Genomic DNA, 57,671 nt, shown 5'->3' with positions numbered 1-57,671 from the left:
TGGAATGTTCCATAAACACAATGCACCAATAAAATAGGTCATAACAAAGGCCAATTCGGTGGTTGCACCCGGGTCATCTTCCGTTTGTTGTTTAAGGGAGAATAAACCAATTCCACCAACAATCAGTGCACCCACAATAGCGAGCGGTGTGCCAAATAAAAAGCAGATTGCACCTAACAGCGAGCAAATACCGAAGGTACGGACTCCCGCAAAGTGATGATGTTGTGCATTTTTTTTACTGCGTTCACGTTCTAACCCAATCAGTAAGCCACAGCCAAGCGCTGCTGCAAATATGGTGAGCAGTTCTGGGAAATTGGTTGTAACCAAAGATGGAGGAGTGAGAAAATCCACAGCAACATTCCAAATATGAGGTGTTATTTAAACATCATATATTTGAATTGTGTCTATCGCCATTTATGAATCTATTTTCGCTTTCAAATTATTGCTTAAATGAACCAAACAAGATGGCGGTGTCAAAGAAGTCATTCAGCCCTGAAAGCAAACTCTGCTATAGTAAACCCAGATTTTGGGGCATATAACAATGAATTTTAATTTTGAAATAGACAGTACTTGGTGTTTAGAACAATTAGTCAAAGATGGCAAAATTACCGAACGTGATCAGGCTTTGGTACAAACCACGCATCGTCAGCGTGACCAATTAAAATGGCATCCGTTACAATGGATTGCCAACTTTAATTTGGTCGATCAAAGTCATCCCCAAACAACTTTAACTTTAAACCGTTTATGCCAATGGCTGGCTGATAAATCAGGCTTGCCATTTTATATTATTGATCCATTAAAAGCCGATGTTGCTGCTTTAACTGCTGTGATGTCGCAGGAATTTGCGCTGCGTAACCGTATTTTAGCGGTAGAAGTGACTGCAGATGCGGTGTTAATTGCGACAGATCAACCTTATAAAAAAGAATGGGTTGTCAACTTAGAACATAGTTTATTGCCCAAAAAAATTCAGCGGGTTTTACTCAGCCCAGATCAATTGCAGCGCTATTTGATTGAATATTACCAAGTGAGTCGTGCAGTACATTCATCACAAAAATCTTCTGCACATGACCGTGAAAATAAAGGGGTCGAAGCTTTATTGCAATTGGGCGATACCCAAAACCCAGATGCCAATGATCAACATATTGTGAAGTTGGTGGATTGGGTGCTGCAATTTGCCTTTGAACAAGGCGCAAGCGATATTCACCTCGAACCACGTAAAGACACAGGCAAAGTGCGTTTCCGTATTGATGGCGTGTTGCACACCATCTATAACATGCCTGCCAATACGCTTACCGCAGTCATCTCACGGATTAAAATTTTAGGGCGCATGAATGTAGCCGAAAAACGTAAACCACAAGATGGACGCCTAAAAACCCGAACCCCAAAAGGGCAAGAAACTGAACTGCGTTTATCGACCTTGCCAACGGCGTTTGGCGAAAAACTGGTGATGCGTATTTTTGACCCAGAAGTATTGGTACGCAGTTTTCAGCAATTGGGTTTTGATAGTCGTTTGTTGAATGAATGGCATGCCCTGACTGCACACAGTCACGGCATTATTTTGGTTACAGGCCCTACAGGTTCGGGTAAAACCACCACGCTGTATTCATCGCTAAAGCAATTGGCTACCGATGAAGTCAATGTCTGCACCATTGAAGACCCGATTGAAATGTTAGAACCGAGTTTTAACCAAATGCAGGTGAATACTGCAATTGATTTAGGTTTTGCCGATGGTGTGCGTGCCTTAATGCGTCAAGACCCTGACATTATTATGGTCGGAGAAATTCGAGATCAGGATACCGCAAATATGGCGATTCAAGCGGCACTGACGGGGCATTTAGTTTTATCGACACTGCATACTAATGATGCGCCGTCAAGTTTGACTCGTTTGCATGATTTGGGCGTGCAGCCATTTTTGACTGCTGCCACAATTTTAGGCGTTTTGGCACAGCGTTTGGTGCGTAAGCTATGTCCGCATTGTAAGCAGGAAGGCTCAATAAATGAAAAAGACTGGGAACATTTGACCTTTGACTACATTATGGAAATGCCTGCACAAGTGTTTAAACCTGTCGGATGCGATGAATGTCGTCAAACGGGCTATAAAGGTCGGGTCGGAATTTATGAGTTTATGCCTTTAAGTTTAGACACCAAACAGCTCATCAGTGCCAATGCCAATTTAAATGAATTACGTCAGCAAGCTAAAAAAGAGGGCATTGAACCGTTGCGTATTGCAGGCGCACGCAAAGTTTTAGAAGGCATGACCACTTTAGAGGAAGTGTTGCGAGTCGTGCCATTAAATTAGCAGATTCAAACTTTTTACGATGAATTTTAAAAAATGGAAATCTTAAGATTCAGCTCATCTTGCTTTGTTTTAATCACCATAACGAAATGAGCAACACAAAAAGGTGAAGCAATGAAATTTACAATGAAAGCAATGTTGATGGCAGGTTTAATGGCAATGGCTTCAATCACCATGGCAAACGACAGCATTAACACCCAAGCACTACATCAAAATGTAACTGTAAAACAAGCTTTAAGCCTGAAAGATGACAGCAAAGTGCAGTTAAAAGGTTATGTGGTGAAATCTATTGGTGATGAAAAATATCAGTTCCGTGATAACACAGGCACTATTACGGTCGATATTGATGATGACTTATGGAATGGCAAAGCAGTTTCTGCCAAAACGCCTGTTACCTTAATTGGTGAAGTGGATATTGATCACAAGCCTACAAAACGTATTGAAATAGATGTGGATCAAGTTCGTTTCTAAATCTACGCTGTGTAAAACAGCATTAGTTGCTACACAAAACTGATTTCACTCAAAAACCACATACGCTGTAAGGTGTATGTGGTTTTATCATGTAAAGTATTTTGAAATCATAAAATTTTGAAGCATAAATAACAGAGGAAGATATGCGCTTACTCTTGGCTGAAGACGATGTATCACAAGCAGAAAGTATAAAAACTTGGCTGGAAATGGATGGTTATAATGTCGATTGGGTTGAACGTGGTGATCATGCCATTTTAGCGATTCAGCAGCATCATTATGATTGTGTGTTGTTAGACCGTGGGTTGCCTAAAAATAGCGGTGATGAAATTCTGCACGCTTTACGACAGCAGCAACAGGACACACCTGTTATTTTTATTACTGCGCGCGATAGTATTCAAGATCGGGTACAGGGACTTGATTTAGGTGCCAATGATTATTTGGTCAAACCGTTTAGCCTTGAAGAACTATCGGCGCGGGTACGCAGTCAGTTACGCAGTGCGCAAAGTCATCCGACACAGCAGCTTGAATTTGCCAACTTGGTTTTAGATACGCAAAGCAAACAAGTGAAAGTGGATGATCAACAGGTCAATTTAACGGCCAAGGAATTCCAGATTTTACATAAACTGATGCAAAACCCGCAGCATGTGGTGACTCGTGAACAGCTCGAAGAGTCTTTATATGCATGGGGCGATGAAATTGAAAGTAATGCGATTGAAGTATTTATTTATCAATTACGCAAAAAAATTGGCAGTAGCCGCATTAAAACCATCCGAGGTTTAGGCTATCGTATGCAGCAAGATAACTAATTCAGTTTGATCTTAGCATGTCTAAACAGGTCATTTCTTTACAATCCAAACTGGTTAAAAGCTCCGTTTTAAGCTCGGTCTTGGCGGGTGGCTTCGCTCTGATTTTATTATTGGCGGTTGCCAGTTACCAAACCATGCAAGTCCATGACGAGATTATGGATGAAATAGCCGATATGTTGCTGCGAGCAGACTTGCGCGACCATGCCGGTAATCAGGTCGATGAGTTGAGCGAGCAATTTCATATTGCTTATCAATTGGGTTTGGATGATCTGATTCTGACCACCTCTGAAGATGAACAAGACATACCTCCGCTTCACTTGCCTCAGGTTGCCGTGGCATCTGAGCATGGTTTTTCATTTCATTGGCAAGCTGGGCAAATTTGGCGTAACTATGTGGCAGAGGAAGATGGCTTGCATGTAATAGTTGTACAACCGCTTAAATATCGCTTTAAGGAAATTGCTGCAACCAGTTTAGGTTATGCCGCTATTTTATTGCTGCTGTGGTTGCTGCAATGGGCAATAGTGCATTTTATGATTGGTCGTCAATTTAAGCGGATTCAGCAACTCTCCCAACAAATTGCAGAAAAAAATCAACATGATTTGACACCAATTATCCCCACACAACCTGAATTGAAAGAACTGCAACCGATGCTGCAGCAATTGAATAAATTGTTGGGGCGAGTAGAGCAGTCTTTAATTGCAGAACAGCGATTTACTGCAGATGCTTCGCATGAATTACGTTCACCTTTATCTGCCATTCAACTGCGTTTGCAGGTGTTAAAACGTAAATATCAACATCAACCTGAATTAGCTCAAGATTTAGAGCAAATTCAGCGTGATGTCAGCCGTGGTACACAAGTATTAGAAAATTTGTTGTTATTGGCACGTTTAGACCCGACCGATGCTGTATCGTTAAATAAGAGTACGGTATCTATTGCAGACTTGGTACAGGAAGTTTTACAAAGTCTGACGCCATTTATTCAGGAAAAAGCCATTCAGATTCATCTAGATGTGCAAGAAATACAAGTGCAGGGCAATCCTGAATTGCTATTTAGCTGCCTGCGTAATTTGATTGACAATGCAGTGCGTTATACAGCACCTCAAGGACGTATTTGGATTGAAGCAAAACCATATGAATTGATGCAGGAAATTTGTATCGTCGATAATGGTCAAGCGGTGACTGATGAAGTTTTGGCACGATTGGGCGAACGCTTTTACCGTGCTTTGGGCAGTAAAACTCAAGGTTCTGGTTTAGGACTGTCGATTTGTAAGAAAATTATAGAGTTGCATGCAGGAAAGATTGAATTTTCACGTGCTGAACAAGGTGGTTTAAAAGTGAGCATTTTGTTGCCTATAGCTCAGTTGTAAAGCAAGTTAAAATTGAACAAGTCAGAACTTAAAAGCAGTATGCGCTGATTCATACTGCTGTTTCCACGTATTTTATTGTATTGATTGTTTTGATTATTTTGTAAGAATAAGGCGATTGTTACGGGTTAAGCGTAAACGATATTCTTCACCTGCATGCAAAATACGAATTTCGCGTCCTAGCGCAAACAAGTTATTTGAATGTAACATAGGTAGGGCATGCTGAGTGTCTGAATGACGTGAAAATAGGTTAAATGGGGCGTTCATTTTTGTTACTCCGTGGTGTGTAAGAATTGTTTTAAATGATAATCATTATCATGTAATCCTGTCAACGAATTATTGTTGATTTTATAAAAGTCTACAATTTGCAGTAAAACGTACATTGCAAAAAAAGGAATCGGGTTCATGTCTAAGCCAAATATTCATGTGGCGATTGCGTTGTTATTTCATCAAAACAAAGTGTTAGTGGGGTGGCGCGAAGCCAAACAACATCAAGGTAATAAGCACGAATTTCCAGGTGGAAAAGTGGAAGTAGGTGAACCCCCTGCAGATGCATGCCGACGCGAAGTGTTTGAAGAAGTTGGTATTGGCATACAGCAGTGGCATGCCTTTGATATCATTTGTCATGAATATGATGATGTGATTGTCAATCTGCATATTTTTCAGGCTGCTGTACCTGCGGCTTTATTAAAAGATATTCAACTGCCTTGGACGTGGTTTAGCCGCCCGCAACTTTTAGAACTGAATTTTCCGCAAGCCAATCGTGGAATTGTGCAACGACTGGCGTGGCAACAGGCAATTAAAGTTAGTGATGATTTAAAATATTTGGCAAATTTGCCTAAGCAAAAACTGCTGTATTGGCGGGTTGAACCCAACGCTGCCTGCAAGGTTGAATTGTCAGAATATTGTATTGAGCAACTGGGACAAGTGATTGTCAATTGGGAATTGTGGAAGCAATTAAATACGATTCAACAACATGCCATTGCAGCAATTCATTTGAAACAATCACAACTGATGCAATTACAAAAGGGCGATTTAAAAGTCGGGCAGCGTTATATTGCAGCGTGTCATGACATTGTTTCGGCACAACATGCACAGCAAATTGGTTGTGAAGCAATTTTACTCAGCCCTGTTTTAGCAACCACCACGCATCAGGATGCCACACCTTTGGGATGGGAAAAATTCCAGCAGATCGCTGAATTTGTCGATATTCCTGTGTTTGCTTTAGGTGGCTTAACTCAGCATGATTTTGCTACTGCAGAGCAGCATCATGCCTATGGTATTGCAGGCGTGCGCTTTATTTGATTTTTTAGTCTGCACAAATAAAAAAAATCGCGGATGTAATCAAACTCAGCGATTTTTAGTGTATTAAATTATCATCCTTACAAATCTTTCAAAGCCTGTTGAGCCTGCGTAAGGCTTTTGGCATTATTTTGTTGCTGTGCTGCTTTTTGAATCACCAACCACAATTGACGTTTCATGGCATTGCTTTGTGCATAGCTTAAACCGCGACGTGCCAAAGCTTCGGCATTGGCAGGTTGTTTCTTTTGGTTGGCAATTAAAGCCAAATATAAATAGGTTTCAGACGCTTGCGGGGCAAGTCGCTGCGCTTGTAAAGCCGCAGTTTCGGCCTGATTGAATTGGCCTTGTTTATACGCGGTCTGAGTTTGCTGCATCAACTTTTGAAAAGCAGGCAAACGACGACCATCTTCTAATTTTTGTTGCACGATTTGTTGCGGCACCACCACTTGCAACGATTGACGCTTAATTTCTTCACGTTCATAAGGACGAATCACCACACCTTCTGGTGTCGTCACAGTTTTAGGTTTTTCAGGCGCAGGCTGAGGTGCAGGCGCTTCGGGTAAACTTTGGCAAGCTACAATTGTTGCCATCGCGCCCACTGCGAAAGTGGTGAAAAAAACTTGTCTTATTTGAGATAATTTCATAAGCCTAACTGACTGATATCCTCAAGATTAATTGATATAACTGCCGCTTGAGATGATACGACCGTCGGTGTTGTCGTCTGTTACAGGTTCAGTTTCACGGATATAATTTTCGATACTATCACTGGTCTCAGGTGTTGCCTGCTGAGTTTCGGTATCGGGCTGGTAAACGGGTTCAACCTGATAGTGTGAAAAACCACATGCGGTTGCCTGACGCGGTACATTATTACGATTCACAGGAATGTACATCGCACCTTCACAGCCTTGCGCCGATAAATGCCCTGAATTGCGGTCAATCCAATGCCATTGAATTTGTTCAGTCTGACGTAAATTGACAGGTTTTTGACGCAATTGCTGCATCACATTGCTCCACACAGGCAAAGCACCAGACGAGCCTGTTAAGCCTGTGACTTTGTTATCATCTAAACCAAGCCAAACTACGGCTAAATAATTGCCCGAATAGCCTGCAAACCATGAATCACGGGTATCATTGGTGGTACCTGATTTGCCTGCCAATTTTAAATCTCTCGATAGGCTATTATATGCTGCGCGACCTGTACCAGAAGTCATGACTTGCTGTAAACCATAATTCAAAATATAGGCGGCAGAAGGATCGATGGTTTGTTGTACTGTTAAACCATAACGGTCAAGTAAACGTCCATTAGCATCGACCACTGTACGAATCGCTTTGGTCGGATATTTATAACCACCCGTGGCAAAGTTGCCATAAATATCCATCACCTGCATAGGCGATAAATCTACTGCACCCAAGAAAATAGAGGGATACTGTGGAATGGCATCACTCGGGATACCAAATTTAATGAGATGGTTACGGAAGGTCGATAGTCCAAATTCCTGTCCTAAACGAACTGCAGACAAGTTATAAGACTGAGACAGAGCTTGCAACATAGGCACAACCCCATGATCGATGCCACTGTAATTACGTGGTGTCCATGATTTACCATCAATCGGGATGCTGATCTGACTGTCTTCTACAGGACTTGCCCAGTTATATCGACCAGACTCAATCGCAGTTAAATAAATAATTGGTTTCAGCAGCGAGCCAACTTGACGTTTGGCATCCAAGGCACGGTTAAAGCCGGTAAAATCTTGCGTAGAACCCACCGCTGCCACTAACTCGCCATTTTCAGGATGAGAAATTAGCACCGCACCCTGTAAATCTTTTAAGCGCTTTGGATTGGCTTTACTTAAACGCTCAACTGATGCTTTAAAGGCATTTTGTACGTTGGTTTGCGCAATAGGATCAAGCGTCGTGAAGATACGCAAACCCTGATTGGTCAAATCTCCTTCTTGATATTCAGTACGTAATTGACGGCGGACAATATCTAAAAAGTCGGGGAAGCGGGCAGGACCGAGGGTTGGTTTTGCAATGACATTTAAAGGGCGTGCGGTTTCTTTTTCATATTGTTCTTGGTTTAAGTAACCCATCACTAACATATTGTTTAGCACAATGTTACGGCGTTTTTTGGCAGCTTCTGGGTTGCGCCAAGGATTATATAATGATGGGCCTTGTACCAAACCCACTAAAAAGGCTTGTTGTGAAATGTTGAGTTCACGCAACGGCATACCAAAATAAAACTGTGAAGCCAAACCATAACCATTAATAGAATAGTTACCGTTTTGTCCTAAATTTACTTCATTTAAATAGGCTTCTAAAATTTCATCTTTGTTGTAATGTAGCTCAATCAGCATAGCCATGAGCGCCTCATTGGCTTTGCGTTTTAAAGTGCGTTCTGGACTTAAATAAAAGTTTTTGACCAATTGTTGGGTAAGAGTGGAACCGCCTTGGCGTTTGCCACCAGTGACGTTGCTGACAATTGCACGTGCAGTACCACGAATTGAAACGCCGTAGTGTTGATAGAAATTACGATCTTCGGTAGCGATGAGGGCTTCAATCAGTGGTTTAGGTACTTTATTCAGTTTAATCAGTACTCGATCTTCATTGTGCTGCGGATAAATCCCGCCAATCAACATGGGTTCTAAACGTGCGATACCCGTATTAGAAGGTTTGGTGGCACTCACTTCACTCATTTGATTATTGGCAAAACTGACTTTTAAAACCTGTTCAGGTTCTACACTGTCGCCAAAGTCAAAACCACGAGTATGTACAAATAAAGTATTGCCATCGCTAACATAACTGCCTGATTTAGCATAGTTATCTGTATTTTTGTAGCCAAGCAGTTTTAGTTCTTGAGTAAAGTCTGTCTGGCTGACAGGTGCATTACTATACACTTCTAATGGGCGTGCAAAAACCTTGGCTGGAATATCCCAACGCTGTCCTTCAAATTTGTCTCTGACAATATTATCCAGACGAATCAAGTAGATACTAAATGCAATAAACCCACCAATAACGATGATGCAAAATAGTAATGCAATTATACCTATGCCACGCTCAGACTTCATATATCGCGATAAGATCCTGATAAATTTTGCTAATCATGCGAAGCTTTTGCTGAATTTGCAATAATTAATCTGTGACTGAAGGGAAAATATCATCATAAAATTGAGTAGAAATGTAGTTTTAAAGTTTTCTTAAATCCACTAGCTTAGTGCTATGATAGGCGTCGAATCGTAGCGGAGCGATATCGCAGGTGCAAATTTCACATAAGAACTTTCGGAACATTGGACTGATTGGGCGTCCAGACAAATATTCTGTCGTAGAAACATTATGTCTGATTCACGACCATATTTTAGGATTGGGTTTGCATCCCGTTTTTGATTCTGACACTGCTCAGCTTGTACCTTATAACAATACCCAAACAGTTAGCCGTGCTTTATTAGGTGAAGTGGTCGATTTAGTGATTGTGGTGGGTGGTGATGGTTCTTTGCTGCATGCAGCGCGCGCCTTGGTCAAATACAATACTCCTGTGATTGGTGTGAACCGTGGGCGTTTAGGCTTTCTAACCGATATTAAACCGACAGAAGTCATTTTTAAACTTGATCAGGTTTTACAAGGGCATTTCCAGTCTGACCGTCGTTTTTTACTTGAAATGGAAGTGCGTTCTAAAGGCGAAATCATTTATGAAGCAATTGCACTAAATGATGTGGTACTACATTCGGGTAAGTCGGTTCACATGATTGACTTTGAACTGAATATTGATGGGCAATATGTCTATCGTCAGCACAGTGATGGTTTAATCGTTTCGACCCCAACAGGTTCAACGGCTTATGCTTTGTCGGGTGGTGGGCCAATTGTACATCCCAGCATGGATGCAATTGCATTGGTACCTATGCATCCACATACCTTGTCTTCACGCCCAATTGTGGTGGGTGGACACAGCGAAATTAAAATCCAAATTCGTGAAAATCGAGTGTTGCCAATGGTCAGTGCCGATGGTCAACATAGTGTTTCATTAAATGTTGGAGATAGTTTGCATATCCGCAAACATCCTTATAAATTAAACTTATTACATCCACCAGGTTATGACTTCTATATGGCATGTCGTACCAAGTTAGGGTGGAATCAAGATTTTGAATCAATGCAACAGCAGGATGAATGATGAATATTGAACAAATGCTTGCCGTACTCGATCCTGAAATTGTTGGACGTTTAAAAACGGCAATAGAAATTGGCAAGTGGCCAAACGGTGTTGCGCTGACCCAAGAGCAACGTCAAATTTGCATGCAAGCAGTATATGCGTGGGAAATGAAAAACCTGCCTGAAACTGAACGCAGTGGCTACATTGACCGTGGTACTAAAGATGAAGGCGAGCAGTGTGATGACGATCATCACAAGCATGAAGAATTTAAACCAATTCGCTTTGTTTAAATGATAAACCACTGCTTTCAGAAAAGTTGAAAGATAAAAAAAGACACCTGAGATTGGTGTCTTTTTTTGTGTCTTCAATAAGTTTTTAGTTGTGACGATTTTGCCAAAGCTGCTGAGCGTTTTGGATTGCTGCTGCATAATCATCACAAACGCCCATGGTATATAAAGCAATGCCCATGGTTTCGGTAATGGCAACTTCACCATATTCATGCGTTTGCTGACCTAACCAGACGGCTTGAAACACGGCCAAATCCAGTTCTTCTTCTACAGGGCTACGATTATCGGTCAGTTTAGGTAGTTCATGTTCATATAAAGTGCCATTTTTGATGCCACAAATTAAAGTTTTGGCATCGGGATTGCGCTCAAATTCACCACCTTCGCCTTTAATCACCGCACTGTTTTGATAACCTAACTGAAATGCGGCTTGTTGATGTGAGCTGCGATAGGCAGGGTGAAAAATTGCCTGCATGGTGGCTTTGGCATCAAATGGATTGATTAAACGGGCAAGGGTATGAATGGGGGAGCGTAAACCCATCACATTGCGTAAATTAATCAACTCACTCAAAATGGGTGACATAACCTCCAATGGTAAATAAGCGAAATTACGCTGCACCAAGTGCTGCTCAACGTCTAAGTCATTATGACAAATTGGATAATCTAAATATTGCAGCGCTTGTTCGGTATATAAACGGTTGATCGTATGCCCAGAAGCACCATGCATCACCACTTTATAACCATGTTTTGCTAAAGTCAGCGCTGCTAATAAAAACCAGGGATAATGTCTGCGTTTACCTGCATAAGATGACCAGTCTAAATCGACTTGAAGCGGTTTAAATTGCAGTTGATCACGGGTGGCTTGCACAAAACCCGCCAATTCTGCTACAGATTCTTCCTTTACGCGCAGCAGCATTAAAAAAGCGCCCACTTGTACATCCAACACTTCATTGCGCAAAATCATAGAAAAAGCTTGATAGGCTTCTTCATAGGTCAGTGAGCGCGCGCCTGTTTTGCCTTTGCCAATAATACGGATAAATTGTGCAAAAGGATGTTCAGCATCTTTATAAATATTTCTTTTATTGGGGTTTGTATTTGGCATAAGCGAGTTCACACGTTATCAATTTTAATTTCATTGGTGTACTAGTGTATAAACTTTGGCAATAGTTTGCAGCACCATTCACAGCTTCAGTTTATACACGCTGCCACAAGTTTCAGTGCATTTCTGAAATGACGACTAAAGTTGACTCTAAAGTAAGACACAGTGTAGAGATAACACATGACAGCCATTATAAAAATGCATAGCATGGATATTGTTGAAAACAACAATTGAAAACATAAAGGATTGGATATGCTGGCTTATGATGCTGATTTAGAATTATTTAGAGATAACTTTCGACGTTTTATGCAGGAACATATTGCACCGCATTATGCGACGTGGGAACGCGAAGGTATCATGCCGCGCAGTGTCTGGAATTTGCTCGGTGAAAATGGTTTTTTATGTATTGATGTGCCTGAAGAATATGGTGGCTATGGTGTTCCAACACATTATTCTTTAATGTTGGTCGAAGAATCGGCACGTGCAGGCTATAGTGCACTGTCTACAGGTATTTCCTGCCACTCTGAAATTGCTGCGCCGTACATTTTGCACATTGGTACAGAAGAACAAAAACAATACTGGCTGCCTAAAATGGTGTCGGGTGAAGTGGTCGGTGCAATTGGCATGACCGAGCCAGGTGCGGGTTCAGACTTGCAGGCCATGCGGACCAATGCCATTTTGCAAGAAGATCATTATGTTTTAAATGGCTCTAAAACCTTTATTTCCAATGGTCAGCATGCAGACTTGGTGGTTTTGGCAGTAAAAACTGATCCACAAGCACGTGCCAAAGGCGTATCGCTTATGTTGGTCGATACGCATTTGGACGGCTTTAAAAAAGGCACCAATTTGGAAAAAATTGGTTTGCATTCACAAGATACGTCAGAGCTATTCTTTGACAATGTCAAAGTGCCGAAAAATCAATTGTTGGGTCAGGCAGGGCAAGGTTTTGCCTATTTAATGCAGGAATTGCCCCGTGAACGTACTGCCATTGCTGCCACGGCATTAGGAGCAATTCGCGGCTCGATTGATGTGACTACGCAATATGTACAAGAGCGTCAGGCTTTTGGACAGGCGATTGGTCAGTTCCAGAATACCCGTTTTGTATTAGCACAGGCAAAAATTGATGAATTGGCAACCGCTGCTTTTTATAATCAAAACGTCGAATTGTATATGCAGGGCAAACTGGACGTAGAAACTGCAGCCGCCCTAAAAAGCTTTGCAACCGATATGCAAATGAAAATTGCCGATCAATTGCTGCAACTGTTTGGCGGTTATGGCTATATGACGGAATATCCAATTTCTCGTTTCTTTGTCGATGCGCGAATCCAACAGATTTACGGCGGAACAAATGAAATTATGAAAGAAATTGTCGCGCGTGGTTTATTGGGGCGTTAAAACAATGCTTCAAAGTCTAATTGAGTAAAGATCAACGATGATCACCAGAGTCAGCCCGTGCTGGCTCTTTTTTATGAGTTTGATCAGGCTTAAAACAATGAGCTGATTGATAATTACACTTAAAAATTACACCGCATAGAATTAGAGATGCAAAAAAGAAAAGTATAGTTGCACAGTATTAAGCGTTACGTTGTGCAAAGTTGCGGCTTCAATGTATAGATTGAGGATGCTTTGCTCAACTGTATGTTTTTACATCTGAAACACTGAAAGTTGTATTGCGCAACATTTGAAAGCTAACTATTGTTATACTATTTGCAAAATGTTTATGAAGGGCGACATAACAATGATCCAAGACGATCAGAACACAACGACTTCTCTTGATCTCGCTAAAATCCGTGAAGATATTGACTCTGTAGATCAACAGATTCAGCAGCTGATTAACCGTCGAGCACAACTTGCTGAAGCGGTGGCGAAAGCAAAATTTGCAGCAGAAGAGAGCCCGTTGTTTTACCGTCCTGAACGTGAAGCGCAAGTTTTACGTAATGTTATGGAACGCAACGAAGGTCCGTTGTCCGATGTGACCATGGCACGTTTATTTCGTGAAATTATGTCGGCATGTTTGGCACTTGAAGCGCCACAAAGTATTGCGTTTTTAGGGCCAATTGGTACTTATACGCATTCCGCAGTGCTTAAACATTTTGGTCAAGATGCGATTGTACGTCCTTTGCCTACAATTGATGAAGTATTCCGTGATGTGGAAGCTGGCAGTGCGAACTATGGTTTAGTGCCTGTCGAAAACTCATCTGAAGGTGTGGTGAACCATACTTTAGATTGTTTTAAATCATCGCCATTAAATGTGATTGGTGAAGTGGAGTTGCGTATTCATCACCAATTTCTTGTGTCTGAAAATACCCGTAAAGACAGCATTAAACAAATTTATGCGCATCAGCAAACTTTGGCACAATGCCGTAAATGGTTAGATGTGCATTATCCAGGGGTGGAGCGTGTAGCACTCAGCTCAAACGCAGAAGCAGCACGCCGTATTCGTAATGAATGGCACTCTGCTGCAATTGCCTCTGAAATAGCGGCCAATATTTACGAACTCGAAATTTTACATAGCAATATTGAAGATAACCCAGAAAACACTACACGCTTCTTGGTGATTGGTCGTGAGAAAGTCCCACCAAGTGGCAACGACAAAACTTCATTGTTGGTATCTGCACATGACCGTGCAGGGGCGTTGCTCGAAATTCTTGCACCATTTGCGAAGTATAATATTAGCTTGACCAGTATTGAAACGCGTCCTGCCTTGCCAGAAAAATGGGCCTATGTATTCTTTATTGACCTAGAAGGGCATGTCGAGCAAGACAATGTCCGTGCAGCGATTGAAGAAATCCGTCCATTAGTGAAAGAAATTCGTGTCTTGGGTTCTTATCCTGCTGCCGTGTTATAACCATATTTAATTCAGTGGTGCGCATGTTTGTCATGCGCACCACATTCACCACCTATTCAACTGGAAGTGTAAAATGTCGATTGTCCCAGCCAATGAAGGCATCTCGAAGTTAAAGCCTTATCAACCAGGTAAACCAATCAGTGAGCTTGAGCGTGAGTTGGGCATTACAGATATCGTCAAACTTGCTTCAAATGAAAACCCATTTGGCTGTTCAGACAAAGTCAAAGAAGCCGTTACAGCTGAAATTGCTGAAATTGGTCGTTATCCAGATGGTGGTGGTTTTATTCTAAAAGACCAAATTCACAAACAATTTGGCTTTGCACATGATCGTATTACTTTGGGCAATGGTTCAAACGATTTGCTAGAAATGTTTGCGCGTACATTCGTTTCAGACCAAGATTCGGTGGTGTATAGCCAGCACGCCTTTGCAGTATATGCTTTGCTAACACAAGCCATTAATGCACAAGCCATCGAAGTACCAGCCAAAGGTTTTTCACATGACTTGGATGCTATGGCGGCAGCAATTCAAAACAACACCAAGTTAATTTTTATTGCCAACCCAAATAACCCAACAGGCACTTGGTTTGAAGAGGCTGAGTTTGAAGCCTTTATGCAAAAAGTTCCTGCACGGGTGATTGTGGTATTAGATGAAGCTTATGTGGAGTATTTTCCAGAAAACTTCAACAGCCTTAAATTCCTTGAGCAATATCCAAACTTAATCGTGAGCCGTACTTTATCTAAGTGTTATGGTTTAGCGGCGCTGCGCGTTGGTTTTGCTTTGGCTTCTGCAGAAGTAACGGATTATTTAAACCGTATTCGTCAACCCTTTAACGTTAATCATTTGGCAATGGTGGCTGCGGTTGCCGCATTAAAAGACGAAGATTTTATCGAAAAATCACGTATTGCCAACAAAGTAGGTATGGCACAATTGGAAGCAGGCTTTAAAGCATTGGGTCTGAATTATGTGCCTTCACGTGCTAACTTTATTTTGGTAGATATAGAAGCCGATCCGGGTCAAACTTTTAATGCCTTATTGAAAGAAGGTGTGATTGTACGTCCTGTGGGTATTACGACCCATTTACGTGTTTCAATTGGTACAGAAGCAGAAAATGCGAAGTTCCTGCGTGCATTAGCTAAAGTATTGGGCAAGGAAGCAAAGGCATAAAACATGGCGCAACTATTGTTTGAAAAAGTTGCATTTATCGGACTCGGGCTAATTGGCTCGAGTTTGGCACGTGTAATGCTGGCAGAAAATTTAAGTCGGCATATTGTGGCATCGACCCGTTCTGAAAAAACGCTGCAGGATGCTTTGGAATTAGGATTAATTGAACAAGGCTTTAATAACCCTATTGATGCGGTACAAGGTGCAGATTTAGTCGTCTTAGCGCTACCTGTGCAAGCCACAGAAAAAGTCTTGCGATTAATTCAGCCACATTTGGCAGACAATGTAATCCTGACCGATGTAGGCAGTACCAAAGGTAGTGTCGTGGCTGCAGCCAAAGCGGTATTTGGTGAAAACTTACCTGCAGGTTTTGTACCAGGGCATCCAATTGCTGGGGCAGAACATACGGGCGTGCATGCAGGCAAGGTCGATTTATTTGCCAACCACAAAGTCATTTTGACACCATTGCCAAGCAGTGCGCCGTGGGCAGTCAATAAACTGATTCAAATGTGGGAAAGCGCCAAAGCCGAAGTAATTTGCATGGATGTGGAAAAACATGATGAGGTATTGGCATATACCAGTCATCTTCCACATTTAATGGCCTTTAATCTGGTCGAACAATTGGCAAATCGGGAAGATAATTTAGACATTTTCCGCTATGCTGCGGGGGGCTTTCGTGACTTCTCGCGTATTGCTGCAAGCGACCCACAAATGTGGCATGACATTTTCTTTGCCAATAAAACTGCATTGTTAAAAGCGGTGGATGGCTTTGAAAGTCAACTCGCGATTATTCGCCAACTGATTGAACAAGAAGACTCGCATGCTTTAATGGGCTTGCTTGGACATGCGCAAGCGGCACGACAGCATTTTAATCATATGCTCGCCAAGAAACCTTTTATGGAGAACAATTACGTGACACAAAAATTTACGATTTTGCCGGGTGCTAAGACTTTCCAAGGTAAATTTACCGTACCGGGTGACAAATCTGTGTCACATCGCTCCATTATGTTTGGTGCAATTGCCGAAGGTACTACGCATGTGACAGGTTTCCTTGAAGGTGAAGATGCATTGGCGACTTTGCAAGCATTCCGTGATATGGGGGTGAGCATTGAAGGCCCTAAAAATGGTGAGGTCACCATTCACGGCGTAGGTATGCAAGGTTTAAAAGCACCTGCAGGCGCAATTTATATGGGCAACTCAGGCACATCTATGCGTTTGTTGGCAGGCATGTTATCTGCACAGCAGTTTGATTCTGTTATGACAGGTGATGCGTCATTGACCAAGCGCCCAATGGAACGTATTGCTAAACCATTGCGTGAAATGGGTGCACAAATTCAAACGACGGGTGAACGTGGCACACCGCCAGTATCGATTACAGGTGCGCAAGCGTTAAAAGGCATTCACTATGATTTGCCAATGGCATCTGCACAAGTGAAATCGGGTATTTTATTGGCAGGACTTTGGGCAGAAGGTGAAACTTCAGTGACTGAGCCTGAACCAACGCGTGACCATACAGAACGTATGTTACGTGCATTTGGTTATGAAGTAAAAACTGAAGGTAACCGTATTTCATTGCAAGGCGGCGGTAAATTGGTGGGTACAGATATTCAAGTACCTTCTGATATTTCATCTGCGGCATTCTTCATGGTGGGTGCAGCCATTACAGAAAATTCAGATGTAACCTTAGAAGCGGTGGGCATTAACCCAACCCGTACAGGTGTGATTGAAATTCTGAAACAAATGGGTGCAGACCTGAGCGTGGAAAATGAACGTATTGCAGGCGGTGAACCAATTGCAGATATTCGTATTCGTGGTTCACGTACGTTAAAAGGGATTCATGTTCCTGAAGATCAAGTGCCATTGGCGATTGATGAATTTCCTGCATTATTCATTGCCGCAGCATGTGCCGAAGGTCAAACTGTACTGACAGGTGCTGCAGAATTGCGAGTGAAAGAATCAGACCGTATTCAAGTGATGGCAGATGGTTTAAAAACCATGGGCATTGACTGCACACCTACTGACGATGGCATCATCATTCAGGGTAAAGGCAAAGCGGGCGACTGGTCAGCGGTATTCACAGGCGGTGAGATTGAATCACATCACGACCACCGTATTGCTATGAGTTTCTCTATCGCAGGTTTGCGTACTTCTGGAGAAATTAAAATTGTCGGTACAGAAACAGTAGCGACAAGTTTCCCAACCTTTACTGAGCTTGCAGGTGTGGCAGGTCTGAATATTCAAGTGACAGAATAAGCCAAAACGATAGGGGGCTGCGATCAGGAATCCCAACACCTAGACTTTATACTTAAACAGTCAAGCTTTTGCTTGGCTGTTTGCGTTTTATTGCTTATGCTAAACCCATACAAGAAAAAAGCCTTTGGATTCGAGCATGCGCAAATTAAAATTTATGGCGAATTGTGAAAATAAACAAGAGTTACAAGATTGCACCTTGGCACAGAATTATGTGGCGAATTTACTTTCACAAAACTTATCTCACTATGGCTTTCAAACCGTAGCACTGAGTGGTGCACAAGTCGCTGTAAGCGTAGATCAACATGCGCTGCCTTTGGCGGTAAACTGTCAAAGCCGTGGTCAAGATGGACATCTTGTATGTGAAATTACTTCATACCCCAATGAGGAACAAGACTGGTTAGAACGGATTACCGAGCAAAGTTTATTAAATCAATTGGCGCAAGCCGTAGAAAATACCTTGAAAGAAGATCAATCTTTTAGTGAATTTGAGTGGAAAGCTTAAACAAAGCTGGAAAGACATTAGATGTTTAAAATTTATACCTGATTTTTAAATGAAATGTCATCTAACTGCCACATAGTGACAGTAAATTGTGCAGCAAGAAAAATACAACATAACGACCTGATTTTAACCCGCTTAATTTGGGAGAGTTAAGTGGGTTTTTATTGCCTAGAGAAAAGTTGCAAGTACAATAAAAATACGTTTGACTAATCAGAACCATTCAATGTTTTTTAAGCATGTGCTGAAATAAAAGCACCTCAGCATCCATGTTGGATTGATTTAAGAGATCATCGGCAGGAAACACAACGCAACGTGTTTTTCCGATAGGGTGAAACAAAAACATGCATTGGAGTTTGTTGAAAGCTGCTGCTATAGTGAGCGCAGTATTTTTTATTTAGGTGGTTTATGCTCGCTTTAATTTCTCCAGCCAAGACTTTAGATTACGAAACTGCATTACCAAGCGATGAATATACTCAACCTAGATTACTAGAACATTCACAAGAGTTAATTGATGTGGCGCGTAAACTTTCTGCCACTGAAATTGCCAACTTAATGAGCGTGAGTGAAAAAATAGCCAATTTAAATGTCGAGCGTTTTCGTGACTGGCAAGTAGAATTTGATCTTGCTAATGCACGTCAGGCCATGTTTGCCTTTAAAGGTGATGTGTATACAGGCTTAGATGCTTATAGTTTGTCTGCTGCAGATATTGAATTTGCTCAACAACATTTGCGTATGCTTTCTGGTTTATATGGCTTATTGCGTCCTTTAGATTTAATGATGCCGTATCGTTTGGAAATGGGCACTAAGTTGCATAATGCGCGCGGTGAAAATTTGTATCGTTTTTGGGGCGATATCATCACCAATTTAATTAACCAAGATTTAAAACACAACCAGTCGGCATTATTGGTCAATCTGGCTTCCGATGAATATTATAAGTCGGTGCAGGAAGCAAAAATTCAGGCTGAAATTATTAAACCTGTGTTTTTAGATCAGAAAAATGGCAAGTATAAAGTCATCAGTTTTTATGCTAAAAAAGCCCGTGGTTTGATGGCGCGTTTCATCATCGAAAATAAATTGGAACGTGCAGAAGACTTAAAAGCCTTCAATAGTGAGGGTTATTATTTCGATGCAGATAGTTCTTTACAAGGCGAATTGGTCTTTAAACGTGACGAGCAAGTCGCCTAAAGTTGCTTTAATCGTGTAATCTCCCATCATGCTAACGAATGGCAGGTGGGAGAGACTGACCAATTTCCTGTTTGTATTCTTAAAGCTGTTTAAAGGCTTCAATGGCACGTAAACGACTGAGTTTTAAATCCACAATTGGGTGGGGATAATCCAGTTTTAGATGTGGATGTTTCGCATACGGTTCATGAATGTTTTTGGCATCTAAATGTGCCAGTTCAGGTAGCCAACTGCGAATATAATCCCCATTGGGATCAAACTTTTGCGATTGGCTCACGGGGTTGAAAATCCGAAAATAGGGCACTGCATCTGTGCCAGTCGAGGCACACCATTGCCAGCCACCGTTATTGGCAGCCAAATCACCATCAATTAAATGTTGCATAAACCACTGTTCGCCCAAGCGCCAATCAATCAACAAGTTTTTGCACAGAAACATTGCACAAATCATTCTGACCCGATTATGCATCCAGCCCGTTTGTAAGAGTTGTTGCATGCCCGCATCCACAATGGGAATGCCTGTTTTCCCGTGTTGCCATGCCGCTAAACCTGCAGGATCATTGCGCCACGCTACTTGTGCGGTCTGATCTTTAAAAGGGCTGTGCTTTGAAACTTTGGGATAGTCAAACAAAATATGTTGATAAAATTCACGCCAAAGTAATTCATCTAACCAAGTTTGTTGCCCTATGTTTACAAGATGGAAATGCCCTTGTGAATGGACAAAAACTGCTGCAAGACATTGCCGAATGGAGAGTATGCCACAGTTTAAATACGCAGATAATTGGCTAGTACCAGACAGCGCAGGAAAGTCACGCTGTTGCTGATAATCATGCATTTGCTCGCGTGTAAAATCATCCAATAATTGCTGTGCATGTTGTTCCGTGACTGCCCATAAATCTTGTTGTGTGGTTGGAAGCGGATTAAAACCTAAGTGCTTTAAGCTAGGTACTGTGGAGAGATATTGCTCGGGAAGTTGAATAGAGGTTTGTGGTTGTGGCAGAGGAAAGCAGCGCGGAATACTGATACTCAACTGTTGATAGGCATACTTTTTAAATGCGCTAAATACCTGATAAGGTTTCATACTTTGATTGCGCACCGTACCCACAGGAAAAAGCGTGCGGTCATGGTACAAAATTAAGTCCTGACCATGTTGGTTCAAGGTGTGTTGAACATCCAGATCACGTTTCAGTTCATTTACTCCCAATTCAATATTGGCATAAATATTTTGAATTGGATGCGTGTCCTTTAATGTTTGACACAGTAGGAGCAACTTTTGTGCAATGTCAGCCCAAGATGGTGTAATTTGAATAATCAGTGGGATATTGAGTTCTGCAAGTTCTTCTTTTAGCGCATTTAATTGACGCAAGTAAAAGTCAATTTTAATGGGTGCATCTTGATGCATACGATATTGCTGAGGCGAAAGAATCACCACGCCAATACAAGGTCCTGCTTGGCTGGCATGCCAAAGCGCGGTGTGATCTGAAATTCTTAAATCTTGTCGGAACCAAACTAAATTATAGCTTTGCATGGGAAGAATGCTTGCGTTGATCGCTGGAAAAGTGACTTCATTATAAGCATGGCTGAGTAGCTTGTCTTAAATGTGAGGGGGTTATTTGATCAAGAAAACGACAATGCACTGCGTTGATTCTTCCTGTAAGGATCTTTCCGCAATAGCCTGCCTGTAAAGATATTTCAATAATGTGCTTATCCTGGATTTTAGAATGGCAAACAAAAAAAGGCAAAGTAAAAATACTTTGCCTTTTGCTTCGATCAATACTGATCTTAGTGGTGATGACCACCCGCACCGTGTACGTGACCGTGATCTAATTCTTCTTGAGAAGCTTCACGGATTTCAACGATTTCAACTTCAAACGTTAAATCTTGACCAGCAAGTGGGAAGTTTGCATCAACAATTACGTTGTCGCCTTCAACTGCTTTTACAGTTACGATTTGAACGCCATCATCAGTTTGCGCTTGGAACTGCATACCCGCTTGGATGTTGTCTACACCTTGAAACATTTGTGTAGGAACCTCTTGTACTAAGTCAGGGTTATATTCGCCATAACCTTCAGCTGCAGGTACGTTTACAGTAAATTTTTCGCCTACTGTTTTACCTTCTAACGCTTTTTCTAAACCAGGGATGATGTTACCTGCACCATGCAAATAGGCAAGTGGTTCACCTTGAGATTTGTCGAGAGTTTCACCCTCTGCGTTAGTCAATGTGTAGTGGAAAGAAACCACGAGGTCATTTGCAATAGCAGTCATGTTATTGATCCATTCAATTTTTAAGGGTACATCATAAAGTGAAACGTGGAATTTGTTATAGACATTTCTGCAAATTCTTCACTTTTCCGAGTTTTTTATGACATTTTTTAGTTAATCGGGGCAATTTTTATAATTTCAATGCAAATTTATGCGTCATACCTATAAATTTGCGGATTTTATTGCAGACTCATTTTAAGCCCTTTGTATGATGTGCATATGACAATAAAAAAGATGGGACATTGCCCATCTTGGTGATATTTAAATCTTGAGGATTCTCGGCTTCTAACCGAGTGACGCTTGCTCATCTTCTAGGGGGTGATAGCTAAAAAAATTAAACAAACTGCCAAACCACATCATGATTCTTTCAAAAATATTGGCTTCAACAATATTGACATGTTCTTCAATCGCAAAGCTATTAATCAATTGATTATTTTGATAAACGTGTACGGTTGCCAGTTTCATGACTTGTGCCAATGGTGCGGTCAGTAACTTTTCAGACAACTCAACATTGACATGCGTTTGTGTACGCTGCGCAGGTTCAAGCGTTTCTAATCTACCTTGTGCATTTGCAAGTTGTAAACGTTGGGTGTTTTGATCAAACTGTGACAAGTTAATAGCATGTGGCTGTTCATACAGCGATGTCGTTACAAACTTTGGCTGGCTGCTTTCAATCTTAAACATACGTAAGGTTGATTTCACCACAGGTAATTCTGCAATCATTTGTTTGGGTTTAATCGCGACTTCATTACGAGTATAGCTATAGGCTAAATTTAATAATTTATGTGCCACTTCAGCGCGTTTTTGCGCACTCTTGGTTCCCATCACCACTACCACCAAACGACGTTCAGGTGAATCACTGTCCAATGCTGGGCGGTTTGCGGTTAAAGCAAGGTTATATCCCGCTGCTTTGGTGTAGCCTGTTTTTAATCCATCTACACTTGGGTCTTGTTTTAATAAAATATTGGTCGCACGGTGAAAGTGCTGATTGTAGGTAAAACTGGTCTGTTTTGAATAAGCCAAATAATCGGGTGTTTCAGTCACTATCGCTTGTGCCAAACGTGCCATATCTGCCGCAGAAGAATAATGATTTGGCATGGTCACGCCAGATGGATTCTGAAAATGTGTATCTTGCATGCCCAAAGCTTGTGCTTCTTGATTCATTCGGGCAATAAATTGCGGTACACCACCTGCAACACGTTCACCTAAAGTGAGTGCAGCATCGTTAGCAGACATAATAATTAAGCCTGCCAATAATTGATCTACCGAAATCTGCTCACCTGCTTTTAGATACATTTGTGATTCATCCCACATCACTTGCTGCACCACAGGTGTTGCGGTCAAAATTTCATGTCGGTCTAATTTACCTGCCTGAATATCTTTCAGCACAATATAAGCCACCATCATTTTAGTGAGTGAAGCAGGTGCACGTTGTACGTGACTATTGTGCTCTGCAATCACTTGCCCAGATTGTGGGTCTAAAATTGCCCATGCTTCGGCTTCGACACTTTCAGCTTGAATATTCAATAATGCGGCATGCGTGATTGCGCTGCATAGCCAGCAGAGTGCCGCAATCAGATAGATAACACGTTTCAAAGAAGTTCCTTATTTACACCAATCCATTGGTGTCACAATGGTTTTAAGCAGCAAAAACAATGTCAATTGACTAGGGAATGCTATGCCTTTTTTGTTCAGATGGCTAGCCATAAATGCAGACAAATCTCGTCTTGACGCATCAATTGCTAAAAAAATGTTAAGCTTGTTGCCAAGTTCTTATTTATACATTTTGTATTGCCCATTATGTTGCATTATCAAATCGAATTTGACGATTATCGTCAGCATCTTATTCATGTCACCGTGCGTTTTTTGGCTAATCCTAATCAGGTTTTATCGCTACCCACTTGGATTCCAGGCAGCTATTTGATTCGTGAATTTTCCAAACATCTTGAGTCTGTATGTGCTTACGATGAAGCGGGGCGTATTCTCAAAATTCAGAAATTTGCAAAGAATAAATGGCGCTTATTTAATACCGATCATGAATTGATTACGGTGGAATATGATGTCTATGCTTATGATTTGTCGGTGCGTGGCGCTTATGTCGATCAAACGCGTTTATATGTCAATCCAGCTTGTGCCTGCTTGGGCTTAGATGGTCAAGAAGATAAAGCCATCGAAGTTGAATTATTTTTACCAGATGAGCTGAAGCATTTTCAGCTTGCGACAGGTTTGGCTGCAAAAAGTTTGGTAAAAGGGCGTTATACCTTAAAAGCTAAAAACTATGCAGAATTGATTGATGCACCGTTTGAATTGGCAGAACAAACCCGTTTTAGTTTTACCGTGGCTGATATTCCACATGAATTTGTGGTTTCGGGTAAACATGCAATGAATGCTGCACGTATGCAGCAAGATATTGAAAAAATTTGTGCCACACAAATTGCCATGTTTGGTTCTGCGCCATTTGCAAACTATACCTTTATGACCATGGCAACAGGCAATAGTTATGGCGGTTTAGAGCATCCAAACAGTACTAGTTTAATTACACCGCGTGATGATTTGCCGAAAGCCAACGAGCCTGAACAACCCTCTAAAGATTATCAGCGTTTTTTAGGTCTGTGTAGCCATGAGTATTTTCATAGTTGGTTGGTGAAATTCATTCGTCCTGAAAGCTTTGTCAATTATGACCTGAATCAGGAAGGTTATACATCACTGTTGTGGATTTTTGAAGGCTTTACTTCTTATTACGATGATCTGTTATTGCTGCGCAGCGGTGTGATTGATCAGGCGGCTTATTTGGAGCTGCTTAAAGCACAAATTGATCGTTATTTACAAAACCCAGGGCGTGCGATTCAAACTGTGGCAGAATCAAGTTTTGATGCATGGGTGAAGTTCTATCGTCAGGATGAAAACTCGAACCATGCAGGAACCAGCTACTATAACAAAGGCTGTTTGGTTGCTTTGTGCTTAGATTTGGGCTTGCGTTTACGTGGTTCAAGTTTAGATGCCTTAATGCAAAAGCTATATGCCAATGCACAACAGGGCATTCAAGTGCATGAACGCACCATCTTTGAATTATGCAAAGAATTGACAGGAGATGATTGGTCAGAGCAAATCCACCATTTAATTAACACCACTGATGAATTACCGCTCGATCAGTTATTGCCTGAATTTGGTATTCAGTATCAGCTTAAGCAGGACAAATCTTTGCCATTTGGTCTGAAACTGACAGATAAACCTGAAGGGGTGTTGGTCCAAGCTGCGCGTCGTGAAGGTACTGCTGCAAAAGCAGGGCTTTCTGCACATGATGTGATTGTTGCGATAGATGGTTTAAAAGCTACGACAAAGTCACTTGAGCAATATGCTAAACAAGATGCAGCTTATACTGTTCATGCTTTCCGTCGTGATGAGTTGATGACTTTTGAAGTGAAAGCTGCGCAGACCGAATTACATGAAGTTGAATTAAAACTGCAAGATCAGGCGAAAGTGGAATTGTGGTTGAAAGGTTGATTTGAAGTTTATTTTAAAGTTCTGCTATAAAAAATGGATGCTTTGGCATCCATTTTTTGTGTTGAGCAATTGCGGCATTCAATCATTAACGCGCCCGACGTCCACGACTTTTGGTATTTGGGCGCGTTGTACCATTGGTCTTACGACGTGGTTTTTCACCTTCTTCCATTTGCCAAATACGTGGTGTACCAGATTTTTTCTTAGGCGTACCATCTTTATTTTTCTTCTGATGCATTGGCTTCCCGCCCTTACCACCTGGTTTTTTCACATAAGAACGCGAGCGATATGGTTCTGCTGCAGGGACATCTTTAAAGTCAGGATACAGCAACGGTTCAATTTCTTTGGTTTCGCCGGGTTGCAAGCCAAGTTGTACCAAGTCGATTGAACCAATTTTAGTACGAATCAAACGTAAGGTTGGAAAACCAACAGCAGCAGTCATGCGACGTACCTGACGGTTGCGTCCTTCGCAAATTGATATTTCAACCCAAGAGGTTGGTACAGAAGCACGGAAGCGTACAGGTGGATCACGCTCCCATAACCATTCTGGTTCATCTACTTTGTGTGCTTGTGCAGGTAAGGTCATACCATCTTTAAGCTCTACACCTTTGCGTAGTTGTACCAAGGCTTCTTCTGTGACATCACCTTCGACTTGTACCAAGTAGGTTTTGTATTTTTTATTGGCAGGGTTGGTAATAAACTGATTTAAGCCGCCATGATCGGTTAGGAATACCAAGCCTTCCGAATCCATATCTAAACGCCCAGCTAAACGTAAGTCTGGATCATCAACAAAAGCAGACATGGTAAGATGTTTTTCATCTTCACGGAATTGGGAGAGAACGTCATATGGCTTGTTCAGGATGACGATTTTCATAAGAAATGCTTCTTTAAATTCAACAAATTGGAGATAAAGTGAGTTGTATAAAATGAGGAAAATATTATTTCCAAATTAAAACTCAAATAAAGTGGGTTTGGATGTCGCTATTATGCGATAAGAACAACAGAAAGTATTGCATATTGGCAATTATTTTTAGTGTGTGCATTTAAAATTACAGAAACAGGCTAGGCATCTATATAGTGTATAAAATTAAGATAAAACTGATATGAATAAAAATTAGGATGTTATGCAACAAGGTCGTTGGTGCTTAAAACTCTCACTTATCTTCTCAATGATGGCTTTGCTCAGTGCATGTCAGCCACCTGTGTCTGGGGAATCTGCGGGAATTCAAACCCCATATTTATCCTGGAAATTGCAACAAACTGAACTGGCAGCGACTCCACTACAAATTCCCGTGAAAGGTGTAAATATAGGTCAAATACAAGATACATGGGGTGCAGCCCGCAGTGAAGGCCGTAAGCATCAGGGGACTGATATTTTTGCAGCGCGTGGTACAGACGTCATTGCTGCAACAGATGGTATTGTGCATAAAATTGGTTTAGACGGTTTGGGTGGCAAAGTCATTTGGATTACAGGGCCTGGATTAAGCCAACATTATTATGCGCACCTTGATGATTATGCCGAACACATTCAAGCGGGAGATTGGGTGCAAGCTGGTGAAGTTATTGGTTTTGTTGGCACAACAGGCAATGCCCAAAACACACCACCACATTTGCATTATGGCATTTATCTACGAGGGCAAGGGGCTTTGAATCCTTATCCATATTTACTAGCAAGTTCACGCTAATCTCAGCTCAAATATTTTAATAAATATCAAAAATTTCTAGCATTTTTGTTTTAAGCCTATTTATATTAGGTAGACGTCATTATTTTTAGGACAAACCGTTTAAGCATGAAAATCTATCAAGTCGATGCTTTTAGCCAAGAACTGTTTAAAGGCAATCCTGCCGCCGTGCTTGTTAGCAAAACATGGTTAGCTGATGATTTAATGCAAAATATCGCATTGGAAAATAATCTGTCAGAAACCGCATTTGTGAAAATGTTGGATGCTGAAAATTTTGAAATCCGCTGGTTTACGCCCACAACAGAAGTCGATTTTTGTGGACATGCGACACTTGCCAGCAGCTTTGTTTTATTTAAGGATTTTACCGAGGCAAAGACAATTCAATTTCATGTGAAAAATTTGGGGATTTTTACAGTTCAGCAACAGCAAGATGGCAAAATTTGCATGAATTTCCCGATTCGTGCTGCCCAGGAAGTTGAAGATTATCCCGATATTTTACGACAAGCTTTGACTAAACCATTTAAAAACGTCTATATCAATGCGCAAGCTTATATTGTGGAATATGAATCGGTACAAGATGTGCTGAATGAACAGCCGAATCTTGAATTATTAAAACAATTAGGACAATTGCGTACAGCTATTACAGCACAGTCGAGTGTTGATGTATCAATTACTGCCTCTGCAAATACACCGTATGACTGCGTATCGCGTTATTTCGCTCCTGCTATGGGCATTGCAGAAGATCCTGTTACAGGGTCAATTCACACTGCAATTGCACCGCTTTGGGCAGAAAAATTGCAGCAAACCGAACTTGTGGCATATCAGGCCTCAGCACGTGGTGGGGTGTTGTATTGCCGTATGCTAGACCATGAGCGCATTGAAATCTCAGGTTATGCCCAGTTATATCTACAGGGTGAAATTATGCTTTAAGTCAAATTTGGCAGTGCATTGGTTGTTTGATTTAAATCCTGAATTTTGCAAATTTTTACTGTTCAAAGAAGTACATCTTGTTAAGCTGTTTTGGCAAAAATGCGTGATGACTGTGCGCTGTAGCAGTCAAAAATAAAATGAAATTTATCGGAAAAATAATGTTGCTACGTTTGAAAACCTTAAGCTTGTCTTTATGTGTGTTGGCATTCAACGGTGTGGTTTTTGCCCAGCCTGTTTTAGTTAAATCAAAACAAGATCTACAAGAATATCAACTAGATAATGGTTTGCGTGTCATTCTTGCACCTAATCAAAAAGAAAACAAAGTCTTTATGAATATGGTGTATTTGACAGGATCACTCAATGACCCACAAGGCAAAGGTGGTTTAGCACATTTATTAGAACACTTGGCGTTTAAAGGTACAAAAAATGTGCCTGCAGAGGAATTTCAGCGCCGTCTAGATCAACACAGCTTAATGCACAATGCCAGTACGGATTATTATTCGACTAAATATACCAATATCGTTCGTCCTGAAACACGCGCAGTCAATGAAATGATTTATCTTGAAGCGGAGCGCATGGATAAATTGGTTATGCAGGAAAAATATGTGCCTGCCGAAATTGAGATTGTAAAGCGTGAACGCGAAGTGCGTATGGATCAGCCATTTTCAGTCTTATTAGATCAGGTGTGGAAAACGGCCTATGGCAATCAGTATTTTGGACGTTTACCCATTGGCGATTTAAACGAACTGCAATCCATTAAAATGCAGGAGTTAAATCAATTTTATCGGACTTGGTATGCACCGAATAATGCTATTTTGGTGATGACAGGTAAGTTTGATCAAGCCGCTGTGCTCAAGCAAATTGATCAGCATTTTAGTCCAATTACAGCACGGCAAATTCCCAAACAAGTACAAGTGCCACGATTAGACAGTAATAAAATTCAGCAACGAAATTTCGTGGTACAAAAGGGCAGTCAACTGGCCAAATTTAATCTGTATTTAAATGGTAAGGATGAAAAGATAAAAACTGCTTTGGCACTGTCACCTTATTTACATACGTTGCAACCGAGTGGGCATTTGTATCAAGCACTGGTAGAAACAGGCAAAAGTACCATGGTGCAGTCCAGCACTTGGTTAGATCAAGATTTTAATTTGGTGCTAATGGGTGCTTTGTATGCACCGAATCATGATGCTAAGCAAGTACAAGCTGGCTTGAATCAAAGTATCGAGCAGGCAAAGAACTTTAATGATGCCGAGTTACAACGTGTGAAAAACTTGATTCAAAATCAGGCAGACAGTGTGATGAATGATGCGGTGGCTTTGGGTGGTCGCTTGAGTGATTATGCAGTGGCGTACCAGGGCGACTGGACACAATACTGGCAAGATTTACAAGATATTCAACAGTTAAATGTAGATACGCTCAATCAGCGTTTAAAAAAATTTTTTACTGCAGAACATCGCATAATAGGGGATATTCGGCCTACACCTGAAGATCAGAAACAGGCAATTATAGAAAAAAATAATTCAAATACAGCAAAAACTTTAGACCAGCAAGATGTACCTGTTGCACCGTTGAAAGATGTGCAAAGTTATCAGCAAGAAGTGACAGACTATGTGCAAAAATCTAAACAAGCTTTGATTCAAAATGAAAAAAAGATTCAGCGTGGCAGCTTAAAAAATGGTGCCAAGTATGCATTATTTCCAACTGCAACGCGGGATGATAAAACTTATGCCACTATTTCAGTGAATTTTGGTACGGCACAATCATTATTTAAACAGGGTGAGATTCTGGATTTAACTGCGTATTTGTTGCTGCGTGCATCTCAAGAGCATAGCTTGCAAGACATTGCCGATCAGTCAATTGCAGCAGGTGGTTCAGCTTTTGCACAAGCCGATGCCAATACGATTCATATTCAGATTGTGGCAAAAAAAGAAAAGTTTGAGACGTTTTTTAACTTTATTTTAGATGTCATGCAAAACCCAAGCTTTGAGCAAAGTCAGTTTGATTTAATTCGTTCTCAAAGTTTATCCAGTTTAGAGCGACCTTATACCGAGCCTGAAACTGTGGCAGCTTTGACTATGGCGCGTTTAATTGAAATTTATCCGCAGGGCGATTTACGCTATCACTTTGAGCCTGAATTCGCGAAGCAACAACTGAAAGCTGCAACCCAAGCGCAGGTGCAGCAGTTATATCGTCAATTTTTTGCCATGAATCATGCACATATTGCTATTACAGGTGAATTTGATCCGAAACAAATTAAAAAAATTTTAGTTCAGCGTTTAGGGCAATCACGTAACACGGAAGCGTATCAACGCTTAGATTCAACCTATACAGCATATCCTGCAAAAAAGCTGCATGTATTGTCAGAACAGCGTGAGTTTGGCAGTTATCAAAGTTTATTGACCTTACCTTTAGGCGTGAATCATCCTGATACACCTGCCATGATGGTGCTGAGTTATATTTTGGGCGAATCGCAATTGTCTTCACGTTTGGCGCAAGAATTACGTGAAAAAAATGCATTGGTTTATGGTTTTAGTAGTGGTTTGAGTTTAAGTGAATTTGAAGAGTCGGGTGCACTCAGTATTTCTGCACAATACAGTGCAGGCAAGTCGACTCAAGTGTCACAGGCGGTGCATAAAGTGTTCCAGGATTTGCAACGTGATGGTGTCAGTTTGCAAGAAGTTGAAGCTGCAAAAGCTGATATTTTGAAAAAACGTGTGACTGCTTTGGAAGATGAACGCACTATCCACCGTATGTTGGTGCCACAATTAGAACAAGGTCGTGATTTGCGCTATCGTGAACGGCGTGATCAAGCGTTGGCAAAGCTCACTAAAGCCGATGTAGATGCTGTGATTCAGAAATATTTACGCTTAGAACATTTGCTTGAAGTCGCCGCCGATCAGTATGGACAAGCCAATCTTGAAGTGCTTCCGTTAAAGCCGTATTCTAAATAAAGATTTAATTTTCGCAGATAGAAAAATGCATCTATTTCGATGCGTTTTTTTTGTAAGTTTTCTATCCATGCTCAACTGGCTAAAGCTTTAAAAGCGATAAAACTGTTTGGCATTATGATGAAATACTTGCTGCAAAGCATTTGGATGATAAGCCGCAACAATATCACTGGTCGCATCAATTAAATTGACCAAAGAGGTATTCACCCGATCCATTGGGAAATTTGAGGCAAGCATCAACCGATATATTCCAAAGCTTTGTAAGGCATGCTGAATCAGTGGTGCAGTTAAATCTATAATTTCCTGTTTCGAGGCTTCACGTTTTTGCAGGTGAAATTGATGACCTAAAACAGGCATAAATAAGCCAGAAATTTTGCTGTAAACATTTGGGCAGTGTGCCAACTCGGCAATATCTTCTTGCCAACGAAATAGAATATTTTCTCGTGCTGTTTTGGTCACGCCTGTATGTGTGCCAACTTGCCCGAACAGTCCTGCGGGTGTGCCCAAATGGTCAAGCACAATAGAAGTTTCTCGAAATTGTTTGGCCAATGCCAAGACATCACCCAATTGGGTCGAATACGTCCATGCATCAAAACTTAAATTATATTGCGCTAAAGCTTCAAAACCTTTTAGAAACTTTTTGTTCCGATATAAGTGTGGTTCGTCTGCCCAAGCAAAAATCCCGTGATCTTCATGCACGGCTGCCATTTTACGAATTCCGCGAAAATGCGGAGAAGCTTTGTGATGTCATTTGAGAATTTTCTTAAAATTAGAATCGCGCGGGTCTGCAGTGGCGACAATCGCGCCCAAAGCCAAACCATTATTTTTAAAATCCAGACTTTCTATAAATTCGGTTTCACCAACTACGCCTTTGCCTTTATGGTCGTGCCAATTGAAAAATAGCCGCAACAAAAAAGCCCCGTAGGGCTTTGTTTATATTAAAAATTAATGATCGTGTGAGTGGTCGTGATCATGTTTATGAGTATGGAATTCTTCGTTGTGGCGGAAGCGCAAATAGTTTTCAAACTGTTCACAATATTCATCATAGTTATCTTCAAGCATCATTTGAAATTGTTGCAAGATATATGACATGACTTGGTCTTTGGCATCGCGCATTTCATTGCCATCTTTAAAATTATTGGCTGCCACCCAAGTATTAAAACGCGCAGTAGCAAATAACATGGCAGCACTCACCTGACCACGAATTTCGGCAGGTTTTACTGTCGAGCCTTTTTCAAAATGACAGAAGCCATTGGCCTGTTTAATAAATTCATCGGCACGTTCAAAAAAAGCCGCATTTAATGCTTCTTCTTCGGTTACATCGGTTGCTTCAATCTTTTGAACCATGAATTTTTCCTAAGCTAAAAATCTGAGTGTTTCATTATAGGCAAAGCCTTGCAGAAACAAAACCTTTGCCTTAATCTAAAAATAGCCTAAGCAAAATTGGAGTGGTTGATGCAAGATGCAATTGCAGTACAAAGTTTAAAAAGTGACATAGCTTTATTACGTCAAAATATTTGGCCACCCGTGCAACTTGCCCATGTTGAAGGCTTGCCTATTTACTATGGTACACGGTCAGAAGTAGCAGAATATTATAAGCAATGGACAGGGCTGATTGAACGTGCGCAGGATTTATTTCAACCCTTTATGCAAGATGAAGTGATTGATGCGGTGCATTTACCCAGTCATTTGAACTTGCCCTTATTTTATTTTCATGTCGATCGGATTCGAGTGAATAAAACTCGCGCCAAAGAATCGAAAACTTTTCGGGGAATTGCTAGCCTGATCGAAAAATGCGGGCAATTTGCACCGCAGGAAATTGAGCTTATGCAACGTTGGTTAGACAGCGATGACAGTGCAGCACTGGTGGCACATCGTGAGTTTATTGATTTGCGTACTTACGTGTTTCAACATGGACAAAGTGATTACACGCGCACCCGTTTTTATGTGAATGGTATTGTGCTAAGTGTCGAATCACATTTTGAACTGGTCGATGCCCGCGATAAGCCACGTAAGCAGCGCAGTGACAGTTATCAAGATCCTTTGGCGGATAACCAAACATGGAAAGTATTTGGTAAATATCGTTAATCTTTTAGAAATTCTGGAATTTGCAGATTAAATATAAAAAATAAGCTCAACATGAAATGAATTTATGTTGAGCTTAAATGTGATCATGGATTGATGATCAAACTTCAACTAGGACCAAAAAGGCTGACTTTCAGCAAACTGCTGTAAATCCTGTTCAATCTGTATGGAAATATGATGCTCTTCAGACGCAATCCACCCCAATACAAACCATGTTTTCGGTTCCGTTTGAACATGGCTTTCATATAGACCTTGTGCCACCATCAAATCATTAAAATGTCCTAAAGTTTCCTGTAATGGTTTTAGGGTTTTTAAATATGTTTTGACATCATCTTCTGCAAATAAATTGCTCACAAATTCCACGGTATAGCGTAAGCGTTTCACACGCTTACGTGTGCGGTGTTTAGAGTCCACATCTAACGTTTGGAAATAACCTGCATCATCACAAATTTGTTGATGCATTTTCTGCAAGCGGTTACGTAATACTTTTTTCAATGGTTTTGATTCTGCATCTGCAACCGCCACAGAATGCGCAAAACTCATGAGTTGTAACAGTAATAAGGTGGTGGTTGGTGAACGGAAAATTGCATCAATCGCAATATTTTCAGATGCTGCAGGTGGTAGTTCGGTAATAGGTGAGCCTGCGTTTTCAAGTTGAGGAATCAGACTTTCACGCAAAGCATCTTGATCGCGGGTCGAACTTAACTGCTGAAAGAGGGTAGCCAATTGACTTTCCCAATTGTTATTTGCCAATGCATCATATTCAGCAAAGATTTTTAAGGCACTTCGTAAACGTCGAATTGCAACACGCGCTTGATGCACATGCCCACTAGCATAATCTTGACTGGCAATCGCAGTTGCATTTGGCAGCAAGTGTGCCAAACAATTCTGGGTAATTTGCGTCAACAACTCATGCATATTTTCGGGGTGTTGCAATGGCAAGGCACTTTGTTGTTGAACAGGAATCATGGTTTCATTGTTATACAGCATATTGCCACGCTGCGATTTACTGCGTGTGTCAAGCCATAAATGATATTTTTTAATCCACGGCTGAATATAGGCAATTAAATCTGTAATTTCACCTTGTTTCAGTTCAAACTCAACTTCGTAAATTTCAACCGAATTTTTGCCTTGTCGAATTTCACCTAAATCAAAAGCAACTTCAATTTGGCTGTTTTTATAATGTGCCAATTGGCTGTAGCGTAAAACATCAGTTTCAAACTGCAGAGTTAAGTCGACTTCTGAACCACCCAAGGCCTTTTTTAAAATCTTCCGAGCTTGTTTATGATTTTCATAACATGCCAAATCACACAATTCAGGTGCATCATGTCCTAATTCATGCTCAAGTTCAAAGCGTTCATAATGTTGTGGACTAGGTGCTTTTAATGTTTGTCGCCAAATATCGCCCTCTAAACGCTGACGCAGTGCAATGCGTTGCCTGGCTAAGTGCTGGTCAGGACTATCATAATATTTAGCCCATAACCGTTGTTGTTGAACCAGTTTGTTCTTTTTAAATGCTTTTTCGAATGCCGCACGATAGTTGTGTGGAATTTGAAATTTTAACTCTATTTCAGACATCGGGAATTCCCTCGATGAAACAAGACAAGTTCTCTTTACTATAGTGTAAATCTATAAATGAACAAGAGGGGAAACTGTGAACAAAAGCTTGAAAAAGAAAATAATTTGTATTTAGTTTTTAAGATAAAGCAGCCGAATGAATATTCACAAGGCTGCCGTTGTATTGCAGTATTTTTAGCGGTTGTTGTGAGGATATTAAGGGAGCTTATTTTAAGAATTTACGGCTCACCATAAATTGTTCAGTCGCTTCTAATAAACGTTGTGCATACACTTCCTGTTTTGCGGTTAGCCAGCCCAAAACAAACCAGTCGCTCGTTTCCAATTCAGTTTGTTGAATATATGCTGCAGAAGATGCCAATATTTGATATTCCTGAGCTGCAAGCTGGGCATCATTCAAAGCTTTACTATATTTCTGCAAATTTTTTACATCATAAATATGCGTCAAAATGGGGAAGCTGAACTTAAGCTCCTGAATACGCAAAGCCAGTTGATCTAAGCTTTCAAAATCGTGAATATCACTGTGCTGTAATTGTTCATGCAACTGCTTATATTGCTGTTGCAACGTGTTTTGTGCAGCAGTTTTTAAGTCTAAACCCGAGTGATCGCTCGCGGCTAAACTAAACATCAATAATTCTAAATAGTGATGCACATTTTGCGTGGAACGGACTAAATTGACCAATTTTTCTTGGGCGTACAAGGTATCTTTTTTTAGGTTTTCTGCAGTCGTCGGGTTCTGTAAAAACGCGCCGAGTGTGGCTTGCATGTGTTCTAAATCCTGCAAGTGATCAAAATGTTGTTTAAATGCTGCAATTTGCATTGCCCATTTATCGCCTAAATGCTTCGACCAATCTTTAAATAAGGACAATGTTAGTTGTAAATGCTGCAATGCGAGTTGCGCCTGATCAATATGACTTTGCTCGGCAACTTGAGCAGAAATTGCAGCAATATTGGGCAATAAATGCTGTAATTGTTGTGCAATTAACAGACGTAAATTTTGGTCTGCATGGTCTTTTTTACTGAATTGAAATTCTTTGCTCTGAGCCGCAGGGCTGACTTTTTGCTGCACAGAAAGCAAATGTCCAATTTCTGCTTTATTGCGTACATCTAACCATAAATGAAATTTTTTCACCCACTCAAAACTAAATGCTAGCAATTGCTGAATAGAACCTTGTTTCAGTTCAAACTCAACCTCATGTACTTCAACTTCTGCATCTGCGCTACGAATGTGACCAATATCTAAACTGATTTCAATGTCAGTATCTTCAACGGTCATTAGTCGTGAAGTACGTTGAATATCGGTTTCAAATTGTAGTTGCAACTGATCCCAATTTTGTCCCAAAGCATGATTCAGCAATTGTTGTGCTTCGGGAATGCTTTGATAAATTTGCAGATCAAGTTGTGGTGAAGTATCAGTAGTTTCAATTGCTGCAAGCGGATGATTATGTTCAAAACTATGAAAATGACTTTGACCTGCCGCTTTTAAAGTTTGTACCCATTGCTCGCCTTCTAAACGCAGTCTTAATGCCATGCCATGATGCGCCAAACTGTGCGTAGATGTATCAAAATAGCGTGCTTTTAAAGGAATTAGGGTCGATTTTTTCGGGTCTAAAGTTTTGAGTAGTGCAGTGCGACGTGCCACTGGAATTTGAAATTTTAATTCAACTTCGACCATGAAAAATATCCTGAACGTAAAGCATGTTGCGCCAAAGCAGCGGCAAACAAATTGGTATTATAAATGTGTGAAAATTGCAGAACGAAGGTTTTGCAAAAGTGCGTTTGATTGTAACCAAAATAAGCCAAGATGTAAGACTTAACCTTGGGTTTTTAATGTTTGGTTTTTAATTTTGCTTGGTTTAAAGTGTTGAGAACATCAAAAATAATTCAAATCTATAACCATCAGGAGGATGAACATGAATGCAGCATTAAACCCCGAATTTGAGCCAACCCCAGAGCGCAAGTTTGAATTGCCAATTCAGGATTATTCAACATTTTACCGTTTTTATTTAACTGAACACCGCAACATTATGAGTCGTCGTTTGCACGTTGTTGGCAGCAGTATCGGTTTATATTGTGTGAGCAAAGCCATACGCCAGAAAAAAGCCAAATATGTACTCTATGGTTTGCTAGCAGGCTATGCCTGTGCATGGGTCGGGCACTTTGTTTTTGAAAAAAATAAACCTGCCAGTTTTAAACAGCCTATATATAGTTTTATTTCAGATTGGCGGATGTTTGCCGATGTTTTACGTGGTCATTTAAGTTTGCAAGATCGCGTTAAAGATAAAATTCCAAGTTGAATTGAGTGCTTAGTTATACCGTTTAGCCAAAAACTAAACGATATGTGATTATTTTCATAAAAAATGTACAAATAAAACTAATTTTTTGTTGAAATGATAGAGTGAATATTCTAATAATGTGTCATCAAATTTATTGATAAAAGTTTGTGACTTTCCAAGCCTAGAGTGACCTTTCTCTAGGCTTTTTTTATGCGAAAAATTTATATTCAGAATCGCGCTAAATCAGAAGTCATTCATCTTTAAGCAAGGATATAGAGCAAGCAGGTTACTGATAGAGCGGCATGAAAAAATAATAGACACTTGATCATTTGTCGCACCCCCACATGCGCTCTGGCACAAATGATCATGTGTCTAAATGGGTGCCTAAATATGTCGTTATTCGCTGTAGTCACCCATATGGATTTTAAGATCCATATCTTATTGAACTGGTTACAGTTCTTGTTTTGCGCAGTTCAATTAAAGCTAAATCTAGCTTAGAACGCTATCACTAGAATTTGGTATTTTTAACTTTTTGACTTAATAAAACCCAAACAAAATAGAAGCTTATAGAGCCTATAAAAAAAACTTGCTGAGCCTGAGGTTCTGACGTATGTCGCCTGAATATGTAATAATGCAGACCTTGTATTATTTGTGGCTGAGATTATGCGCGGTTTATATCTGATTACCAATGATGATCCTATCGAACTGCTTTTGGCAAAACTAGAAGGGGCGATGGCAACTTATGAAGTCGCGGTGTTGCAATATCGTCGTAAAAATGTGCCTCAAACTCAGCAGGCATACGAAATTGAATATATGAAATCGATGTGTGATCAATACAAAGTGCCATTTGTGATTAATGATGATCTTGAAACTGCAGTGAAATATGGTGTTGGTGTACATTTGGGTCAAGAGGATGGCTCTATTGTTGAAGCGGTTGCACGCTTACCACAAGATGTATTGATTGGTCGTAGTTGCAATAACTCGATTGAATTGGCAGAACAAGCTATTGCCGATGGCGCAAACTACGTGGCTTTTGGTGCAGTCTATGCAACTGAGACTAAACCTGAGGCAAGTAGACTCACATTAGACACGCTCACACAAGCGAAGCAACAACTCAATGTCCCAATTTGTGCAATTGGTGGTTTAACTGTTGAAAACAGTCAGCCCGTCATTGATGCAGGTGCAGATTTATGTGCAGTGATTAGTGATATATTAGGACGTCCGATGCATACTGTTGCACAGCGTGTTTATGATTGGTCTGTACTTTTCCAAGCAGAAGCTTAAAGCAGACAGCTAATTTTATTTTATTTTTTGAGTTGAGTGCCTTCATGAGCTTATCTCCAAAGCAAGAACAATTGTTTAAACAAGCCAATAAGCATATTCCAGGTGGGGTTAATTCACCTGTACGCGCATTTAACGGGGTAGGCGGTACCCCTGTATTTATAGAAAAAGCCAAAGGTGCTTATTTGTACGATGTCGATGGCAAACGCTATGTCGACTATGTAGGTTCTTGGGGACCAATGATTTTAGGTCATGCCCATCCTGCTATCATTCAGGCGGTGCAGGCTGCTGCTGAAGATGGTTTGAGTTTTGGTGCGCCAACTGTGCATGAAACGACGTTGGCCGATATTATTTGCGAAATTATGCCTTCAATTGAATTGGTTCGTATGACTAACTCAGGTACAGAAGCCACCATGACTGCAATTCGTTTGGCGCGTGGTTATACAGGTCGTGACAAAATCGTCAAATTTGAAGGCTGCTATCATGGACACTCAGATTCGCTGTTGGTGAAAGCAGGCTCAGGACTTTTAACCAGTGGCGAAGGTGAAGCAACTTCTGCGGGTGTTCCTGCCGATTTTGCTAAACATACATTGACTTTACCGTATAACGATATCGCCACCTTAAAAGAATGTTTTGCAAAGTTTGGTGCTGAAATTGCAGGTGTGATTGTTGAACCTGTTGCGGGCAACATGAACTTGGTTAAACCGATTGATGGTTTTCTACAAGCGATTCGTGATGTGTGTGATGAACACGGTTCAGTCTTTATTATTGATGAAGTAATGACTGGTTTCCGTGTTGGTTTGGGCGGTGCTCAGGCGCATTATAATGTTAAACCAGACTTGACCACACTTGGTAAGATTATTGGTGCAGGGCTACCAGTGGGCGCTTTCGGTGGTAAACGCGAAATCATGCAATGTATTGCGCCATTGGGTAAAGTGTATCAAGCAGGGACTTTGTCAGGTAACCCGTTAGCGATGCGTGCGGGCATTGAAATGTTTAAACATTTACGTGCTGAAGGTTTTTATGAAAACTTAACCGCACAACTGAAAAAATTGTTAACAGGTTTGCAAGTTGCAGCAGATGAAGCAGGTATTCCATTCAAGACGCAACAAGTCGGTGCGATGTTTGGTTTGTACTTTACAGACCAAGATGACATCACCAGTTTTGATTCTATGCTGAAATGCGATGTTGATGCTTTCCGTAAATTCTTCCATGGGATGTTGCAACGTGGTGTGAACTTGGCACCATCTGCTTTTGAGGCGGGCTTTATTTCATCTGCACATAGTGATGAAGATATTGCTTTCACTATTCAAGCAGCGAAAGAAACCTTTGCTGAAATGAAAGCGTAATTTGACCTCTCCTTAACACCGTCCTAAAAGGCATAGGTATCTAAACAATGCCTATGCTTTAGGTTAAATTGAAGAGCATGCTCTTCAATTTAATATCAAAGGCTTAGATAAAAATCTTGTCAAACGCTACAATTTCCACGTCAAACTAAATATGAATCCTATTACTTCATTTACGCCCGCCATCAAATATATTGCTTCAGAACGGCTTTGTTGTACAAATACCTAGCACTATGATTTGAATCTGCGTTTTATTATATTTATTTTTATCAAAATTTTAATAAACCTTTTAAAATCATTATCTTGAAAAATATTTGTGTAACAAAGCCCCACGCTGTAAAAACACATTTCTAAAAATTCTCTGATTTAAAATTCAGCAGATTAGTTGTTTCAGCAAAGCAAATTGGAAAATTCATCTGGAATTCGCAAATTTTGCATTGTAATTCTGTGTCAGGCTTTTTATTATTGCCGCCTTATTTTCACGATCAAGCCTGGAATTGAAATTGAGTAATTTTCTAAGCGAACACCTGATTCATCGTGACGATGAGTTTATGGTAATCCATAAACCCGCTGGCATACTCACCGTTCCAGGTAAAACAGCAGATTTGCAAGATTGTGTGATCAGTCGTTTGGTTGAAATTGAACCGCGCACTTTGCTGATTCATCGTTTAGATCGTGACACTTCGGGTATTTTGGTATTTGCACTCACGAAATGGGCGCAAAAACAAATTTCGCGTCAGTTTCAAGAACGCCAAACCGACAAAACCTATCAGGCATTGGTGGCAGGGCAACTGCAAGGTGAAGGCACTGTAGATGTGCCTGTGGTCTATGATCCTGCACATCCTCCATTACACATTGCCGATGCAACCCATAACAAACCTGCATTAACGCATTGGCGCGCATTGGAACAGTTTGAATTGCAGGGGCAAATCGTGACTCGTGTGCAACTGAACCCGATTACAGGTCGTTCGCATCAACTGCGAGTGCACATGCAATATTTAGGTCATCCGATTATTGGCGATACCTTATATGCTACGCCAGAACAGCAACAGCTGATGCCACGTTTGTGTTTACATGCTGCCGAATTGAGTTTTCTACATCCACAAACTGAGCAACGTGTGCAGTTTGTTTGCCCAGTCCCATTTTAAGCTAAAAAGATTATGTAAAGCCTGTGCTTTAGGCTCTCTTTTTAGTGCGCTTTATGTCAAAATATATTGCTATACACCCTGAATTTTTGCTCAAATACTCATCAAGTTTTGCGCAAAAATTTATACGTCCTAACTTCTAAATAAAGGTGGAAAAATTGCAGCAGTTTGCTATTGGTCAACGTTGGTTATCAGACACAGAAACAGAATTAGGACTAGGTGTTCTGATTGATGTAGATGAGCGATCGGTCAGCATTTTATTCCCTAAAAGTGATGAAACCCGTGTCTATGCACGCAATAACGCACCTTTATCGCGCATCATTTTTAATGTAAATGATGAAGTTCAAGACCAAGAAGGCAATGTGTGGACGGTTGAGTCGGTTGAAGACCGTCATGGTGTATTACGTTATAACGTGGTGCGTCGTTTGCAAGACGGCAGTGAAGAAAAGAAATCGCTGAACGAAACCCGTATTGGCGCCAGTATCCAACTTTCAAAACCCTTAGACCGCTTGCTTGCTAGTCAAATTGACTATAAAGAATGGTACGACCTGCGTATTGAAGCCTTGTTGATGCAAGCCAATATGCAAAGCAGTCCGCTGCGTGGCTTGGTCGGTTCGCGCGTAGGTTTGATTCCACATCAACTTTATATTGCACATGAAGTCGGAAAGCGTTTTGCGCCACGTGTCTTGTTGGCAGATGAAGTTGGTTTGGGTAAAACCATCGAAGCAGGTTTAATCATCCATCAGCAACTCAAAACAGGACGTGCGGAAAGAATTCTGATTTTGGTACCTGATTCGCTGCAATATCAATGGATGATTGAAATGCGTCGCCGTTTCAATCTGCAATTCTCTTTGTTCGATTTAACTCGCACGGCATCCATTAAAGAACACGATCCAGAATTAAATCCATTCCTGACTGAACAATGCATTATTGCTTCAGTAGATTTAATGATTGACCACGATGACTTACGTGAACAAGCTTTAGAAGCAGGGTTTGATTTGCTGGTGGTCGATGAAGCGCATCACTTAATGTGGAGCGAAGAAGAAGGTGGTAATGATCGTTATGATTTGGTCGAAGAATTAGCCGAACAAACTGCAGGAGTGTTATTGCTCACAGCAACGCCTGAGCAATTGGGTGTAGAAAGCCATTTCGCACGTTTACGTTTACTTGACCCGCAGCGTTTTAGTTCGCTAGACCGTTTCTTGGATGAAGAAGCGCAATATCAGCATACGGCAAAAATTGCTGAAGTCTTAATGTCAGATGCCGCATTGGAAGAAAGCCATTTGGCTGCACTAGAAGGCTTATTGGGACATCGCATTGAAGATAACCCAGAGCAGCGTTTCCGTGCCATCCACGAATTATTAGACCGTCATGGTACAGGACGTATTTTGTTCCGTAATACCCGTGAAGCAATTCAAGGTTTCCCAGGTCGTGATTGTCAGCCTGCGCCATTACCTGCACCAGAAAATTGGTCTAAAGATGGTAAGCTGCGTGAACAAATGTGGCCAGAAGAAGCACAGCTCGATGGCAGTTGGATGGAAACTGACCCGCGTGTAATGTGGTTAATGGAGCGTTTACGTAGCGATTTAAAACATAAAAAAGTGCTTTTAATTGCGCGTAGTGGTCCTGTGGTAGAAGCCCTTGAAAATGCGCTCCGCCTACATGCAGGTATTCGTACTGCAATGTTCCATGAAGGCATGAGCTTGTTGGAGCGTGACCAAGCGGCAGCATATTTCGCAGAAGATTCGTATGGTGCGCAAATTTTATTGTGTTCAGAAATTGGTTCAGAAGGACGTAATTTCCAGTTTGCATCAGACTTAATTTTGTTTGACTTGCCTGCTAATCCCGACGTGTTAGAACAACGTATTGGCCGTTTAGACCGTATTGGGCAGGAAAACCGTATTCAAATTCATGTGCCGTATTTGGTGGGGACTGCACAAGAGCGTATGTTCCGTTGGTATAACGAAGCACTCAATATTTTTAGCAATATTTCACCCACTGCACAAACCTTGCAAGAAAACTTTATTGTTGATTTAAAAGACTGCTTATTGGCAGATTTAGGACAAAAGTTTGAAGATTTGCTAGAAGCAGTCAGCTTACAGCGCGAAGCTTTGGAAGCCGAATTACAAGCTGGACGAGATCGTTTATTGGAATACAACTCATGTCGTCCTGTAGTGGCACAAGAAATTGTGCAGGCACTTGAAGAGTATGATGACAATACTACGTTGCCGATGTTTATGAAGCGCTTTATGGCATCGACCAATATCGACTTTGATGAGCAAAGTAACGGTACGGTGATTATTAAACCAACCGATCAGATGCAGGTTCAAGGTTTAACTTTAGATGAAGAAGGCATGACTGTGACTTTCTATCGCGATCAGGCACAAATTCGTGAAGATGCTCAGTATTTGACCTTGGAACATCCATTCACCGAAAGTGTGATGGAAATGATCAATACGCAAGGTTTTGGTAGCACCAATGTTGCAGTATTAAAATCTGCAGCTTTGCCACAAGGCTCAGTATTGTTAGAAGTCTGGTTTAAGGTAGATGTTATTGCACCTAAAGCTCTGAACTTACCGTCCAGTTTGCCGCAACAACTCATTCGTGTGTTATTGAGTGAAAAAGGTCAGGATTTATCGCAAAAAATTTCGTCTGAAGTTTTAAAACCTTATTTACATCATTTAGATGGTAACAGTTGCCGCCAAGTGGTGAAAGCACGCCGTGATCTGATTGAAGCACGTTATAAACAGGCTTTGGAATTGGCTAAAGCTGCCTTGCCTGAATTTAAACAACAAGCCAAAGACGTATATAGCAAAAAATGGCAATATGAGATCGATCGTTTAAGCTATTTGAAACAATTTAACCCAAGTATTCGTGAAGATGAAATTACACGTTTACAGAAATTGCAAAAAGAAGGTTTGGCATTATTAGATGGTTTATCGGTCACGCCTGAAGCGATTCAGGTGATGGTGGTGGTAAAGCCATAACGGATTGATTTTAAATTTGAATATGTTGTATTTATGCTAAAGCGCCTTCGGGCGCTTTTTTTTATGGCTATGTTGAATTATTTTGTCATTCGGTTATTTAGTTAGCGTTGTTAGTGCCTATCAGAAAATACGTGTTGAGCAGATATTCAACTTCTACCTCAAAATTGTCTTCGGGTTGCATCATATAAAATAAATCACTAAATAACTTAAACTGAGGATGTGTCTGTAACAACATAATTCTCACCTCATAAAAACGCTGTTTGCCGCGCTGCATATAGGCATGTTGCAGTTTTTCGAGTGAAACATTGTTTAAGGTAGGTTGTTTAAGCGCAATTCCACCGCAGTGAGGCAGAATTTCAGTTAAGCTTCCTAAAATAAAATCTGCCTCAAGACCTTCGGCAACAATTACTTCGGGTTGATATTTTTGACTAAGCGTGACGATCTGCTGCTGAATAGTGGCGGCATCTTGTGATAAATCGAGTGTAATCTTGCGTTGTGGTTCAGTCTGAGCCATATCATCAAGAAATAGCATATTATTTTGCCTTCGTATTTGTTGTTATTGCTATAGCATCGTAAAAAATTCAGCATGACTTGTCGAATTTCAGCGTCATAAAGTGACGTGTAATTTTTCGTTGAAAAAAATATGCGGCAGATGAAAATAGATTCGTCCAAAATAAAAAAAGCAGCTTTAAATGGACAAAGTAGCTTGGATAGGAAGGGATAAACTAGAATTTATCAGATTTTCGCTTCATCTAAATGACGTGCACCTTCTAAAATCATACGAATCATAATCATGGTTTGTTCGGCAGTTTCTTTACGTGCTGCAGTCGGCATATCTATGACTTTAGCGCCCATATTAAATACTAGTTGTGTAATGGCTTTAGCTGCAATGTCGGGATGTGCCAATTTACTGTTATTTAGACGCTCCAAACGAATTAAATCATCCTGCAATTCTTGCTGGAAATAATTCAACTGGCGCTCAACAGCAAGTTTATAAGAGGTTGAACCCGTATAACCTTCACGTAATAGCAGACTTAAATTGCCTTCATCGGTATCTAGTTGTTCAATAAATACCTCAACCGAACTGCGAATAATGCTGTTTTGTTTTGATGCTTTTAAACGTGCTTCGTGCAGAATTTGACGCAACACCACACCTGCACGATCAATCAGTTCAATCGCAAGTTCATCTATATCTTTAAAATGACGATAAAAACTGTTTGGTGCGATGCCTGCTTCACGTGCAACTTCACGCAAACTTAAAGATGCGATACTTTTTTGTGGGCCAATTAAATTTAATGCTGCCTGAAATAACTCTTGTTTGGTAATGGTGGCTTTACGCCCAACCGTACGCACGACAAGAGGCTCACGAACCGTTTCAGATTCTGGGAAAGTCACATCATGGTTTGTTTTCATGGCAGGTTGAGTCATATTTTCAATAATTTATAAGCTTAGAGGCATTATAGCGGCTGCGCTAGTACTTGTGAAATGATTAGAAACAATACAAGTGTATATACAAATATATATACATGTGTATAATAATTAAAATTTCATCGGGTGGTGCTGAATCATGCAGCTAACTGAAAAAAGAAAATCTCCCTTAACCAGTATTGCAACTGCAGTACTAGATCCTTATGCAGCAAACTTCTGGTTGCAAAAAATTAATCCATTATGGTCGGTGAATCAGTCACTCGGCAAAATTGTAAAAAAAGAGCAAACCGCAAAAGATGTGGTGAGTCTCACACTACAAGTCAATAAAAAGTTTCAAATGGGTGCAGCAGGTCAGCATCATCCAGTTTATGTAAACATTCAAGGTGTACGCTATGAGCGAACTTATAGTTTGACTCAGTTAGATGCACAACATGTTTTATTGACCGTGAAAAAGGTCGATCAGGGTAAAGTCAGTACATGGCTGGTTGAGCAGGCTAAGTTGGGCGACACATTAGAATTTGGTGTACCTTATGGCGACATGCAATTGCCTGCTCAAACGCAGCCTTTAATTTTATTGGCAGCGGGCAGTGGTATTACGCCAATGTACAGCTTCATTCAGAATTTGGCGCAGTCAGGCCGTTTGGATAGTACTTCAATTCATTTGCTATATTGGGTTAAAACCTTTGCAGATGCAGCATTTAAAGCACAATTCGAAGCTTGGGCAGAGCAATTTCCTAACTTTACATTTCAAGTATTTTATACCCAAGAGCCGAGTTTGAAACACAGTCGTTTAAATGCGGAACATCTACAAGACTTGGCAAATATGGATCAGAGCACCGTATTTGCATGTGGTCCATCTGGATTTACCACTCAGGTAGAGCAACTGTTTACTCAAGCTGCCGTGGTGAAAACTGAAGCTTTTAGCATGAGTCCTGTTTTAGGGGATGATGTGGGCTTGGTACAAGTAACCTTAACCAAATCTAAAAAGATTGTGACCATTTCAAAAGGAAAATCAATTTTAGAAAGCCTAGAGCAGCAAAATATCAAACCGAAATATGGGTGCCGCATGGGTATTTGCCATAAATGCGTATGTAACAAAGCTGAAGGCTCAACAAAAAACTTGGTGGATAGCGTTCAAAATAGTGAACCAAATAACCAGTTAAAAATATGTGTTAACTCAGCACAAACAGATTTAATTATTGATTTATAAGCGAGTTCCGATTATGAATATGCCAGTGAAAATAGAATACTTTCGCAATCCTAAAAACCGTGAACTCACTCAATTTGAATTAGATGAGCTTGCACGTGAATTAGACGCTATTAAACAAGAAGTTTTGGATGATATTGGCGAGAAAGATGCCAAATACATCCGCCGTGTTTATTCAACTATTCGTTATAGCTCAATCGCGGGTCGTGCATTATTGTTCGCAGGTTGGTTCCCGCCAGCATGGGTTTTGGGTACAGGCTTATTGGGCTTTGCCAAAATTATGGAAAACATGGAATTAGGACATAACGTCATGCATGGTCAGTATGACTGGATGAATGATCCTAAATTCAATGGCGCAAGTTATGAATGGGATACAGTAGGTACTTCAGATAACTGGCGTCAAACCCATAACTTTAAACACCATACTTATACCAATATTAAAGGTATGGATGATGATATTGGTTATGGTTTGGTGCGTTTGTTTCCAGAACAGCGTTGGAGATCGGGCTATTTATTGCAACCTTTATACAGTATTCCGTTCTGCTTATTGTTCCAATGGGGTGTCGCAATTCAGAATTTAGAAATTGGTAAAATTTTGAATGGTCGTAAAAGCAAAGCCCAAGCTAAAAAAGAATGGCAGCCAATGCAGAAGAAAATTGGCAAACAATTGTTCAAAGACTATGTGTTTTTCCCACTAATTGCTGGCCCATCAGCTCTGCCAGTATTTACAGGTAATTTGGTTGCGAATGGGATTCGTAATATTTGGACATTCAGTATTATTTTCTGCGGTCACTTTACAAAGGATGTAGAAGTATTTCCAAAGTCTGTGATGCAAAACGAAAGTCGTGGTCACTGGTATATGCGTCAAATTCGTGGTTCATCGAATCTTACAGGTTCTGAAGCATTTCACATTTTGACAGGGCATTTGAGCCACCAAATTGAACACCATTTATACCCAGATATTCCTGCACGTCGCTATCGTAAAATGGCACCAAAAGTACAAGCGGTGTGTGAAAAATATGGCTTGAACTACAACAATGCGAGCTTAGTTAAACAGTACGGTAGTGTGCTTAAACGTATTGTGAAATATGCTTTTCCGTTTAAGAAGTAAACAGTGTTATTCTTTTGAGGTCGTTATTGTAGTGAATTAATCAAATCGCAACAAACGCATTTAGATAAATCCATGAAAAGCAACTCTAACAGGAGCTGCTTTTTTTATGCATGATTGCAATTTGATAAGAGAGATAAGACCGCTTTGGTACATGATATACCCATAACTAATGGTAGGGAAAATTGTGTAATTTTTTGTAGGATTTTATTTAAAAATAACAATGTGAAAAGCGCTGTTTTGGTATTTTTTGCAATTGTGAATTTAAATAACTTTAAAAATAAAAACCTATACTCTGTATAGGTATGGCAAGCAAAATATCACTCCATATCAAAAAAAGTGTGATATATATCACATCATAATTTTTTAATATTTTAAAACATTGAATTATATAGTTTATATTTTGATATATTATAACGTAATATTTTTCGATTTTGGCTAATTATTTTAGATTTGTAGTGATACTTAAAAATGCACTAGAATTTTAGTTGTAGTGAATGGTTCTATGATTATGCAAGTGAAATGAGCATTTAGACAAATTATATATACGCTTATTTGTGTTACTTTATTATATATATACGTACCGATTGTGAAGAGAGTAATATAATGTCTAAAAAAAGTGTCTCAGGTTGCCAGCCTAAACAATCAGGTTTTACGCTTATCGAACTCATGATTGTTGTGGTAGTTCTTGCCATTCTTGCTGCAATCGCAATGCCAATGTATTCAAATTATATTACTAAAGCCAAGGCCCGTAATGCGGGGGCGGATTTAGTCGCATTAGGCTTGGTGCTCGAAAGTCTATATCAGCGTAACTTAACTTATACAGCTCCTACACCCAACCCAACGACAACTACTGCGCAAACTGTAGCGCATGCAACTGCATGGCAACCTGCTGAGTCCGATACTTTTGTATATACGATGGAAATTAAAAAGTTGGATCCCGCAGATACTCGAGATGGTTATGTATTAACGGCTACAGGCAATGGTCGTAATGCAGGTTGTAATTTAACACTGAATAATAAAAATGCGCGAACGATTACAACATCATCTGGTTGTGGTGGGTTAACGTCATGGTAAAGCAACGTGGTGTGACGCTCATTGAGTTGATGATTGCTATCGCCTTGTTGGCAATTTTAGCTTTAGCAATTTTCCCTTTAGGGCGTGCTTGGGTTGCCAATGCACAAATTACCAAAACAGAGAAATTGTTTTTAGAGGCCTATGCACGCGCAAAAAATGAAGCATTAAGGAATCCTAATGCTGTCAAAGGTAATACTAAAGCAGCTAGTTTAGAAGTAACTTCCAATAATGTACTTGTAAAAGACAGTAACGATGTCAGTATTTGGAGTGTTGATATTGCACCAACTGTGACAGTGACTTTATCAACACCATGTTCGCAAAAGGTGATTTTTAATAATAATGCCCACAACATTACGACAGGGTGTGGACTATATACCATCACAGCAAGTGGAGGTAGCAATGCAACAGGTAATCTATAAAAGTATGATGATGCATAGACACCAACAAGGTGCGACCTTAATTGAAGTATTGGTTTCAATGGTGCTTATGGCAATTATTGGTTTAGGCGCTGCTTATATTTCTGGTCGAACAGCAGTTGTTCATCGTGACCAAAATATTCATTTACATACAGTCAATCAAATGCGCCAGCAATTAGAGGACTCCGCTGAGTGTGGTGGTAAAGCAGTTGGATCACATGAAGTGCAAATACAGGTTGCAGGAACGACTGTAAATTTAAACTGTGTGGTAAGTAAGGGGTCTTATACAGTTGCTGCAAAGGACTCAACAGGTGGAGGAGTGGCTTCATCAACTGTGGGAGGTATTAAGGTTGATGCAGCAACACTCGCTGTTAAAGAAACAGATACTTTCGTTCCTGTTAAGGTTGTAATATCACCGTGAAGAGGAGAGGGAAAATGTATCACCTAAAGTTTTCACAGCGTGGTATTTCTTTGATTGAAATTCTAATCGCGCTTGCGCTTTCTATTATTATTATTTTAGCAATGCTACGTGCATTTGTGACAACAGGTAAGGTTACGGCTGAAGCTTCGCTTGGTGCTAAAGTTGACAGTCATATTATGTTGGGTTTGATTGCAACAGACCGTATTTTGCAAGGTATCGGTTATGGTTTGATTAATCCAACAAGTTCGGATTTTGCAGTATTAGATAGCAATGGTACTACCGTTTCTTTGGGTGCAGTGGGTAAATATTTAGTTTGGAAAATTTCAAATACACATTGCCAAGCTTTATATAGCCATCAAAATGGTTTGTATTTATACGGTAAAACTGATGTTGGTTATGCCTGTTCTAGCTTAGCTAAACCTGCTGATTCAACTATAAAGGAACTATTAATTCAGGTAGATCATTCTGCTTTAAATAACTCTGGTGTTGGAAATACGAACAACAAGATTGGTGAAATTGATATTAAAGTTCAATCTGTAGCGCCTGGTTGTAGCCCTTTTGGTATTAAAGGTCATTCAGGTGTCGGCTTAGGTAAGTATCAAGCAGTTTTATTGGCAAATACTTATGCAGCAAGTACAGATAGCACGCCACGTACAATTCAAAATATCACATGCCTATTTAACTTTAAATAGGGGGAGGAAAAGTCATGCAATATTCTATGCAGAAAAAAAGAAATTTGGATCAGCCCATTTCTTTTCATAAGCAGGCAGGTATTTCCTCGCTTTTATTTATTGTATTGGTGGGTTTGTCATTAACGGTACTGACTGTAGGTTATATGTCTTCTATGCGTAATCTACAGTCAAGTGCAACGACTGCACATGCGCAGACTCAGGCGCAAATGAAAGCGATGATGGGTTATCAGGCATTAGCCGACTTTTTGAAAGGTCAGTCAATTGAAAATGTTCAAAAGATTAAAGATGGCACAATTGAAGGTGGTGGGCAGATAATTCATTATGAGCGCGTGGTTTGCCCTTCTGGTAGTGCAGCGTCTCTCTATTGTTTTGATATTAAGGGAGTGAGTGGTGGTGCTAGTGCAATTATACGATCTAATTTTAATATCATTGATGAGTTAGAAACAAAGTCACAGAGTGGTTCAGTTTTTGCTGGTGGTCTGCGAGTAAATAAGTTGGAAGACTTGTCTGCGAAAGGAATTACTCTTGAAGTGGCAGGTGGAATTATCAATAAGAATAATAATCATGTCTACGGTCAGTCAGAATTGAGCACCGCAGGTATTACAGTCATACCTTATAAGCCAAAAGACTTCATTAAACCAGAAGATGCTCGTAAAGATGCAAATTATATTTTTTATTTGGAAGATAATGTTGCTAAGTGTGCAATTAATAATATTTTTGATTCAACAACAATTCCAAATAAAAGAATTGAAATAGAAACAGAGTTAGGCAATGCTGGTTCAACACCTTGTCCTAGTAGTGTGACGTACAATGGTTCTGTTTGGACGGTAGATGGTTCAAGTGGAAACTTGGCGGGCATGTTATGGTTTGAAGGTGATGTAGTTGTTAATTTATCAAAAGATATAAATTTTAAAAATACTGTAATATCTACTCAAAAGATTAAAACAGAACTACTCGATGAGAAGAAGGATTCATTATACGAAGCATTTGCTCCCCATCATTTTATTTTAACGGCTGATACAACAACTCTTAAAAATGAGCGTCTACACCAAATCTGTCCTGATAACTATCCATTACAATATTGTGAGTCAAAGGGAATTTTAAAATCAACGGCATTAATGCAACAAATGCCTGCTATAATGGCAAATATATTGTTTTTGGCACAAACTATTGAGTTAAGTGCTGGTAAGGAAAAACAACACAATATCGTTGCAAACTATTACGGAAATATTATAGCGAATGGTGCTGCTGGTGGTACAGGAAGTGCATCAGGTAAATTCACTGGAACAGGTGTTCTAAATATTCGCGGAAACCTTATGGTTGTGGGTGAAGCTGACATGACGAATATGCTTGGTGATTTTAGTATGAAGTTAAGTAATGCTGATTCTGCAGGTAACTATATTCCTGTGTATAAAAAAGTAATCACCATAGGCGGCATCCGCTACATGTAATTTTTCTTTCCCTTTCAAACCCACAATTCAAATTGTGGGTTTTTTATTTCATCAATAAAAAATCAGGCCCGTTTTTTATAAGCCACAATTTCTGGTAATGAATGATCTACACCCACCATATAAGAGTAAGTCGCTAAACTCAGCATGGCATGATCTTCATCACTATTGCCATAAGCATAAATAGCTGCATAATCTTTTACATCGTATTGTTCTAAAATCCGTATTTTCTTTTGTTCCCGACTGCAATCAGGTGTTGAATATCGCCCAGTGAATTGTAGATTTTTAATTTCCGTTTCAGTACAAATCAAAGCGACATTTAACTGCTGACAAATATACTGTAAATAAATATCTACACTGGCAGAGACAACCACCACATCATCACCATTGAATTGATGCTGCTTTAATTGTTGTACCAGTTGTGGGTTTAGATCATGTAATAAATCTACTACGTAGCGCTGTGCAAATGCTAATATTTCAGCTGTACTTGCATCTTTAAACATAGCATTAAACAATTTAGGACGCATGGCATGTGCAGGATAGACTTTTAAATAATAGGCCTGAATCCAAGGCAAGATTTTAAGTCCTTGCTTAAAAATATGCCGCTTAGATAAAGCATAGAAAATAAACCCTGTAAAACTATCTTTGCTGCACAGGGTTCCATCAAAATCAAATAGGGCTAGATTTTTATATTTTTGGCTTTTTGCATGCATGTTTTATAACGTCCATTGACTCGCGTGGCAAACCAATTGGTGTTGTAATCTCGACTCAGTTTAGGCCCTGAAATAACCACTTGCGGCATCGTGGCATAAAATGGCTCTTTGCCCGTTTGCGCTTTATAGAGTTTCGTGACCGCCAAATAAGTCGCAGTGTCTTCAAATTTCTTTTCTTTTTCTTTTTTTAAGTCGGCACGAATTTGGCGTGGGGTGACTAGAATATTATGTTTGGCAAAAACAGCAATTAATTCGCGTTCAGATTCACTCTTTGCATTACGCACGCTACCATCTTTAGTGTAAAGCAGCAAATCACCATCTAAATCGAGTTCAGCTTCAGTTAAATCATTTAGCATGCTTTGGAATGCGGCATTGCGGCTCGAATACATGCCAGAGTTATAGTCCGCAAAACGGTATAGCGGTTGATCGTAATCGGCAGGGTACATCATTAAGCGATGAATCCCGTAATATAATCCGCCATATTGAGTGTATAGATCGCTGCGTAACTCTGCGATGTTACCGCTTTGGCGTTTATGCTCTTTGGCATAGCTAATATGTACTTGCATCGAGCCTAAAGTAGTAATTGGATTAAGTTTTTCGCCAATATTTTGTCCAAACAGTTTGGCAGCACCTGTTAGTGCGGAAACATGATAATGCTTTGCCATGTAGTCAAAAATTTCACGGTATAGTTCATCTAATTCACGTTCAGTTTTTACCCGACGCATTTGACTCAAATAGTTTTCTTCAGGGCTAGGGTGGTTTTTCAGCACATCCTGAAAATAGCCTGCAACCGTGCCGCCAATTGCTTCGCCCAGTTTGTCTTTAAATTTTTCATCTAAACGATCTTGCACTTCTTTAACAGCTTTTTCACCCAAACCATAAACTTGTGGGTCTGCTACAAAGTTAGATTCCTGATCAACCACAGCAATAATGGTGCACATATTTTCTTTAGTTTGTGGAATACCCAATTGCTCAGAAATATCATAAATATCTTTAGCCCAAGCACTGCGTTCACTGACCCGATTCGGAATAAGTTTGCGGATTTGTTCTGCTTCAAGGGTTGGCTCATTGTCCTTAGACCACCATGCGCTATCTCCACATGCAGCCAAGCTGAGTGATAAAGCCATCACGCTGAAGGATTTCATCAAAGAATTGAATACAGTGTCTTTCATAGATAAGGGAAACTCGTTCCAAATGGATGAGCCCAAAGGGCAGATGCAGTATACTATGCCAATCGTTAAAGTTAAGAATATATATGTATATTGGTCCCTATCAACTGTCAAATAATTTGATCGTTGCCCCCATGGCAGGCGTCACAGATAGACCCTTTCGCTCACTGTGCAAGTACTTTGGTGCAGGGCATGCTGTTAGTGAAATGATGGCTTCTGATAAAACCCTGCGCATGAGTAAGAAAAGTTTGTACCGTGCTAATTTTGATGGCGAACTGGCGCCAATTTCCGCACAAATTGCTGGTTCGGACCCACATGATTTAGCTGAAGCCGCGCGTTATCAAGTCGCTAATGGTGCGCAAATTGTTGACATTAACATGGGATGTCCTGCTAAAAAAGTCTGTAATAAACTGGCAGGTTCAGCTTTATTGCAAGATGAAGATTTGGTGGCGCGCATTTTAGATACCGTTGTTGGAGCGGTAGATGTGCCTGTCACACTCAAAACCCGTTTAGGTTTTTTGAATGGGCAAGAAAATATTTTACGGGTTGCCAAACGCGCAGAACAAGCAGGCATTGCTGCATTAGCATTACATGGCCGTACTCGCGAAGATATGTATCTAAACACAGCGCGCTATTCACTGATTAAAGAAGTGAAAAGCATGCTCAATATTCCTGTGATTGCCAATGGTGATATTGATAGTCCTGAAAAAGCCAAATATGTCTTGGACTTTACAGGTGCAGATGCCATTATGATTGGGCGTGCAGCACAGGGACGTCCGTGGATTTTTCGGGAAATTGCACATTATTTAGCAACAGGGGAGTTGCTTGCCGCACCGAGTATTGCAGAAGTTCAAAAAGTCTTATTGGGGCATTTAGCCGAGCTTTATGAGTTTTATGGGGAATATTCAGGTTGTCGAATTTCACGTAAACATATTGCGTGGTACACCAAAGGTTTACGTTCCAGTAATGAATTTCGTCAAAATATGTATCGAGTGGAAAGCACAGCAGAACAATATAAAGTAGTGCAAGATTACTTTAATCAGTTACTCTCGCATGGTGAAATCATGAGTGATGTGCAGGTTGAAACCGTGAATTTGTTAGACACAAAGTAGTCGCATGCAAATATATGCTTTAGCTTATTTGAAACTAAAATATAAACTCAAGCATGATACACAGTTGAGTTTTCTGTGCCTATATTTAGCGTGCGTGAATCATTTCCAAAACTAACTGATTAATTAAATCTGCGGCTTCTAATTCACGAATCTGACTCACATTACTCCCTGCCCAAAAAGCAGCATAACCTTGTTCACCTTGTGTTACGGCTGCTGCATGCAACTGTTTTGCAAGATCATAGGTATACGGATAGGTGGGCACAGTTAAACGATCTGGAGTATCAACCTGTGTATGCCAATGATTAATTAAACCACGAGCAGGACGTCCAGAAATACTATCGGTAATTTGAGTAATATTTTGCTGAAATAAAGCTTGTCGATAAGCTGGATTGGCGTTAGAGCTTTTACATTGTACAAAAGCTGTACCCATTTGTACTGCAGAGGCACCCAATTTCAACATTAACTGTGCTTGCTGACCATTCATAATGCCACCAGCTGCTACTAATGGTAGGGTGCTGTTTTCACGAATGAGTTGTACTAAATCACTGGTTTTAATTGCACTATCAAAAGATTGGTTAAAAATTCCACGATGTCCACCAGCTTCAATTCCTTGAGCAATAATAATATCAATTCCAGCTGCTTCAATCGCCTGAGCTTCGGCTAAGTTGGTTGCTGAAACCATGGTAATGATCCCTGCATCTTTTAAAGCCTGAATTTGATGTGCATGTGGAATCCCGAAGTGAAAACTGACCGCTTGCGGTTTAGTTTCTAGAACAAGATCTAAATATCCATCATGATCTTTAAAACTTGGATAAATACAATTCAGTTGACTTGGTGCAGTTGCGCCATAGCGTTCAAAGATTGGCTCAAAATATGAAATCCACGCTTGTGCAGCGACTTCATCTAATGGGCTTGTTTCATGGCAAAAGAAATTGGTTTGAAATGGAAAATCGGTCAATTCTTGAGTGCGTAAAATTTGCTCACGTGCAGCATCGACGGTATGTGCACCTAAACCGAGTGAGCCCAAACCACCTTGATTAGAAACCTCGGCTGCAAGTTCGGGGGTAGAAACGCCAGCCATTGGAGCAAGAAAAATAGGATGCTTTATATTCAGTTGTTCTATTGTGGTCATATTATTTACTCCATGTTTTTATCTACTTTGCCCAACTCTAGATTGATTGGCAAATCATATACGTCATTTTCTTATGAAATATTAAGATGAGCAATATCATAAAATTTGCAGATACTTTCAGGCATAATAAGCCTGATGTGTGAATTGATGAGTAAATTAATGAAGCCTTTCGTTTATGGTGGTTTGCTTGTGATGTGTGGGTTAGTTGCGTGTAGCAATCCACAGAAAACTCAAGAAAATATTGACTCAAAGCAATATCAGGTACAGGATGCAGCAGCATTGCAGCAACGTATAGATGCTTTAAATGCCAAATTGGCGCAAGACTTCAAACAATTTAAACAAGCCGAGAATATCGCATTTGCGCATCAATTCCCTTTAGATGTGAATAATTTACAAACTTTGAGTCAGCACTTGGTCGCGAGTACTGCTTTAAAGTCGACTAAAATTGCCTATTGCGACATGATGAATGGTTATTTTGCCGAATTATATCGCTTAGGACATTACAATCTAGATTTACTTAAAGATGTAAAATTAGCGCGTGCAGAGCAGGAAAATTTGGTTGCAAATTTTGCCAATGCTGAATCTTATTATGATTTTATTTTGAATCGTTATACCAGTTACCGCCAAGTACAACAGACCATGGGCTATGGTTGTAATTTAAAAGCTGCATTGTAATTTCGGCAGGATTTGGGTGTATTGTTTAAATCGTGTTAAATAAAAAACTCCTAAGAGCATGCTCAGGAGTTTTTTTTTAACAACTCAATTATTGTTGTGCTTTGTCTTTCACGTTTGCTGCACCTTGTTCAACTGCACCTGCAGTAGCAGCAGTTGCATCTTTAGCGGCTTGTACAGTCGCATCAGCTGCATTTTCTGTCGCAGTTGCAACATTGTGTGCGGCGTTTTCAGTTGCTTGCGCTGCATTATCTACAGCTGTTGCTGTAGCGGCAGCAGCTTCATGAGTTGCATCTTCAGCATCATGTGCCGCTTGAGCTGCAGCGTTTTCTAAGTGTTCACCCGTAGTTGCCCCTGTTTCTGGTGCTTTTTCTTTTGCACAACCTACAAGTGCCACAGTAGCAGCAAGACCTAAAGCAATAAGTAGTTTATTCATTATCATGTTTCCTTTATTTACATCCACTTAAGATGGGATACTGCGAATATAACCAAAAAATAATCAATTGGATGCTAAAAATTGTTCAAATAATGTAATGGATTTATTGGCAAATCATTGCATTTTGAGCACTTAAATCGAGATTTGGCTTTGTTGAACAAATACCTAACATGATCATTTTATTGTATTTGTTTTTATTAAAATTTAAAAGAACCTTTAAAATATCAGTATCTTGCAAAATATTTATGCAATATGGCGCATCGCTAATTTTTTTAGTTGATAGCACTATCAATATGCTTTTGTCTTCTACAAAGCGTGGTGTACGAATATCACTGATATTCGGGACTGCTCATCCGCAAAATTTAATCAGACCTTTTACAAAGCCAATGACCATAGGTAAAGATAAACGGAATAAGGATTTAATCATTAAGCAGCATTGGATGGCTGCGTCGGAGTAGGTTTGATTTCGTCCTTGTTTACCTTTTTCTGAAGCATACCATTGCGTAGCAGGATCGAACCAAATGGCAATATTTCTCCGATGAATGAGAGCTCGGTTATGTGATCACCAATGGGTTGTACGATAAATTTTAGGTGTAGGTTTATTCATTTGAAAATTATATTGTGGAATAAGCCTCTTAGAGATAAGCTGTCATTAAAAAGTAAACATGTATTCTTTTCCGAATTGGTTTGATACTCTCTCCACCCATTGCTCTATTTTATCAGCTGTCATGACTTGAAAATCTCGCCAATAATATTTCATCTGCTTCCATACCATCTCGATTCGATTTAACTCAGGGCTATAAGCTGGAATAAAATACAAATTCGTCGAAAAGTTACTTTTAAGTAGCTCTCTGTAATCAGCCATCTTTTTACTTCTATGAATCGAGGCATTATCAACAATAAGAACCAATGGAA

At 40.3% G+C, this 57,671-nt stretch carries 51 protein-coding genes and 2 pseudogenes (1 of these 53 running past the window's edge); 32 read left to right on the top strand and 21 right to left on the bottom strand.

Annotated elements, in window-relative coordinates; translation table 11 throughout:
• A protein-coding gene (locus B2W49_RS04640) for an MgtC/SapB family protein (protein WP_291334996.1) crosses the window boundary here: on the bottom strand, positions 1-351 show its 5' end (the start). 909 nt of this gene lie to the left of the window's left edge; the window shows 351 of its 1,260 coding nt (coding positions 1-351); its start codon is at positions 349-351; its stop codon lies off the left edge, out of view.
• A gap of 190 nt (positions 352-541) precedes the next feature.
• Between B2W49_RS04640 and B2W49_RS04635 the strand changes: the two genes are divergently transcribed.
• The 4 genes from B2W49_RS04635 to B2W49_RS04620 all read left to right on the top strand — a co-directional run bounded on the left by B2W49_RS04635 (position 542) and on the right by B2W49_RS04620 (position 4,940).
• Complete coding sequence (locus B2W49_RS04635) at positions 542-2,299, top strand: GspE/PulE family protein (RefSeq protein ID WP_291334994.1); 1,758 nt, start codon at positions 542-544, stop codon at positions 2,297-2,299.
• A 111-nt stretch (positions 2,300-2,410) separates the two neighbouring features.
• Positions 2,411-2,767 carry a NirD/YgiW/YdeI family stress tolerance protein gene (locus tag B2W49_RS04630; protein WP_179988821.1) on the top strand — a complete coding sequence of 119 codons (357 nt, stop codon included), beginning with the start codon at positions 2,411-2,413 and terminating at the stop codon, positions 2,765-2,767.
• A 143-nt stretch (positions 2,768-2,910) separates the two neighbouring features.
• Positions 2,911-3,573, top strand: a complete 663-nt coding sequence (locus tag B2W49_RS04625) for a response regulator transcription factor (protein WP_004972960.1) — start codon at positions 2,911-2,913, stop codon at positions 3,571-3,573.
• 17 nt (positions 3,574-3,590) lie between these two features.
• Complete coding sequence (locus tag B2W49_RS04620) at positions 3,591-4,940, top strand: sensor histidine kinase (protein ID WP_291334991.1); 1,350 nt, start codon at positions 3,591-3,593, stop codon at positions 4,938-4,940.
• 93 nt (positions 4,941-5,033) lie between these two features.
• Here B2W49_RS04620 and hemP read toward each other — a convergent pair whose 3' ends face one another.
• The gene (hemP, locus tag B2W49_RS04615) at positions 5,034-5,204 is read right to left on the bottom strand and encodes a hemin uptake protein HemP (RefSeq protein ID WP_004972965.1); all 171 of its coding nucleotides are present in this window, start codon (positions 5,202-5,204) and stop codon (positions 5,034-5,036) included.
• A gap of 138 nt (positions 5,205-5,342) precedes the next feature.
• Here hemP and B2W49_RS04610 point away from each other — a divergent pair, with 138 nt between their 5' ends.
• On the top strand, positions 5,343-6,242 hold the full coding sequence (locus B2W49_RS04610; protein WP_291334986.1) for a thiamine phosphate synthase: 900 nt from the start codon (positions 5,343-5,345) through the stop codon (positions 6,240-6,242).
• A 77-nt stretch (positions 6,243-6,319) separates the two neighbouring features.
• On the opposite strand, the gene B2W49_RS04605 is transcribed toward B2W49_RS04610, so the two are convergent.
• Together B2W49_RS04605 and mrcB are read right to left on the bottom strand one after the other, a co-directional pair.
• On the bottom strand, positions 6,320-6,829 hold the full coding sequence (locus B2W49_RS04605) for a tetratricopeptide repeat protein (RefSeq protein WP_291334984.1): 510 nt from the start codon (positions 6,827-6,829) through the stop codon (positions 6,320-6,322).
• Positions 6,830-6,910: 81 nt separating this feature from the next.
• Entirely contained in the window at positions 6,911-9,304 is a 2,394-nt protein-coding gene (gene mrcB, locus B2W49_RS04600) for a penicillin-binding protein 1B (RefSeq protein WP_291334982.1), read from the bottom strand.
• A gap of 179 nt (positions 9,305-9,483) precedes the next feature.
• Between mrcB and B2W49_RS04595 the strand changes: the two genes are divergently transcribed.
• Entirely contained in the window at positions 9,484-10,401 is a 918-nt protein-coding gene (locus B2W49_RS04595) for an NAD(+) kinase (protein WP_286416426.1), read from the top strand.
• Positions 10,401-10,670, top strand: a complete 270-nt coding sequence (locus tag B2W49_RS04590; RefSeq protein ID WP_291334980.1) for a YeaC family protein — start codon at positions 10,401-10,403, stop codon at positions 10,668-10,670. The genes B2W49_RS04595 and B2W49_RS04590 overlap by 1 nt, the downstream gene beginning before the upstream one ends.
• A gap of 85 nt (positions 10,671-10,755) precedes the next feature.
• On the opposite strand, the gene B2W49_RS04585 is transcribed toward B2W49_RS04590, so the two are convergent.
• A complete protein-coding gene (locus tag B2W49_RS04585; protein ID WP_291334978.1) occupies positions 10,756-11,766 on the bottom strand; it encodes a glycosyl transferase family protein in 1,011 nt (336 codons plus the stop codon).
• A gap of 249 nt (positions 11,767-12,015) precedes the next feature.
• On the opposite strand from B2W49_RS04585, the gene B2W49_RS04580 reads away from it, so the two are divergent.
• The 6 genes from B2W49_RS04580 (at position 12,016) to yaaA (ending at position 19,710) form a co-directional block, all read left to right on the top strand.
• Positions 12,016-13,158 carry an acyl-CoA dehydrogenase family protein gene (locus B2W49_RS04580; RefSeq protein ID WP_291334976.1) on the top strand — a complete coding sequence of 381 codons (1,143 nt, stop codon included), beginning with the start codon at positions 12,016-12,018 and terminating at the stop codon, positions 13,156-13,158.
• 343 nt (positions 13,159-13,501) lie between these two features.
• Positions 13,502-14,611: a prephenate dehydratase gene (gene pheA, locus B2W49_RS04575; RefSeq protein WP_291334974.1), complete on the top strand. Its 1,110-nt coding sequence runs from the start codon at positions 13,502-13,504 to the stop codon at positions 14,609-14,611.
• A 73-nt stretch (positions 14,612-14,684) separates the two neighbouring features.
• On the top strand, positions 14,685-15,776 hold the full coding sequence (hisC, locus tag B2W49_RS04570) for a histidinol-phosphate transaminase (RefSeq protein ID WP_291334972.1): 1,092 nt from the start codon (positions 14,685-14,687) through the stop codon (positions 15,774-15,776).
• A gap of 3 nt (positions 15,777-15,779) precedes the next feature.
• Entirely contained in the window at positions 15,780-18,026 is a 2,247-nt protein-coding gene (locus B2W49_RS04565) for a bifunctional prephenate dehydrogenase/3-phosphoshikimate 1-carboxyvinyltransferase (RefSeq protein WP_291334970.1), read from the top strand.
• Positions 18,027-18,162: 136 nt separating this feature from the next.
• Positions 18,163-18,528, top strand: coding sequence for a hypothetical protein (locus B2W49_RS04560; protein WP_291334968.1), 366 nt, complete (start codon positions 18,163-18,165; stop codon positions 18,526-18,528).
• A gap of 402 nt (positions 18,529-18,930) precedes the next feature.
• Entirely contained in the window at positions 18,931-19,710 is a 780-nt protein-coding gene (gene yaaA / locus B2W49_RS04555) for a peroxide stress protein YaaA (protein WP_291334966.1), read from the top strand.
• Between the two features lie 79 nt (positions 19,711-19,789).
• Here yaaA and B2W49_RS04550 read toward each other — a convergent pair whose 3' ends face one another.
• The 3 genes from B2W49_RS04550 to B2W49_RS04540 all read right to left on the bottom strand — a co-directional run bounded on the left by B2W49_RS04550 (position 19,790) and on the right by B2W49_RS04540 (position 23,562).
• Complete coding sequence (locus tag B2W49_RS04550; RefSeq protein ID WP_291334964.1) at positions 19,790-21,232, bottom strand: cryptochrome/photolyase family protein; 1,443 nt, start codon at positions 21,230-21,232, stop codon at positions 19,790-19,792.
• 254 nt (positions 21,233-21,486) lie between these two features.
• Positions 21,487-21,969, bottom strand: a complete 483-nt coding sequence (gene slyD / locus B2W49_RS04545; RefSeq protein WP_291334962.1) for a peptidylprolyl isomerase — start codon at positions 21,967-21,969, stop codon at positions 21,487-21,489.
• A gap of 282 nt (positions 21,970-22,251) precedes the next feature.
• Positions 22,252-23,562, bottom strand: a complete 1,311-nt coding sequence (locus B2W49_RS04540) for a D-alanyl-D-alanine carboxypeptidase PBP6B (protein WP_291334960.1) — start codon at positions 23,560-23,562, stop codon at positions 22,252-22,254.
• A 204-nt stretch (positions 23,563-23,766) separates the two neighbouring features.
• On the opposite strand from B2W49_RS04540, the gene B2W49_RS04535 reads away from it, so the two are divergent.
• Entirely contained in the window at positions 23,767-25,470 is a 1,704-nt protein-coding gene (locus tag B2W49_RS04535) for a M61 family metallopeptidase (protein WP_291334958.1), read from the top strand.
• Positions 25,471-25,555: 85 nt separating this feature from the next.
• Here B2W49_RS04535 and B2W49_RS04530 read toward each other — a convergent pair whose 3' ends face one another.
• A complete protein-coding gene (locus B2W49_RS04530) occupies positions 25,556-26,341 on the bottom strand; it encodes an rRNA large subunit pseudouridine synthase E (protein WP_291334956.1) in 786 nt (261 codons plus the stop codon).
• A 250-nt stretch (positions 26,342-26,591) separates the two neighbouring features.
• On the opposite strand from B2W49_RS04530, the gene B2W49_RS04525 reads away from it, so the two are divergent.
• From B2W49_RS04525 to B2W49_RS04515, 3 genes are all read left to right on the top strand, one after another.
• Positions 26,592-27,152, top strand: coding sequence for a M23 family metallopeptidase (locus tag B2W49_RS04525; protein ID WP_291334954.1), 561 nt, complete (start codon positions 26,592-26,594; stop codon positions 27,150-27,152).
• A gap of 105 nt (positions 27,153-27,257) precedes the next feature.
• Complete coding sequence (locus B2W49_RS04520) at positions 27,258-28,079, top strand: PhzF family phenazine biosynthesis protein (RefSeq protein WP_291334952.1); 822 nt, start codon at positions 27,258-27,260, stop codon at positions 28,077-28,079.
• Positions 28,080-28,237: 158 nt separating this feature from the next.
• Positions 28,238-31,033 carry a M16 family metallopeptidase gene (locus B2W49_RS04515; RefSeq protein ID WP_291334950.1) on the top strand — a complete coding sequence of 932 codons (2,796 nt, stop codon included), beginning with the start codon at positions 28,238-28,240 and terminating at the stop codon, positions 31,031-31,033.
• 87 nt (positions 31,034-31,120) lie between these two features.
• Here the strand turns inward: B2W49_RS04515 and B2W49_RS04510 are convergent.
• Positions 31,121-31,924: pseudogene (locus tag B2W49_RS04510) on the bottom strand (amidohydrolase family protein); the annotation flags it as partial.
• Positions 31,925-31,975: 51 nt separating this feature from the next.
• On the bottom strand, positions 31,976-32,377 hold the full coding sequence (locus B2W49_RS04505; protein WP_004973007.1) for a DUF3144 domain-containing protein: 402 nt from the start codon (positions 32,375-32,377) through the stop codon (positions 31,976-31,978).
• A 108-nt stretch (positions 32,378-32,485) separates the two neighbouring features.
• Between B2W49_RS04505 and B2W49_RS04500 the strand changes: the two genes are divergently transcribed.
• Positions 32,486-33,118, top strand: a complete 633-nt coding sequence (locus tag B2W49_RS04500) for a hypothetical protein (RefSeq protein WP_291334946.1) — start codon at positions 32,486-32,488, stop codon at positions 33,116-33,118.
• 108 nt (positions 33,119-33,226) lie between these two features.
• Here the strand turns inward: B2W49_RS04500 and B2W49_RS04495 are convergent, their stop codons facing one another.
• Both B2W49_RS04495 and B2W49_RS04490 read right to left on the bottom strand, forming a co-directional pair.
• Positions 33,227-34,693, bottom strand: coding sequence for a CYTH and CHAD domain-containing protein (locus B2W49_RS04495; RefSeq protein WP_291334944.1), 1,467 nt, complete (start codon positions 34,691-34,693; stop codon positions 33,227-33,229).
• Between the two features lie 205 nt (positions 34,694-34,898).
• Positions 34,899-36,365 carry a CYTH domain-containing protein gene (locus tag B2W49_RS04490; protein WP_291334942.1) on the bottom strand — a complete coding sequence of 489 codons (1,467 nt, stop codon included), beginning with the start codon at positions 36,363-36,365 and terminating at the stop codon, positions 34,899-34,901.
• 232 nt (positions 36,366-36,597) lie between these two features.
• Here B2W49_RS04490 and B2W49_RS04485 point away from each other — a divergent pair, with 232 nt between their 5' ends.
• From B2W49_RS04485 to rapA, 5 genes are all read left to right on the top strand, one after another.
• Positions 36,598-36,987, top strand: coding sequence for a DUF962 domain-containing protein (locus tag B2W49_RS04485; protein ID WP_291334940.1), 390 nt, complete (start codon positions 36,598-36,600; stop codon positions 36,985-36,987).
• Between the two features lie 642 nt (positions 36,988-37,629).
• Positions 37,630-38,250, top strand: a complete 621-nt coding sequence (gene thiE, locus B2W49_RS04480) for a thiamine phosphate synthase (protein ID WP_291334938.1) — start codon at positions 37,630-37,632, stop codon at positions 38,248-38,250.
• A gap of 44 nt (positions 38,251-38,294) precedes the next feature.
• Positions 38,295-39,596 carry a glutamate-1-semialdehyde 2,1-aminomutase gene (gene hemL / locus B2W49_RS04475; RefSeq protein WP_291334936.1) on the top strand — a complete coding sequence of 434 codons (1,302 nt, stop codon included), beginning with the start codon at positions 38,295-38,297 and terminating at the stop codon, positions 39,594-39,596.
• A 458-nt stretch (positions 39,597-40,054) separates the two neighbouring features.
• Positions 40,055-40,741 (top strand): RluA family pseudouridine synthase, encoded by a 687-nt coding sequence (locus B2W49_RS04470; protein WP_414630580.1) that lies wholly within the window; start codon positions 40,055-40,057, stop codon positions 40,739-40,741.
• A gap of 146 nt (positions 40,742-40,887) precedes the next feature.
• Positions 40,888-43,725, top strand: a complete 2,838-nt coding sequence (rapA, locus tag B2W49_RS04465; protein WP_291334932.1) for an RNA polymerase-associated protein RapA — start codon at positions 40,888-40,890, stop codon at positions 43,723-43,725.
• Positions 43,726-43,822: 97 nt separating this feature from the next.
• Here rapA and B2W49_RS04460 read toward each other — a convergent pair whose 3' ends face one another.
• Both B2W49_RS04460 and fabR read right to left on the bottom strand, forming a co-directional pair.
• Positions 43,823-44,257, bottom strand: a complete 435-nt coding sequence (locus tag B2W49_RS04460; protein WP_291334930.1) for a hypothetical protein — start codon at positions 44,255-44,257, stop codon at positions 43,823-43,825.
• A 203-nt stretch (positions 44,258-44,460) separates the two neighbouring features.
• Positions 44,461-45,138, bottom strand: a complete 678-nt coding sequence (gene fabR / locus B2W49_RS04455; RefSeq protein ID WP_291334928.1) for an HTH-type transcriptional repressor FabR — start codon at positions 45,136-45,138, stop codon at positions 44,461-44,463.
• Positions 45,139-45,292: 154 nt separating this feature from the next.
• On the opposite strand from fabR, the gene B2W49_RS04450 reads away from it, so the two are divergent.
• The 7 genes from B2W49_RS04450 to B2W49_RS04420 all read left to right on the top strand — a co-directional run bounded on the left by B2W49_RS04450 (position 45,293) and on the right by B2W49_RS04420 (position 51,525).
• Positions 45,293-46,363 carry a ferredoxin reductase gene (locus B2W49_RS04450; protein WP_291334926.1) on the top strand — a complete coding sequence of 357 codons (1,071 nt, stop codon included), beginning with the start codon at positions 45,293-45,295 and terminating at the stop codon, positions 46,361-46,363.
• 13 nt (positions 46,364-46,376) lie between these two features.
• Positions 46,377-47,471, top strand: coding sequence for a fatty acid desaturase family protein (locus B2W49_RS04445; protein WP_291334924.1), 1,095 nt, complete (start codon positions 46,377-46,379; stop codon positions 47,469-47,471).
• A 603-nt stretch (positions 47,472-48,074) separates the two neighbouring features.
• Positions 48,075-48,545 carry a type IV pilin protein gene (locus tag B2W49_RS04440; protein ID WP_291334922.1) on the top strand — a complete coding sequence of 157 codons (471 nt, stop codon included), beginning with the start codon at positions 48,075-48,077 and terminating at the stop codon, positions 48,543-48,545.
• The gene (locus B2W49_RS04435) at positions 48,539-48,964 is read left to right on the top strand and encodes a prepilin-type N-terminal cleavage/methylation domain-containing protein (protein WP_291334920.1); all 426 of its coding nucleotides are present in this window, start codon (positions 48,539-48,541) and stop codon (positions 48,962-48,964) included. Before B2W49_RS04440 ends, B2W49_RS04435 begins: the two co-directional genes overlap by 7 nt.
• Complete coding sequence (locus B2W49_RS04430) at positions 48,945-49,382, top strand: PulJ/GspJ family protein (RefSeq protein WP_291334919.1); 438 nt, start codon at positions 48,945-48,947, stop codon at positions 49,380-49,382. Before B2W49_RS04435 ends, B2W49_RS04430 begins: the two co-directional genes overlap by 20 nt.
• Before the next feature lie 14 nt (positions 49,383-49,396).
• Positions 49,397-50,074, top strand: coding sequence for a hypothetical protein (locus tag B2W49_RS04425; RefSeq protein ID WP_291334917.1), 678 nt, complete (start codon positions 49,397-49,399; stop codon positions 50,072-50,074).
• A 14-nt stretch (positions 50,075-50,088) separates the two neighbouring features.
• Entirely contained in the window at positions 50,089-51,525 is a 1,437-nt protein-coding gene (locus B2W49_RS04420) for a hypothetical protein (RefSeq protein WP_291334915.1), read from the top strand.
• 62 nt (positions 51,526-51,587) lie between these two features.
• Here the strand turns inward: B2W49_RS04420 and B2W49_RS04415 are convergent, their stop codons facing one another.
• Positions 51,588-52,235 (bottom strand): HAD family hydrolase, encoded by a 648-nt coding sequence (locus B2W49_RS04415; protein WP_291334913.1) that lies wholly within the window; start codon positions 52,233-52,235, stop codon positions 51,588-51,590.
• On the bottom strand, positions 52,202-53,407 hold the full coding sequence (locus B2W49_RS04410; RefSeq protein WP_291334911.1) for a DUF1615 family protein: 1,206 nt from the start codon (positions 53,405-53,407) through the stop codon (positions 52,202-52,204). The genes B2W49_RS04415 and B2W49_RS04410 overlap by 34 nt, the downstream gene beginning before the upstream one ends.
• Before the next feature lie 83 nt (positions 53,408-53,490).
• Here B2W49_RS04410 and dusB point away from each other — a divergent pair, with 83 nt between their 5' ends.
• On the top strand, positions 53,491-54,516 hold the full coding sequence (gene dusB, locus B2W49_RS04405) for a tRNA dihydrouridine synthase DusB (RefSeq protein WP_291334909.1): 1,026 nt from the start codon (positions 53,491-53,493) through the stop codon (positions 54,514-54,516).
• An 85-nt stretch (positions 54,517-54,601) separates the two neighbouring features.
• Here the strand turns inward: dusB and B2W49_RS04400 are convergent, their stop codons facing one another.
• Entirely contained in the window at positions 54,602-55,648 is a 1,047-nt protein-coding gene (locus B2W49_RS04400; protein ID WP_291334907.1) for an NAD(P)H-dependent flavin oxidoreductase, read from the bottom strand.
• A gap of 159 nt (positions 55,649-55,807) precedes the next feature.
• On the opposite strand from B2W49_RS04400, the gene B2W49_RS04395 reads away from it, so the two are divergent.
• Complete coding sequence (locus B2W49_RS04395; RefSeq protein WP_291335027.1) at positions 55,808-56,323, top strand: hypothetical protein; 516 nt, start codon at positions 55,808-55,810, stop codon at positions 56,321-56,323.
• A gap of 88 nt (positions 56,324-56,411) precedes the next feature.
• On the opposite strand, the gene B2W49_RS04390 is transcribed toward B2W49_RS04395, so the two are convergent.
• From B2W49_RS04390 to B2W49_RS04380, 3 genes and pseudogenes are all read right to left on the bottom strand, one after another.
• Positions 56,412-56,756: a hypothetical protein gene (locus B2W49_RS04390; RefSeq protein WP_291334905.1), complete on the bottom strand. Its 345-nt coding sequence runs from the start codon at positions 56,754-56,756 to the stop codon at positions 56,412-56,414.
• Between the two features lie 275 nt (positions 56,757-57,031).
• Positions 57,032-57,363, bottom strand: a pseudogene (locus tag B2W49_RS04385) (transposase); the annotation flags it as partial.
• Positions 57,364-57,408: 45 nt separating this feature from the next.
• The coding region (locus B2W49_RS04380; protein ID WP_180062054.1) for a transposase at positions 57,409-57,671 on the bottom strand (263 nt) is incomplete at its 5' end.

The organism is Acinetobacter sp. UBA801 (genome assembly GCA_002296655.1).
GTDB lineage: Bacteria > Pseudomonadota > Gammaproteobacteria > Pseudomonadales > Moraxellaceae > Acinetobacter.
The sequence above is the reverse complement of the archived record's forward strand: the minus strand, read 5'-3'. Positions and strand labels throughout refer to the sequence as shown.

Coding starts and splice junctions, on each gene's coding strand:
- B2W49_RS04635 (WP_291334994.1), top strand. CDS start 542: ATGAATTTTAATTTTGAAATAGACAGTACTTGGTGTTTAGAACAATTA.
- B2W49_RS04630 (WP_179988821.1), top strand. CDS start 2,411: ATGAAATTTACAATGAAAGCAATGTTGATGGCAGGTTTAATGGCAATG.
- B2W49_RS04625 (WP_004972960.1), top strand. CDS start 2,911: ATGCGCTTACTCTTGGCTGAAGACGATGTATCACAAGCAGAAAGTATA.
- B2W49_RS04620 (WP_291334991.1), top strand. CDS start 3,591: ATGTCTAAACAGGTCATTTCTTTACAATCCAAACTGGTTAAAAGCTCC.
- hemP (WP_004972965.1), bottom strand. CDS start 5,204: ATGAACGCCCCATTTAACCTATTTTCACGTCATTCAGACACTCAGCAT.
- B2W49_RS04610 (WP_291334986.1), top strand. CDS start 5,343: ATGTCTAAGCCAAATATTCATGTGGCGATTGCGTTGTTATTTCATCAA.
- B2W49_RS04605 (WP_291334984.1), bottom strand. CDS start 6,829: ATGGCAACAATTGTAGCTTGCCAAAGTTTACCCGAAGCGCCTGCACCT.
- mrcB (WP_291334982.1), bottom strand. CDS start 9,304: ATGAAGTCTGAGCGTGGCATAGGTATAATTGCATTACTATTTTGCATC.
- B2W49_RS04590 (WP_291334980.1), top strand. CDS start 10,401: ATGAATATTGAACAAATGCTTGCCGTACTCGATCCTGAAATTGTTGGA.
- B2W49_RS04585 (WP_291334978.1), bottom strand. CDS start 11,766: ATGCCAAATACAAACCCCAATAAAAGAAATATTTATAAAGATGCTGAA.
- B2W49_RS04580 (WP_291334976.1), top strand. CDS start 12,016: ATGCTGGCTTATGATGCTGATTTAGAATTATTTAGAGATAACTTTCGA.
- pheA (WP_291334974.1), top strand. CDS start 13,502: ATGATCCAAGACGATCAGAACACAACGACTTCTCTTGATCTCGCTAAA.
- hisC (WP_291334972.1), top strand. CDS start 14,685: ATGTCGATTGTCCCAGCCAATGAAGGCATCTCGAAGTTAAAGCCTTAT.
- B2W49_RS04565 (WP_291334970.1), top strand. CDS start 15,780: ATGGCGCAACTATTGTTTGAAAAAGTTGCATTTATCGGACTCGGGCTA.
- B2W49_RS04560 (WP_291334968.1), top strand. CDS start 18,163: ATGCGCAAATTAAAATTTATGGCGAATTGTGAAAATAAACAAGAGTTA.
- yaaA (WP_291334966.1), top strand. CDS start 18,931: ATGCTCGCTTTAATTTCTCCAGCCAAGACTTTAGATTACGAAACTGCA.
- B2W49_RS04550 (WP_291334964.1), bottom strand. CDS start 21,232: ATGCAAAGCTATAATTTAGTTTGGTTCCGACAAGATTTAAGAATTTCA.
- slyD (WP_291334962.1), bottom strand. CDS start 21,969: ATGACTGCTATTGCAAATGACCTCGTGGTTTCTTTCCACTACACATTG.
- B2W49_RS04535 (WP_291334958.1), top strand. CDS start 23,767: ATGTTGCATTATCAAATCGAATTTGACGATTATCGTCAGCATCTTATT.
- B2W49_RS04530 (WP_291334956.1), bottom strand. CDS start 26,341: ATGAAAATCGTCATCCTGAACAAGCCATATGACGTTCTCTCCCAATTC.
- B2W49_RS04525 (WP_291334954.1), top strand. CDS start 26,592: ATGCAACAAGGTCGTTGGTGCTTAAAACTCTCACTTATCTTCTCAATG.
- B2W49_RS04520 (WP_291334952.1), top strand. CDS start 27,258: ATGAAAATCTATCAAGTCGATGCTTTTAGCCAAGAACTGTTTAAAGGC.
- B2W49_RS04515 (WP_291334950.1), top strand. CDS start 28,238: ATGTTGCTACGTTTGAAAACCTTAAGCTTGTCTTTATGTGTGTTGGCA.
- B2W49_RS04505 (WP_004973007.1), bottom strand. CDS start 32,377: ATGGTTCAAAAGATTGAAGCAACCGATGTAACCGAAGAAGAAGCATTA.
- B2W49_RS04500 (WP_291334946.1), top strand. CDS start 32,486: ATGCAAGATGCAATTGCAGTACAAAGTTTAAAAAGTGACATAGCTTTA.
- B2W49_RS04495 (WP_291334944.1), bottom strand. CDS start 34,693: ATGTCTGAAATAGAGTTAAAATTTCAAATTCCACACAACTATCGTGCG.
- B2W49_RS04490 (WP_291334942.1), bottom strand. CDS start 36,365: ATGGTCGAAGTTGAATTAAAATTTCAAATTCCAGTGGCACGTCGCACT.
- B2W49_RS04485 (WP_291334940.1), top strand. CDS start 36,598: ATGAACATGAATGCAGCATTAAACCCCGAATTTGAGCCAACCCCAGAG.
- thiE (WP_291334938.1), top strand. CDS start 37,630: ATGCGCGGTTTATATCTGATTACCAATGATGATCCTATCGAACTGCTT.
- hemL (WP_291334936.1), top strand. CDS start 38,295: ATGAGCTTATCTCCAAAGCAAGAACAATTGTTTAAACAAGCCAATAAG.
- B2W49_RS04460 (WP_291334930.1), bottom strand. CDS start 44,257: ATGCTATTTCTTGATGATATGGCTCAGACTGAACCACAACGCAAGATT.
- fabR (WP_291334928.1), bottom strand. CDS start 45,138: ATGAAAACAAACCATGATGTGACTTTCCCAGAATCTGAAACGGTTCGT.
- B2W49_RS04450 (WP_291334926.1), top strand. CDS start 45,293: ATGCAGCTAACTGAAAAAAGAAAATCTCCCTTAACCAGTATTGCAACT.
- B2W49_RS04445 (WP_291334924.1), top strand. CDS start 46,377: ATGAATATGCCAGTGAAAATAGAATACTTTCGCAATCCTAAAAACCGT.
- B2W49_RS04440 (WP_291334922.1), top strand. CDS start 48,075: ATGTCTAAAAAAAGTGTCTCAGGTTGCCAGCCTAAACAATCAGGTTTT.
- B2W49_RS04435 (WP_291334920.1), top strand. CDS start 48,539: ATGGTAAAGCAACGTGGTGTGACGCTCATTGAGTTGATGATTGCTATC.
- B2W49_RS04430 (WP_291334919.1), top strand. CDS start 48,945: ATGCAACAGGTAATCTATAAAAGTATGATGATGCATAGACACCAACAA.
- B2W49_RS04425 (WP_291334917.1), top strand. CDS start 49,397: ATGTATCACCTAAAGTTTTCACAGCGTGGTATTTCTTTGATTGAAATT.
- B2W49_RS04420 (WP_291334915.1), top strand. CDS start 50,089: ATGCAATATTCTATGCAGAAAAAAAGAAATTTGGATCAGCCCATTTCT.
- B2W49_RS04415 (WP_291334913.1), bottom strand. CDS start 52,235: ATGCATGCAAAAAGCCAAAAATATAAAAATCTAGCCCTATTTGATTTT.
- B2W49_RS04410 (WP_291334911.1), bottom strand. CDS start 53,407: ATGAAAGACACTGTATTCAATTCTTTGATGAAATCCTTCAGCGTGATG.
- dusB (WP_291334909.1), top strand. CDS start 53,491: ATGTATATTGGTCCCTATCAACTGTCAAATAATTTGATCGTTGCCCCC.
- B2W49_RS04400 (WP_291334907.1), bottom strand. CDS start 55,648: ATGACCACAATAGAACAACTGAATATAAAGCATCCTATTTTTCTTGCT.
- B2W49_RS04395 (WP_291335027.1), top strand. CDS start 55,808: ATGAAGCCTTTCGTTTATGGTGGTTTGCTTGTGATGTGTGGGTTAGTT.
- B2W49_RS04390 (WP_291334905.1), bottom strand. CDS start 56,756: ATGAATAAACTACTTATTGCTTTAGGTCTTGCTGCTACTGTGGCACTT.